This is a genomic window from Exiguobacterium sp. s193, assembly GCF_018618755.1.
Classification (GTDB): Bacteria; Bacillota; Bacilli; order Exiguobacteriales; family Exiguobacteriaceae; genus Exiguobacterium_A.
In genome coordinates, this window is the sequence record NZ_JACSMR010000014.1 from 1 (window position 1) to 57,671 (window position 57,671).

Sequence of the window (57,671 nt, forward strand, 5' to 3'; positions counted from 1 at the left end):
GGTAAGATGAACATAGCTCATAACGAATCCTCCGTTGAATGTGGTGTGGTAGCTTTATTCTACACGAGGTCGTTATGGGTTTTTTTGTGTTTTCTCCTAGGTGTTGCACTTAATATTACAATTCGTCATTTAGAAACAACAAAGACCCCTTCTGCCGGAGCCGTCTGGGGTCTTTACTGTGCGATTTGTTTATAAAATTCGATTTTTTCATGCTGTCCTTCTTCTACTGCACGGAAGAACTCAGCGAAAAATTCATACAAGACTGTCCGTTCCTCATACGTCGGACCGGCTTGGCGGATGACAGAGAATGCAAGATTTCTTAGTTGTCGTTTTGTTCTCCGTCGTTCCGGTAAATCTTGAAACTGGTCGATGAACGCGCGATAGACCGTTGCAATCAAGGCTTCATGTCCTTCGAAATATGTTTTGTCCATTGAATCCTTCCTTTCTTTTTCCCTTATTATTTACGAATCCCCTTTGCTAAAGGTTTCACCTAAAGTGAGGTTTCTCACAAATAATATAAGACCAACTATAACAAGGATTAAATAATGATTCAACTCCGAAAATATTAAGATTCAATAACAAATTGTAAACGAATGATGGGATTCCGTTAGAGCGATTGAAAAATCGACCGCTTCCCGAATTTTTGCGGGAAATCGGTCGATTTTGGAATTCCGTCGGTTACTCGGAAACTTGTGTATCGATGTGTTGGAACGTTTTGACGTCGAACAATCCACTATCCGTCAACTTCAAGTTCGGAATGACGGGAAGACAGAGGAACGACATCGTCAAATACGGATTAAATGAACGGTCCGCCTCTAATCGATCCAAGGCATCGTTGAGTTTCTCTAACGTATCTCCGACTTCTTGGAACGGTCGACTGGTCATCAATCCAGCAATCTCCAGTGGAAGCTCTGCTAAAACCTCTTCTCTATCGACGGCAATCACCCCTCCCCCTGCTTTGACGAGGCGTTCTGCAGCCAGTTTCATTTCTGCATCCGTCACTCCGACGACAACGAGGTTATGTGAATCATGGGCGACGGTCGCAGCAATTGCCCCCCGCTTCATTTTGAATCCACGGACGATTCCGACTGCCGAGAAGTCTGTTCCGTTATGCCGTTCAATGACAGCAATCTTCAACAAATCTTGTTCCGGATCTTGAATGAATTTCCCATCAACAAGCGGAACATCTAAAACGAGGTGATCCGTGACGATGCTTTTCGGAATGATTCCAATCACGTTTGCTTTCGGATGCGCAAGCGGGAGTTCGAACACGGCATCCGTGATCGGTTTCGTATTCAATTCGCCCCGTAAGTTCGCTGGGACAGTGATTTTCGGAGATGAAACAATCGTTTTCCCCTCTTGCGCGACGCGTTCTCCTTTGACGAACACCTCACTGATTGTGACCTGGTCCGCATCTGTCAATAAGACAAAATCAGCACGACGTCCGGGGACGATTGCTCCACGGTCATTCAACTGATACGCATTTGCTGCATGGAGTGATGCCATCGCATATGCCGTTTCCCGCTTAATGCCATGCTCAATTGCATAACGAATGTTATAGTCAATCGTTCCTTCACGTAACGTATCATCTAAATGCTTATCATCGGTACAAAATAAGAAACGACTGGCATTGCTTTCCGTCACTGCCTGAAGGACTTCTTTTAAGTTCCGCGCGGCCGACCCTTCACGAACTTCGACGTAAAGCCCTCTTCGTGCACGGACGATTGCGTCGTCTTTTGTGACTGCTTCATGATCTGTCCGGATGCCGGCAACCCCGTAGATATTGACTTCTCGTGCACCGAGTCCCGCTGCATGACCATCAACGAGTTTCCCTGCTGCCTCAATCTGCTCAATTTTTTTCAACATGTCCGTATCGGCACGTTCGACTGCCGGGTAATCCATCACTTCCCCTAAGCCATGGACACCAGGATGGTTGACGAACGGTGCTAAGTCCGAAGCATCTAACGACGCTCCAGCATGCTCGAACGATGTCGCGGGGACACAGCTCGGTAACATCATCCGAACGTCAAGACGAAGCTGTTCTGCGTCATCTAACATGAACTGGAGACCATCCGCACCTTTGACGTTAGCGATTTCGTGCGGATCAGCGATCACCGTCGTTACGCCAAGCGGCAAGATGGCCTGTTCATATTCACTTGGTGTCACCATCGAAGATTCGATATGGACATGTCCATCGATGAAACTCGGTGCGATATATTGATCCGTCCCATCGATCGTCCGTTCCCCTTCATAGCCGTCCCCGACAGCTGCGATGTAGCCTGAATCGACTGCGACATCTGCATGATAGGTTTCACGAGTCATCACATCGATGACTTGAATGTTCTTATAGACGATTGCCGCTTTCTGTTTTTTTGCCGCAATCGCGATAAGTCGTGCCCGAACTGTAGTATCCATCCTATTGCCTCCTAATAATGACCGGTATTTTTACCATCTTACAATTAGATTGTAAGCAGTTGCAATTTATTTTTCGGCAGTTCAAGATAAAAGAGAACATTATGAAACGAAAGTGAGGGCAATTGTTTATGAAATACCGCGTCGGAAACTTAATTCCAAAGGTCGACCCAAGCGTATATATCGCAGACGGTGCAAAAGTCATCGGTGAAGTCGAGATTGGAAAAGACTCAAGCGTCTGGTTCAATACCGTCATCCGTGGTGATGAAGGACTGATCTCAATCGGGGAACGGGTCAACATTCAAGATGGTTCGATGATTCATCAATATGAAGAGTATTCGACGATCATCGAGGACGATGTCACGATTGGACACATGGCGATGATTCATGGGGGAATCATTCGCAAAGGGGCATTGATCGGCATGTCCGCAACGATTTTAGATGAAGCAGAAATCGGGACCGGTTCGTTCGTTGCTGCAGGTAGCCTCGTCCCGCCAAAGATGGTCGTTCCACCGAATTCACTTGTCATGGGTGTTCCGGCAAAAGTCATTCGTGAAATCAATGATCACGACCGGTTCATCATGGAGCGGACGGTCAAAAAATATATCAAACGTGGACAACAGTATGCGGAAAGTTGCACGCCATTGTCTGAAGATATGACAACCTTGTGAAAACGTTTACAAAGTTCACCTGTTTTTAACATTTCTCCTCTTCTTTGTTTACATGTTCCCCTTACACTAAAGGTGTAGTACATGAATCGAAATTGAGGGGGATGCAACATGATTCCATTATTCGAAGAACGATTGATGTCGGATTTATTTTCATCGACGAACAACCCGAGTTACGGTCTTCCTACATTACCAGAATATGAAACAGATTGGTTGACAATGGAAGTTAAAGAGCGTATCGTTAACGATGCCGAGCAAAAATCTTTCAGTTCAGCACTAACTCAACTAAGAGAGGAAGAACGTGTATGATTCAGCAAAACACTGTTCGCGCTTGGCTCGCTAATCGAATCAAAAAATAATGATCTTATTTTCCAAAACGATATAGCGCGTCAGCGCGCATATAAAGAGCCGAAGCGGATTCCCGCCTCGGCTCTATTTTTGTTATTTTTTAATCATGCCTTCTTCAATCAAGAATTCACGCGCGACATCTTCAGGACGTTCCTTCTCGACATCCGCCTTATAGTTCAATTCTTGCATTTTTTCATCCGTAATTTTATCTTTTAATAAATTAAGGACTTCTTTTAGTTCTGGGTGTTCCTCCAGTGTTTCTTGACGAACGATTGGAACTGCATAATACGGTGGGAAAAATTCTTTATCATCTTCGAGGACCGTCAAATCAAATTTCTTCAATAGTCCATCTGTCGAGAAACTATCGATGACGTTCGTTTTACCATTCGTCAATGCCGTATAACGGAGTCCGCCATCAACGGGTTGAACATCTTTAAACTTCATGTCTGGGTATTTTTTCTTCAACCCAAGGTACCCATCTTCACGGTTCGCGAACTCAATCGTCGAACCAAGAATCAACCGGTTACTGACGGCAGACATATCGGAAACTGTTTTTAAGTCATACTTCTCGACATCTTCTTTTGTCATCGCTAACGCATAGGTGTTATTAAAACCGATTGGGTCAAGGACATCGACCTGACTTTTCGCCGGAATCATTTTTTGTACTTTCGCATAGACCGCTTCCGGATCGGTTTCAACGCCTTGTTTCAGGACATCAATCAAAAGCGTTCCAGTGTATTCGACGTACGCATCAATTTCACCGGTCTCGAGCGCACCGTAGGCGACTTTTGTTCCACCAAGGTTTAATTGGCGCTCAACTTCTAAATCTGTTTTATCTTCGATTAAATCAGCTAACATATTCCCTAAAATCAATTGTTCCGTAAAGTTTTTTGAACCGATGACGATTTTATCCGGCTTCAAAAACGAATATGCAACGGTTCCAGCAATTAATAGAACAACGATACTTGCGATGGCGATTTTTTTAGCAGCAGACATCGCTTGACGACGTTTACGTTTCCGGTTTTTAACACGACCGTCAGCAAGCGGAATGCCGTTCGGCGCAACCGAGTACTCAATCCGACTGACAATGAAGTCAATCGCAAGTGCTAAAATACCAGCTGGAATCGCACCAGCGAGAATCTGGTTGTTATCTACCGTTTGAATCCCAGAGAAGACAAGATATCCGAGTCCACCGGCACCGATGAAAGCAGAAATCGTCATTAATCCGACCGCTGTTACAGCGGAAATCCGAATCCCTGCCATCATGATTGGTAAGGCGAGCGGAATTTGGACTTTCCCTAGAATCTGACGTTCTGTCAAACCAATCCCTTTTGCCGCTTCAAGCATATCTCCCGGAATACTCGAGAGACCCGTATACGTGTTTTTAACGATTGGTAATAAAGAATAAAGGACGACCATGATGATTGCGGGTGTCGAACCAATCCCGATGAACGGAATCAAGAAACCAAGCAAAGCAAGGCTCGGTACCGCTTGAACGACGCTCGTCAAGGCGAGAACGGGTTTTGCGAATCGTTGATACCGGGTAATCAAAATCCCGATTGGAATCCCTAACACGACGGCGATGACGACGGCAAACACGGTTAATTGTAAATGTTCGAGTAATAGATTTAAAATTTGATCGGTATTATTTGTTACATAATCAAAAAAACCACTCATTGCACTTCCTCCTCCTGAATGAACTGCTCACTCAAGACGGAAAGCAAGCTACTTCGTGTAATCAAGCCGCGTAGTTGGCCGGCTTTGTTCGTAACAGGTAAGTACCCTGTCTCTTCGTGGTTCATCACTTCTAATACATCGAGCAATGAATCCTGTTCATCAACGGCGACGAGTTCGCCTTCCATGATTTCTTCGATGCGTTGACTTTTATCTGAAACGGTTTGGATATTTTTTAGTTTGACGATTCCTTGCAGTATCCGGTCACGGTCCGTAATCAACAGACTATCGACTTTACGTCCACGCATGATTTCAATTCCTTGCAGTAACGTCCGTTTCCCACTGATTGAAACGGGATCCTCAATCATGATATCTTCTGCTTTGATAAAGGCAGGACTACTCCAAATTTTATTTTTACCGATAAACGATTCGACATATTCATCTTTCGGGTGACGTAAAATTTCTTCCGGTGTATCGAATTGAACAATTTCCCCATCACGCATGATACAAATCCGATCGGCTAACTTAATCGCTTCATCCATATCATGGGTGACGAACACAATCGTTTTTTTCACTTCTTCTTGGAGGTTAAATAATTCTTCTTGAAGGTCATTACGGGTAACGGGGTCTAACGCACTAAACGGTTCATCCATCAAAATGACATCTGGGTCATTCATCAAGGCGCGGGCAAAACCAACGCGCTGTTGTTGTCCACCACTCAGTTCACTCGGGTAACGATCAATGAATTGGTTCGGGTCGAGCCCGACCATTTGTAGTAACTCTTCCGTCCGGAGGTCCATCTGGTCATGATCTTTTCCTTCCAGACCGGCAATCAATTGAATATTTTCACGGACCGTCATATGTGGGAACAATCCAGTCTGTTGAATGACATATCCCATATGACGTCTCAGTTCAATCGTATCTGTCTTCATGATGTCTTTTCCGTTGACTAAAATCGTTCCTGAAGACGGTTCAATCAAACGATTAATCATCTTAAGTGACGTTGTTTTCCCACAGCCACTCGGACCGATGAACACAACGAGTTCGCCTTCTTTGATTTCTAGCGTTAAGCCTTTTAAGACAACATTGTCCTTAAACTGCTTCCCGACATTTTTAAATTCGATCATCCATACTTCACTCCTTTTATTATTTCCATATATTATCATTTCCCTAATGTTTTCAAATTCAAACAATTTTTTTCGTTTTTTTGTTTCATTTCTTAAATAAAGGGGAAAATAATAGGTTTTTTTATTAAAAAAGGGTAATCCTAAGTAGAGAGATGCCCGCTGAGTCAGCTGACTGAAAGGGAGGGAATCACGATGGGGAAAACATGGCTTCGACTTCTAATCGTTTTGCTACTTCTGTTCATTCCATTGTCTAGTTATCAATCACCAGTCGAAGCGGCTAGCTCGACGTTTGTCACGAAAGGCTCGACGACGAGTAAAGTGGTCGCATTGACGTTTGATGACGGGTCCGATGGGACAAATATCGCTAAAATTCTGAGTATCTTAAAAAGTAACAACGTCAAAGCAACCTTCTTCCTGACCGGTGTTGGTGCTGCGAATCACCCACAATCGATTAAAAATATCGCAATTACAACACCGACACACCAAATCGGAAATCACTCTTACAGTCACCCCGATTTCACGACTCTAACTGCCAGTCAAATGACAAGTGAATTGACACGAACCGAAAGTCAGATTAACGCATTAACCGGTCGGACGACAAAACCTATTTTTCGTGCCCCATTCGGTGCAAGCAACAGTGCTGTCTTAGCAGCCGTCGGTAATGCCGGTTACACGAAAACGATTCAATGGAACATCGATACGACAGACTGGAAAGGGATTAGTTCCACTGCGATTTTAAACCGTGTCATCCCAAATATCGTACCAGGATCAATCATTTTAATGCATACGGGTGCTGGTGCATCCGGTACGACGACCGCCCTTCCTTCGATGATTTCGCAACTCAAAGCAAAGGGATATACGTTCGTCACTATTTCTGAACTACTACAGCTTCCTTCATCTGGTGGAAAAACGTATACGGTCAAGTCAGGCGACACATTGTATAAAATCGCAAACCTTTATAATGTCTCTGTTACAGCTCTCGCTAAAGCAAACAATATTACCAATCTCAATCTAATTTCGGTCGGTCAAGTCTTGACGATTCCTGGTACGTCGACAACACCTCCACCAACCTCAACGACTTCTTATACCGTCAAAAGTGGGGATACGCTCTATTCTATCGCTCGGAAGTACGACGTTTCCGTCAGTGCACTCGCTTCGGCAAACAACATCACCAACCTCAATTTGATTTCGGTCGGACAAGTGTTGAAAATTCCCGGTACGTCAACAACACCTCCACCGACTGTGACTTCCTACACCGTCAAAAGCGGGGATACGCTTTATGCGATTGCCAGTAAGTACAATGTAACGGTCAGTTCACTCGCAGCAGCGAATAAGATTACGAATATCAATTTGATTTCGGCCGGACAACTATTGATCATCCCTTCAAAATAAAACGTTTAAGGGAATAAACTTATTTTCTGCAAACTAAACAACAAGCCTTCCGTGTCCAGTTCGACACGGAAGGCTTGTTGTTTATTAAGAGCGTATGTTTTCTAGATTGAGGTCACATGCGACAAGATCCGCATACGTTTGTCGCCGGACGACTTCACGCGTTTCCCCTTGATTAACGAAGATGACGGCAGGACGCAGAAATTGATTATAGTTACTCGCCATCGAGAAATTATAGGCACCCGTTCCGAAGACAGCAAGCGTATCACCGCTTGCCGGTTCTGCCAATTGCGCTTTTTCTGCGACTAAATCACCTGATTCGCAAGCTGCTCCGACGACTGTCACCTCACGAAGCGTTCCTGTCATGCGGCTTGCGATGACTGTTTCGTAGACTGCACCGTACAGGGCAGGACGGATATTGTCTGCCATACCCCCGTCGACAGACAAATACGTTCGGACTCCTTGCACTTCTTTAATCGCCCCGACCGTATAAAGCGTCGTGCCTGCATTCGCGACGACCCATCGTCCTGGTTCAATCCCGATCCGCGGGCGTTCGATCCCGAGGCGTGTCGACTCTTCTTCAATGATCGTCATGACCTGCTCCATCGTTTGTTCAAAATTTAGCGGGACGTCATCTTTCGTATAGGCGATCCCGAACCCACCGCCGATATTTACTTCGCTTGCCGTAAATTCCGTTTCCTGACGAATCGTTTCGACGAACCCCATCATCGTCCGCGCTGTCCGCTCAAACAAAGTCAAATCTTGAATTTGTGATCCGACGTGACAATGAATACCGAGCAGGACAAGATGTTCCGACGCGAGAATTGCGCGAACGGCTTCCAGATACGAGTCGTCATGGGTCGAGAATCCGAATTTCGTATCGACGCCACCTGTTTGGATTTTCGTATGGGCTCCACCGATGACTTGGGGAACGATACGGATTAATACATTCACCGTCTGACAAGCATCCGCGGCAATTTGTTCAAGTTGCGCAATCTCACCGTAATGATCGATGACGATTTTCCCGACCCCTTCTTCGACGGCATACTTCAAGTCCTGCGTCGATTTGTTCGAACCATGGAAATAAATACGTTCTGCCGGTACGCCCGCTTGACGCGCGATGTAAAGTTCGCCACCCGTCACGACATCGATTCCGAGTCCGTGCCGTACGACTTGCTGATAGACAGCACCAATCGTCAACGCTTTTGAGGCAAATGAAGCATACGTATTCGGATACTTCGTTAAGAAACTATCACGTACGGTCGCTAAACGGTCTGTCAGTTCACGCTCCGCCATCACATAAAGGGGTGTTCCATATTGTGCTGCTAAGTCTGTCGCTGCGACACCATCGATTTGAAGTGTGTTGTCTTGTTCCGTTAAATACGAGCTTCCGTACATAAATAGTTCCTCCTTATAGATAACGGTGTTCCAGCCGCCAAGACCGGGCACACATTTGCTCCGAATTATTTGCCGTACCCGTCCGTGTGATGTCATCGATTTCAATTCCGTCTCCATATAGGACGACTTCATCCCCGACCTCAACCGTCGAATCGACGGCGACGAACGTATGACTCATGAATAATTTACTAATGATTGAATACGGTTTCCCGTGAATCAACACAGGCAACGCCGATCGCCCCCGGACTACCCCATCGCCATAGCCGACAGGTAAGACGGCGACACGAAGTGGTTGTTCCGTCGTATATGACGTCCCGTACCCGACGTGTTCACCTGCCGCCACTTCACGGATTTCGACGACTTCTGTCATCATCCGTAATGATGGGACTAACCAGTCCATCTTTTCGATTGGTGAATAGCCGAATAAAAAGATACCGGGACGGACATAGTTGCAAAAGGCGAGTCGTTCGTCATGTTTGACGATCGTTGCGCTATTTTCAGCATGCACATACGTAAATGTATGCTGCTCTCGTATGACGTTCGCAATCGCTAAGAAACGCTCGACTTGTCCATCATGGTCCGCTCCCGGCTCGTCAGCAAGTGGGAAGTGTGTGTAAAGACCTGTCAAACGGAGTTGTTGCTCCTGCACCACTTCAAGCACTGCCTGTGCTTCTTCGAGTGAACTGACACCAAAACGATTCATCCCGACATTGACCTTTAAATGGAGTTCGATGTTCGAGAGGTCTGCTTGATGATGCTTCAACCAATCCACCGATGGGATTCCAAGTGCGATGTCATAGTCCCGGACCGCCTCGAACTGAGTCGCCGGATTCATCGCTAAGACATAACTGTCTGGAAAATTCGTTTTAATTTCAATTGCCTCATAGACTTCAGCAACCGCAAAATGACGCACGCCTGCTTCCATCAATGTCCCGACCATTTCAAGCATTCCTAAGTTATAAGCATTGTTCTTCACCACGGCGAAAATCTGTTTTTGTGACCGGGCGAAAACCGATGCGACATTTTGTCGCACCGCTTCCCGATCGATTGTGACGCGTGTCCGTGTATTCATTCAGCTACCGCTGGTGTGACGTGTGTCAACCAGTCCGCATATTGTGGAAGTTGTCCTGAGACCGCTTGTCGGTAAAGCTCGAGCAATTCATCCGCGACAGCCCGTGTTCCGCCGTTGATTGTAATATGGTCGATTTCACCAACACTCGTGATTTCTGCCGCCGTCCCTGTTAAGAAGATTTCGTCTGCGACATACAGTTCGTCACGCCCGATATGGCGTTCGACGACTGGGTACCCTTGATCTTGCGCGAGGCGCATGATGACTTGGCGCGTGATGCCGTCAAGGACAGAACAGTCGAGTGACGGCGTGTAGATTGTCCCGTTTTTCAACATGAATAAGTTCGCGACGCTCGCCTCACTGACATTACCGTTCATATCAAGAGCAATCGCCTCGTCAAATCCATCACGAAGGGCTTCGCCTTTTAAAAGTTGTGAGTTCATATAGTTGGCAGCAGCTTTTGCCTGCATCGGCATCATCGTTGACGATACCCGACGATAAGAAGCGACTTTCGCACGAATGCCGACACCTTTATCGAAGTACTCACCAAGTTCCCAGCACGAGATTCCGACGTGGACCGTCGTATCTTTTGCCATCAAGGCTTGCCACGGTGTTCCGAGGAAAACGAATGGACGAATGTAACAAGACTCAAAGCCATTTTTCGCAACGAGATCAATCGTCGCTTGGACAAGTTCTTCCACTGTATATGGAATCGTGACGTGATAGAACGCGCAACTCCGGAACAGACGTTCGATGTGTTCCGTCAATTGGAAAATTGCCGGACCGTCAGGCGTCGCGTAGGCACGAATCCCTTCGAAAAATCCGCTTCCGTAATGAATCGCGTGTGACATGACGCTCGTATTCGCTTCTTTTGGATCATGAAAAATCCCGTCTAACCAAATCGCTTCACCATACTGTGTATCCACTGCCATGTGTTTTCCTCCTCTTCGACGTCAATCAGAGTGAACGTAAATCATCCACTAATTGCGTCTTCTCTGCTGTTTTTTCGTCTTTCTGTTTGATGACGCGTGCTGGCATACCAGCGACGACGCTACCTGCAGGGACGTCTTCTGTGACGACACTGCCTGCTGCGACAACCGCATCTTTCCCGACGCGGACACCTTCTAAGATGACGGCATTCGCTCCGATCAAGACACCGTCTTCGATGATGACCGGTGTTTTTGAAGGTGGCTCAAGGACACCTGCAACCACGGCACCTGCGCCGACATGAACGTTTTTCCCGATTGTCCCACGTGCTCCGACGACGGCATTCATATCAATCATTGTACCATCTCCGATCGATGCACCGATATTGATGATTGCCCCCATCATGATGACGGCGTTATCGCCGATGACGACATGGTCGCGAATCCATGAACCCGGCTCGATACGCGCGTTCAAATGACGTGTATCAAGCATCGGTACAGCACTGTTCCGACGGTCATATTCGACGTGGACGTCCGTGATCTGGTCTGAGTACTTTTCTAAGAAAGTCGCAGCAAGTCCTGCATCGGCAAAGAAAATTTTTGACTCATCTGATCCGAAAGCAGTCGCCCCTTCAATCGTCAAGCCCGCTAAATCGCCGTTGACGTAAAGTTTGACCGGTGTTTGTTTTTTAGCATCTTTAATGAATTTCGCGATTTCGTAAGCATCAGTTAATAACATGTGAATCCTCCTGTGAGTAGAGCGTCTCTAATGTGTAGAGTCCCGCCGATTTTTGAATGAGTGCTTCGGCTGCTTTAATCGCACCTGAAGCAAATACTTTTTTTGATAACGCTGTGTGCTTGATTTCAATCAATTCATCGACCCCGGCGAACAACACTTCATGTTCACCGAAAATCGTTCCGCCACGCATCGAGTGCATCCCGATTTCAGAAACTTGGCGTTTCTCCCGTGTCGATTCACGTTCGTAGACCGGCTGGACGTCACGGAGTTCTTGAATCGTCCGCAACAAGAGTTCTGCCGTCCCACTCGGTGCATCGACTTTTTGATTATGGTGTTTTTCTAACAGCTCGATGTCAAACGAACTCGCGAGTGGTACGAGCACCTGTAGCAGTTGCTGCATCATCGCGATCCCGAACGACATGTTGTACGACTGAAAAATCGGAATCTCGGTCGAAGCGTCTTTAATCGTTTGTAACTCGGCTGCAGAAAACCCGGTCGTCGCGATGACGAGCGGTGTTTTCGTTTTGAGACCATACGCCAGTAAATCTGGTAGTAAGCTTGGGTGCGAGAAGTCGATGATTGCATCCACTTCTTCCGTCAACTCAGACACGGTTTGATACGACGGCACTTTTTCTGCTGACTTCGTCCGATCGATGACAGCAACGACTTCAGATGGTGCCAATTCCTCAACATAGTGCCCCGTCGCACCATATCCATGAATGGCAAGCTTCATCGAACCACTCCTTTATAGGCATGCATCGTCTCGAGCAAGTGTGCATGTCCGGCTTCCGATTGGCGAACGAGCGGCAAGCGTGGTGCACCAACTGCAAAACCAAGCTCCTCGAGCGCTGCTTTGACCGGAATCGGGTTGACGTCACTAAAGATGGCGGCGATGACCGACATTAAATCACTTTGGATGCGACGTGCCGTCGTTAAATCGTTCGCGAGCATCGCTTCTGCAAGCGCTTGTGTTTCTGCCGGATAGGGGTTCGATAAGACCGAAATAACCCCTTGTGCTCCCCACGCCATGTATGGCAAGATTTGATCGTCATTCCCACAGTAGACGGCGAACCCGTCCGGAAGTGCCGTCATCAATTCACCCATGAAGCTGACGTCACCGCTCGCTTCCTTGAATGCTTGAATGTTCGGGTGTTTTGCGAGTGTTACGGCTGTCTCAACTGCGATTGCGACGCCTGTCCGTGAAGGGACGTTGTATAACATGATCGGGAGTTCGACAGCATCTGCGACCGCTGTGAAGTGAGCAACCAAACCTGCTTGCGACGTTTTATTGTAATACGGTGTCACGAGCATCGCCGCGTCAGCTCCGAGGCGCTGCGCTGTTTTCGTTTTTTCGATTGTCTGTGCTGTGTTGTTCGTTCCCGTTCCGGCAATGACCGGAACACGGCCTGCCGTTACACGAACGGCCGTCTCAAGTAATGTCTCGAATTCTTCACTCGAAAGCGTCGATCCTTCCCCTGTCGTCCCAGCGACGACAAGCGCCTGAATATTGGCTGCAAGCTGTTGTTCAATCAGTTGTTCGAAAACGACTAAATCGAGTTCCCCTGCTGTATTGAATGGTGTCGCTAGGGCCGTTCCTGCTCCTTTGAACATGTTAAATTCCTCCTTGGATTATGAAGAATGGATGGCATTTTCTAAAGCGTGACGTGCAACTTGGACTGCATTTGAAGCTGCACCTTTTCGAATGTTATCGGCGACACACCACAGATGGAATGTATTCGCGAGACTGTTGTCTTGGCGAATCCGTCCGACGTATACGTCGTCCGTTTCATTCGCATCAAGCGGCATTGGGTACTGATTTTGTGAAACATCATCGACCAGTACGACACCGGGCGTGTCAGCAAGTGCCGTACGAATCGCTTCGACCGTCGTCTCGTCTGAAAACGTCACGTTGATCGCGACCGAATGCGAATTTGTAACGGGGACACGGACACATGTCGCACTGACCGGTAAGTTCGGTTGGTTAAAAATCTTCCGTGTCTCGTCAATCATTTTTTGTTCTTCTTTCGTGTACCCATCGTCTAAGAAAACATCGATATGTGGCAAGATATTATCATGAATCGGATGTGGATAGTTGACCGGTTCTTCGCCGCGGCTGCCGCGTGCCAAGTCCTCGATTCCTTTTTGACCAGAACCCGAGACCGCTTGATAGGTTGTATAGGTGATCCGCTCAAAACCTAAGTGTTTAAGTGGGGCAAGGGCGACGACGGATTGAATCGTCGAACAGTTCGGATTGGCAATCAGTCGGTTGGTGCTGCTAACCGCTTCCGGATTGACTTCCGGCACGACGAGTGGGATATCCGCCTGCATTCGGAAGGCACTTGAATTGTCGACGACCAGCGTGCCTGATGCAGCAAGTAATGGCGCATACTGTTCACTGATAGCTCCACCGGCTGCGAATAATGCGACATCGATACCGTGATGGATGATGTCTTCCGATAAAGCTGTAATCGTCACGTCCATTCCATTAAACGAAACGACTTTTCCTGCTGATCGTTCTGAAGCGTAAGCCGACAGTTGACCGACTGGAAAATCGAGTTCCTTCAAAACTTGTAACATTTTTTGTCCGACGGCGCCTGTCGCACCGATGACTGCTACGTGATACATGTTCATTCCTCCTTACAGGCTGAACGCATCCGCAATGGCTGCGACTGTCCGTTCGATATCTGCCTGGGCGATTGTATAAGAAATACTGATTTCTGATGTCGTGACTTGATAAAATGTAATGTTCTCCGCGCGGAACGTCGCAAATAATTTTGACGCGACGCCCGTTGCGTCACGCATTCCGATGCCGACGACCGATAACTTGGCATGCTCGTTATGACGATCGACTTTAACGGTCGGAAAACGGTCGATGATATCCTTCAGCGCCTCTTCGAGAAATTCCTCTTCGTCGAGTGGACACGAGAACGAAAGGAACACATCGCTATCGAACGTCGTTTGACTGATCATGTCGATGTTGACATGACGGTTTGATAATAATTCAAAGATGTCGGCAACCGCTGCGTTCGTTTGTGGGACGTGTTTAATCGAAACCGTTAAAACGTTTTTCGTTACACTGACGCTCGTGACTGCTTTTTGTTCCATCGTTTCCGTTGCCTCCATGATCCAAGTCCCTCTTTCCGATTCAAGTGTTTTCCCAACAAAGATATGCACGCCGTATTTTTTCCCGAGTTCGACACTTCGCATCTCCATGACTTTCGAGCCGAGTGCACTCATTTCCATCATCTCATCGTATGAAATGTGTGGAATCGGCTGTGCTGCTTGATGAATCCGCGGGTCCGCTGTATAGACACCATCCACATCCGTATAAATTTCACAGCGTTTGTCGAGAACTGCTGCTAAAGCGACCGCCGTCGTGTCTGATCCGCCACGCCCAAGCGTTGTGACATCCCCGAGTTCATTCACCCCTTGGAATCCGGCGACGATGACAACGTCATACGTGTCGAGTTTTTTTCGAAGTAAGTTTCCGTCAATTTGTTTGATCTTGCTTTTCGTATGGACCCCCATCGTGCTGATTCCTGCCTGTGCACCTGTTTGTGATAAGGATTTAACGCCTACGGAATTCAAGGCGATGCTGAGTAACGAAATCGTTTGTTCTTCCCCGATCGCAAGCAGCCTGTCCAATTCTCGGCGCTCCGGTCGATCGGTAATCGCTTGTGCTTGTGCAATCAATGAATCGGTCATCTTGCCCATCGCCGAGACGACGACGACAAGCTTTTCCCCTTGTTCTGTTCGATTCTTCAAATAATTCGCAATTGACTGAATCTGTTCGACAGTCGCGACCGAGCTACCACCAAATTTAAGTACAGTTGTCACAATCCTATCTCCTTTGTCCCGAAACAGAAAAAAACGACGGGCCGGTAGGAGCGTTCCTACGGCCCGTCGTTATCACGATCGGACAAACGAAGACAAAGTCTATCGTTCTTTTACGTAAGATAGCGCTCCGAAACATGGGTTTCGGCAGTACAACGGATCTTAACCGTTGTACCAGCAAATGAGAAGAAGCATCTTCCTCGTTCACTTCGGCGGATTTCCCCTTTCACATCACTTGGCATGCTTGCCTTGATAAGTGTTGCTACTGATGTCATCCGCGCCTCTATCTGTCGGTTGTTAGTTACAGTTATAGCAAACATCTTTTGTTAAATCCAGTCATTTGCTAAAATTTTTTCATTTTTCCGTTAATCTGTTAGTTTCGACTTTGCTTGAGCGAGTTGTACGGAAACGGCAGCAAAGCCGGTTCCACCATAGCTACCGCGTCGTGCGACAGCCTGGACAGGATCGAGAAGCGGATAAACATCTTCCGCGATGACGGAATGGAACGTCTGGTACGTTTCAAGTGTCAAATCTTTTAAGAAACAATTCGTCTGGACACAATGGAGAACCGCTTTTCCAACGATTTCATGTGCTTCACGGAAAGGGATGCCTTTTGTGACAAGATAATCTGCGAGTTCCGTTGCATTCGAGAAGTCTTGCATTGTCGCCTTCTTGAGCGCTTCTGTCTTAAACGTAGCGGATTCGAGCATGCCTGTGAAGATTTGAACCGATTGTAAAACCGTGTCTGCTGTATCAAAGACACCCTCTTTATCTTCTTGCATGTCTTTATTGTAAGCGAGCGGTAACGCCTTCATCGTCGTCAAGAACCCCATCAGGTTTCCATAGACACGTCCTGTTTTACCACGAATTAATTCAGCGAAATCCGGATTTTTCTTTTGTGGCATCATGCTAGAGCCTGTCGAAAACGCATCTGATAATTCGATGAATGAAAATTCTTGCGATGCCCAGATGATGATTTCTTCACAAAAACGTGAGAGGTGCATCATGACCGTCGAAGCAATACCAAGGTATTCAATGACGAAGTCACGGTCCGATACAGCATCCAGACTATTCGGATAGACGTGCTCAAATCCGAGCAGTTCCGCTGACTTGAACCGGTCAATCGGGAATGTCGTCCCGGCGAGTGCCCCTGCACCGAGCGGCGAAATCCGAATCCGTTTCAAATTATCCGTCAGTCGATCTACGTCACGGTCGAACATCCAAAAATACGCGAGTAGATGATGCGCAAGTGAAATCGGCTGTGCCCGCTGTAAGTGGGTATACCCCGGCATGACGGTCTCGACGTGTACATCCGCCTGTTCCGTAATGACCGTCTGCAAGTTGCGTAGGCTTTCGATTAAATTAAGCACATGTTGTTCCATCCATAAATGTAAATCCGTTGCGACTTGGTCGTTCCGACTTCTCGCCGTATGCAACTTCCCTGCGACCGGTCCGATTTGTTCCGTCAGCAAGCGTTCGAGATTCATGTGGATGTCTTCATCTGCAAGCGAATAGACATGTTGTCCAATCGTGTCCTGTAATGTGTTGAGACCCGCTTCGATTTTTTTCCATTCCGCTTCTTCTAAGATGCCTTGTTGATACAACATGTTGGCATGGGCGAGACTTCCTTCTATATCAACTGCCGCAAGCTTTTGGTCGAATGAAATCGATGCCCCAAACGCTTCAGCCTGAGCGGAAGCCCCTTCCGTAAACCGTCCGCCCCACAGTTTCGTCATTTTGTCACGCCTTCCTGCCGATGAACACTTGCGTGTGTCGCAATCGCAAGACCATGCAATTTAATGAATCCTTTCGCTGCTTCATGATCGAAGGCATCTTCTTTCGTATATGTCGCAAGCTTCTCATCATAAAGTGACACCGGTGACTGACGTCCTGTGACCGTCGCATTGCCTTTATAGAGTTTGACCCGTACTTCGCCCGTGACGTCTTGTTGTGTCGCTTTCAAAAATGCTTTCAGACCTTTCGTTAACGGTGCATGGAATAACCCATTATAGATGGTTTCTGCATATTGTTGACTTAAAATCGGTTTGAAGTGCGCGACGTCTTTCGTCAATGTGATGGTTTCGAGTGCGGCATGGGCTTTTAGCAAGACCGTTGCACCTGGGCATTCATAGACTTCCCGTGATTTGATCCCGACGAGACGGTTCTCGACGTGGTCAATCCGTCCGACACCATGTGCCCCAGCGATGATGTTGAGTTCTGTAATCAACTTCGCCAGTGGATAGACTGTTCCGTTGATTGAAGTCGGAACACCTGCTTCAAAACCGATGATGACTTCTTCTGCCTGATCCGGTGCGTCTTCCGGTGCGACCGTCAGTGCGTATGCATCTTGTGGTGGTTCTGTCCAAGGGTTTTCAAGGACACCACATTCGTTACTCCGTCCCCAAAGGTTCATATCAATCGAGTACGGGCTGTCGAGATTGATTGGGATCGGGACGTTGTTGTCTTTCGCATACGCGATTTCCTCTTCACGTGACCATTTCCACTCCCGGACCGGCGCGATGACTTCAAGTGAAGGATCAAGTGCTGCGACCGAAACTTCAAACCGGACTTGGTCATTTCCTTTTCCCGTACAACCGTGTGCAACGGCCGTCGCGCCATGTTGATGGGCCACTTCGACGAGTTTTTCAGCGATCAACGGGCGAGACAGTGCCGAAATCAGTGGATACGCACCTTCGTAGTGAGCACCGTATTGAAGTGCTGGTAAGACGAAGTCATTCGCAAACTCTTCTTTTACATCAAGAACGATCGATTCAACGGCTCCGACGAGCAACGCTTTTTCTTTGATGACGGTCAAATCTTTCCCTTCACCGACGTCCATACATAAAGCGACGACATCATAATCCTTGCTCAACCATTTGATCGCTACCGATGTATCAAGTCCCCCAGAGTACGCTAAAATCAATTTTTGTTTCGTCATTATTAATTCCTCCCTGATTTCGAATTCATCTTTCTGTATAAAAATTCATTATGAATTATATATATACATAGACTTCAAAAAAAAGAAACCCTTTTTTAAGGATTTCTTTTAATAAATTCATTAAATTTTCTTTTCCATCGTCCGGTGCGGAATGCCGGCATCGTCAAATTCGTCCGACATGATGTTATAACCTAAGCCTTGGTAAAAGGGAATCGCTTGCACTTGGGCACCAAGCGTCAAGATGCTTCTTCCTTCCCGACGTGCTATACGTTCCATCGCCCGCATCAGTTCACCACCATAGCCTTTTCCGCGTGTCGCAGCCAGCGTCGCGACACGTTCGACCTTCATCCGCTGATCGTCGTACGGACGTGTCCGTCCTGTCGCGACAGGACGGTTTTGTTCGTCAAGGACAAGCAAGTGAATCGCTGTTTCATCATGGGTATCATATTCAAGATTCCGTGGAACGCCTTGTTCTTCGACGAAGACACGCTCCCGAATCATTCGGACGGCTTGATGCTGTTCTGCTGTTTTTACTTGAATCACTGTCATTTCGATTGTTCCTCCTTCATCCGTTCTATGTATGCCATTGCATCATCACGCGTCAAAAACATCGCTTGCGCGACATGCTCGCTTCCGCCACCTCGTCCATTAAATGTCTTCAAGTGGGTTTTGGCGAATTTTCCAAAATGTATTGAACTTGCCCCTTGCATCAACAATTTTTTAGCGGGTTCATTCCAAACTAAACCGACCCGGTCCGCTGTCGCAATCGCTTTGACCATTTTTTCAGAGAACGACACGTGTTGTTCTGCATGGTTCACGAAAATCCAGTCGTCCGATGACGCAAGTAGTTGTGTCAGTTCCGCTTTGATATGAGCATCTTGGACTAATTCGACTGCACGGTTCAAACGAACGACATCTTGCTTCAATTCTTCAACTGCTTGGGCAACACGCTCTTTTTTTGCAGATAGCGCTTGTGCCGTTTCACGTAAGACGCGTTGATTCGCAGCTAACAAGTCAAACGCCCGATCCTTCGCGACGTACATCAAACGAATATTTCCGCGGATCCGCTCTTGCCCTGTCAAGACAATCAATTCTAAATCAGCTGTCGATTCAAGGTGTGTTCCTCCGCAGGCACTATAATCCAGTTCACCGATTTGGACGACACGGATTTTGCCCGTCACTTGGGGTGTTTTCCGTAACGGAAGGGCGAGCGCTGCTGCTTCATCGTATTCAGTTGCCGTAATCGGTAGCGCAGAAGTGATGACTTGACGCAGTCGTTTTTCAAGACGCGTTTGTAACGCAGCAGTCCATTCATCCGTTTCAATGTCGAGCGTCGATTCTTCAGACCCTGTCCGAAAACTTAACGTCTTGATATTGAATTCATCTTGTAAAATCGCCGAGATGACATGTTGCGCCGTATGTTGCGCCGCATGATCCGTCCGGACGACGTCATCAACAAGGCCTGTCACTGAACCTTCGATCGGTTGATCGATTTGATGCCACACGATGCCGTCTGTTAGTTGAACATCATGCACCACAAGTCCGTTTAATGTCCCGCGGTCTGCCGGCTGACCACCGCTCTCCGGGTAAAAGTAACTTTCGTCGAGTGCAACCCAGTATCCCTGCTCTTGTTTAATTTGCGTCACATGTGTCACGAACTTCCGGACCGCAGGATAAATTTGCTCCAGTCGCATGTATACCCCACCTTTCTCAATCTATTCATTTGCTATTATGCCATATTTCGCCTAGTATCGTTTGTCGACTTGTTCATTTCCTAGTACACTAGACGAAAGACTATCGACCGCGAAGGGACGAAATGCCGTGATTCAGCACATCAATAAAAACTCACCACTGCCAATCTACTATCAAATTGAAGCTGCATTAAAACAACAAATCGAAGGCGGGATGTTGCAACCCGGCGATTTAATTCCTTCTGAACGTGAATTTGCCGAAGCCCATCAAATTAGTCGGATGACCGTACGCCAAGCGATTACGAATCTTGTGAACGCCGGATACTTGATTCGTCAAAAAGGGCGCGGGACATTCGTCGCGAACAAAAAAATCGTCATGCAACTTTCTGGACTCACCAGTTTTTCGGAAGAGATGGAACATTTAGGACTTGAACCTGCAAGTGAACTGTTGTCATACCAGCTAATCACAGCCGAAATGACAATCGCGAACAAGCTGGGGATTCGAGAAGGGGCGAAGGTTTATGAATTGAAGCGACTCCGGATCGCCGATGAACAAGCGCTTGCGCTGGAGATTGTTTATATCCCGGAACAGTTACTGCCAGGGTTAAATCAAGATGTCGCGACCGCTTCACTCTATGCTTTTGCTGAAGCGAGTGGACTTGATCTCGGACGCGCGACGCAAACGTTCGAGTCACGCCTCGCGACAAAAGAAGAAGCACAACATCTCGGTTTAACGACGGCTGCCCCCGTCTTGTCCGTCGAGCAGTTGACGTTCCTTGCGACCGATCAACCGTTCGAGTACGTCATTTCAGCGTATCGGGGTGACCGTTATACGTTTACTGTTGAAATGGAACGACGTCGCTAACCGTTGTGCATGGATGTGATGAAGAGAACGCAAAACGGAATTATTCTTTCGGAGAGATGCTTTTCTCAAATGAGACACAAGACCCGATTTCCTGCCCTTAGTGGATAGGAGGTCGGGTCTTGCTTGTCTGCCAGCGCAAAATTCTGCGTTTTTTCTGTAGGAGTCACGTGAAGCGAGTGCCTCCTATCCTCTCTCTTCTACCGCCCATGGAAAGACAAAACCGTCCGTCACTCAGATTGATGTTAGAGTCAACGAAAAAGTAATAATAAAGGACCCCGTCGCAAAATCGGAAGGGTCCTTTCAGCATGTAGACAAACTCTTATGAAGCGGGAACATGCGATCACGAGAGACAATCCGGTCGCACTTCCCTGTCTCGTCTTCAAAGCGGCATTCGATCACGCCGCTACAGCAAAGCTGCAGGATCGAGACGGATTTCGCCCTAAACCGTCTTCATGACTGGCTTTCCGTCATAGTGTTACCTAAAAAGCGTCGCGTTTCGTTGACTCCTACGGGGAAAAGTGCGTGATTCGCGCACTTTTAGAGGCAGGCAAGCCGTTGCTTCTTGTCCGTTAGGATCAAGGAGCAACGGCTTGCGCCTCGCCCGAGGAAAGCAACGAAAAAAGACGCTTGATCTCCCGATGGCACGTTGTCTACAGCCTGAAAGGACCCTGCCGCAAAATCGGCAGGGTCCTTTACACACATCAAGCATTAAGCCCGTACTTATTGAACCGTCGAATCAGTTTCAGTCGTTTGATCGGTTTCTGCAGGAAGATTTGTTTCCTCTTTAATCGGTGACACCTCTTGCCCTTGCATCGCTTGGGCGAGATTCGTTTTGACGAGTTCGAGCTGGTTCGGGTCTAAGTGATATTCCCATTTGCCACTGACACCAATATATCCTTCTCCAGCCAATTGATACTCTGTCGTATTTTGAAGCGCCGACGTGAAGTCTGCCAGTCGCGTATAGTCGTTCGGACCAAGGTTCGTCTCGACGTTATCGCCAACGGCATTTAAAATATCACGGTAGGCACCAAGCGAACGGAAGCTTGCTGCTTCTTTCGCTACTGCTTGAATGACCTGCATCTGTTTTTGTCCCCGACCGATATCGCCGAGTGGGTCATCATGACGGTTACGGACGTACGCAAGTGCTTGTTCACCCGTTAAGTGTTGCATCCCTTTTTTGACTGTGACCGTACCCGCTTTACGTGCAGAATCTTGTTCTTTGAATGCATAACGGACGTCGATGTCCACCCCATTCAAGGCGTCAATCAACTGAACGAATCCTTGGAAATTGACTTTGACAACGTGATCGATTTGAATACCAAGTAAGTTTTCAGTCGTCTCCCGTGCCAGTTTAATTCCATTATAAGAACTCGATTTATCCATCGAACCAAAGTAATGGGCATGGGTGATTTTATCTTGTTCGACCCCTGTTTTTCCGTAAGGGATGTCATAATCTGAATAGTCGATGTTGACGAGCGAATCACGGGGAATACTCGTTAAAACAAGCTGCTCTGTTTTTTTGTTTAGGATGCCGACGATCATGACATCAGAACGTGCCGGTTCTTTCCGGTCTTTACTTGCTTTCGTTTCGTCCGTCCCTAAAATCAAGAAGGATTCCGACGGGACATCATCATATTTCGAGCTGACTTTTGAACCGGGAATCGTAATCTGCGTTTTTGCTAAAGTCTCTTGTGTTTTTATAAAAACCGCTCCAGCATAACCAGAACCAATTACTGTTACGAGTAATAAAAGTGCGGCTAACACTTTTATAAACATCTTACCAGCACTCGGTTGCTTCTTTCTTGCTGATCTCGTTTGCATGTTAAAGCCCTCATTTTCACGTAAATTTTCTGTAAAGTGCGCTAATCTCCATTATCCCTACATTTACTGAAATGTCAATTTACGATTTGATTAAGGCGAAGTGAGCGCCTGAGTCATGACGTATCTTATGACGGACCGTTCCGCCTCGCATACAAATCAAAACGCCGATGCTCCCGTTTTCATACGGCGTCATCGGCGTTTACTGTTTATTTGAAATTTTCGTAAGCTGCGCGTCCCGTCCGCTTGGCTTCTTCAGACAACAATGACGCCGCCTCTTCGTCCAAGACAATCATGACGTCCGCATGGCGCTGTAAAATCGTGGCCGGACAGTCAATCGTCGCCGGTCCCTCCATCATATCCCGGACTGCTTCCGCTTTTCGGGCACTCGACGCTACGAGGAGAATCTTTTTCGCTTCCATGATTGTACTTAATCCCATCGTGATGGCATGGGATGGCACATCTTCTAGTTGATCGAAAAAGCGTTGGTTCGCTTCGCGTGTCGATTCCGTCAGTTCTGTCACATGAGTCGTCGCATCAAACGATGTTCCGGGCTCATTAAACGCAATGTGACCATTCGAACCGATCCCGAGCAGTTGAAGATCTACTCCGAGCTCCCGAACGAGCCGCTCATACCGTTCACTTTCTTGATTGGCATCGTCCGTGTCACCAATCGGAAGATAGGATTGTTTAAACGTGACCGCATCAAACAGGTGTGTCTTCATGAAGGTGTGGTAGCTTTGCGGGTGTTCCGGACTCAGTCCGATGTACTCGTCTAGGTTGACCGTCGTGACGTTTGAACAATCGAGCGAATCCTTCCGCCATTCTTCGTATACGCCGAGGGGCGAGCTTCCTGTCGCCAGTCCAATCGTCAAGTTTCCGTCCTGCCGCTCGATTTCATTTTTTAGAAGTTGGTAAGTCACTTGTGCCAATTCCTCTGCTTTTTCTACAATCATCCATTTCATTGAAAAGGACTCCTTTCAGTTGGTAAAGGTATGAACCGTTCCTCGGTGAATCGTTTGTTCGACAGCAAGCGCGTCATCTAAGACAACAAAATCTGCATCTTTTCCAATCTCAAGCACACCTTTTTTCGTCAGACCAAATTCTTCTGCTTGATTGACGGAAGTCATTTGGACAGCGTCTTCGAGTGAACAGCCCGTGAAGTCGATGATGTTGCGTAACGCCTGATCCATCGTCAAGACACTTCCGGCTAAATTTCCGCTTGCCAGTCGTGCTGCCCCGTCCTTCACTTCGACTGCCTGCCCACCAAGTTCGTATTGCCCGTCCACCAAACCTTTGGCACGCATCGCGTCCGTGATGACCGTCAATCGGGTTGCCCCCTTCATCCGATAAGCAAAATCGACCATTTCTTTTGCGCTGTGAATCCCGTCCGGAATGATTTCTGCCCGAAGCTCCTGATTAAGTAAGCAGTAGCCGACTGTGCCCGGTTCACGGTGATGCAGTGCCCGCATTTGATTGTATACATGTGTTCCGTGCGTGACATGTCCTGCTGCATTTTGTTCGAACGTCGCATCGGTATGTCCCGCTGACGGGATTGCACCTGTCAGGCGGACAGCTTCCTCGAATGCACGTGCCCCAGGTCGTTCTGGCGCATAGGTGACGAGCTTAATCGTTCCGCCGGCGGCCTCTTGCCACTTCAAAAACTGTTCGACGTTTGGCTCAACGATATAACGGAGCGGCTGTGCTCCTGCGTAATCCGGATTGATGAACGGTCCCTCGAGATGAATCCCTTCAATCGTCGTCCGCCCGCTTTCAATCACTTGCCGTGCCACTTCAAGGGCTTGCGTGATGTGACTCCATTCTTGTGTGATCGTCGTCGCAAAAAAGGATGTGACGCCTTCTGCTAACATCGCTTGACTAAGGTGAACTAATCCTTCTGCATCCGCATCCATCGTGTCGACGTCATATCCCCCATGAATATGAACATCAATCATTCCTGGGATTAGTTGTTTTCCGGCTAAATCAATCACTGATTCCTGTCCTTCTGTATAGGTCGTCATGTCACCGATATCGTGAATGACTTCGTCAAAGCGGACAAATCCCTGTTCGATGACAGTTTTTCCTGTATAGATTTTTGCATTGATGATGACAGTCATCTTCTCGCTCCCTTTCCTGGTTGACACAAAAAACCGTCTCTCTATGTGTAGTATACCGCTCTTAAATCTAGTTGTATAGACCTTTATACATTTGATAAATAAAAAAAGAAGATTCCACATATGCATTGGAATCTTCCCTGAATCGTGAATCGATAATCCTTAGTCTTACGGTAACAAAACACGGTCTTTCTTTTTTGAAATAAGACGCGTCGCCTTTAATATGGCGATTGGTAACGATTGCCGTTTGCGGTATGCCAAATAACGTCCTTCCCACTTCGGATCATATTTTTCTTTATAACGCCGAAGACCGGTGAAGCTGTACATGTAGCGAATGTTATTGAAGACATCCGCTGCGACCCGCTCTTGCCAAAACGATGTTTCATCTTCACCAACGGCAGATAGTGGTGCCATTCCCATATTGAACGTATGGTACCCTTCTTCTTTCGCATAATCAAATAACCGGATGAACATCGCATCCATGATTCCGTTTGGTCCGTCCGGGCGAAAACGCATCAAATCAACCGACAAGACACCATCTTGATACGCCGGCATGAAGCTCATAAAGCCCAGCAACTCGCCATTTGCGTCACGCATGATTCCGAGTGGAGCTTGATTTAAGTAGGAGGGACTAAAGTAGCCGAGGGAGAAGCCTTTTTCGGCTTTATCCCCGAGCCAGTCGTCGGATACTTCACGTAACGATTCCAATAACGCCTCCGAAAACGGCGGCTCGATGACTTCGAATGTCATTCCTTCCCGTTCAAACCGATTTTTGATTGACCGTAATCCGGCCCGTTTCTTACCTGAAACGGTAAACGTCGTCATATCGACGATTGCTTCTTCCCCTAACTTAAAGAAGTTAAAGCCAAAGTCATGATAAAGCGACATGTTTTGTGCTTGAATTTGATAGATATTCGGGATATATCCCAAATCTTCGACACGTCGTAAAAATGTCCCGATCAATTGCGAATGTTCTGCCGGATTTCCACTCGGATCACCTAAGACGATAATCCGGTTTCCTGTCTGACTGAATTGAAGGAACGATTGACCCGACTCGGAGAAGTAGAACCGTTTGTCTCCTAGAAACGCTAAATGACTTAAGTAATTTCCACCATGTTCGACTAGCGTTTGGCGCACTTTTGTTTCATCAAAACGCTCCCCGAGGACGTGCAGATTAAACGTATTGAATAAGCGGATGAAGACGAGTGTATAAACGAGCATGAAGATCGTCGCACTTATTCCGAACATAAAAATCTCATGGGAAGGATATACTTCCGTTCCTTCTGCCGATCCTAATGTATAAAACGTATAGCCGAAGAAAACAAAACTTCCGATGTATAAAAATCCGACGAAACATGCCCGAATCAAACGTGTCGTCGTAATCAGTGTCCGCTCGCGGTGGAATGATTTTTTCGAGACGACGAGCAGGACGATGACAATTAATACAGCCGAAAGTGAAATCAAGTTAAACCCCCGAAGTGCCATCCCGATCAAGGCAAAGACTGATGCGCCATAAATCATATATAATGAACGTTTTGTCCGTCTATAGAGCGACGGAGATAAGAGGACGAACAACAATCCTCCCATCAAGAAAAAGCTATTTCCGAGCAACAAAAGTTCATGCGGCAGACGGGCTTCTAAATACTCGTATTGCGTCGAGACCGGCGGTAAAATCGCAAGTGCCCAAATCGCAATACCTGACAGTAATGTAATTAAGGCTAAGGCAAAATGTCGGACTTTACTTAAAAAACGAAGCTGTAAGCGCCAGATGACACCGCCTACTTCAACGGAGGGACCAACAATCGGCTTATCCTCAATCATTTTAACGACCGGTCCGCTGAATTCACGGGCTGAAAAGACAAGGCCAATCATGAATGGAATCAAGTAATAGACAAGGCGATAAATTAACAACCCGGTCAAGACACTTCCTTCGACGACGCCTGCCCGTTGCATCCCAATCAAAAAGACTAAATCAAACGAACCGAATCCACCAGGCACCATCGAAATCAATCCTGCCGTCGCAGCGATGATGAAGACGCCCATGACTTTCGCGAAACTGACCTCGGTCCCGAGTGCATGCAAAATCAGGTAAACGACGACGCCGGCACTGAACCACTCAACGAGTGAGACGAGTGAATACAAGGCAATCGATGTCGGACGAATGCTGCTCGCCCCACGTCGGAACGTAAACAACAGGTACAATGGAAAAAATAAGGCGACGCCGATGATGACGGGCCAAAGCCATTTTTTTAAGTCTAATACTTCAAACGCCGGAAAAATATTTAACAATGATAACGCTGACAAAATCGACAGACCACTAATCAATGTCGGTGCCATCCAGCCGATTGCTTTTAATAGCCGTGTTCCTTCGACGAACGGGCGATAAAGTGCCGTCCTGACACCGATTCCGGCAAGACCCCCGAACCCGATGATTCCGTTAAAGGAGTTCGCAATCCAAGACGTTCGAAAAATTAGTCCGAGTGGTACTTTGACTTCGACGGACCGTAACAGTACGACATCATAAAAAAACATCGTCGCAACTGCAAGCAGACCTGCACCAATTAATAAAACGAACTTCCATGAGGGGATTTGTTGAATCGCTTTAATTGATTCATTGAGCGAGAGGCTTTTTAATTCATTTTGTCCTTGATAAAAAATGAATAGAATCAGGGCGATCGGTAAAATAACCTTCGCCACTGTTATCATTCGCTGTTTAGTGAACTTCATTCAGCAACCTCCCGTGTTTTTTTGGCAAGATAAATTAACCGTAAGAGCAATAATGTCGCACCGACTGCAAGACCGATGATTAGCCCCCACCAGTAGCCGTCCGGCCCGAGTGTCGTGAAGCGCTCCAGGTAAAATCCAAGAGGTAAACCGATGACCCAGTAGGCGGCAATCGTCAACATGAATGTGACATTGACGTCTTTAAAACCACGTAATGCCCCTTGTGTCGGTGCAGCGACGGCATCCGACAACTGAAAGAAAATCGCCAAAATCATAAAATGCGCCGCGAGCTGAATGACTTCCGGGTCATTACTATAGAGTGCCGCAATCCGGTCATTTTGGACGTACAACAATCCACCTGAAAAGAGCGAGACCGCTAAACAAAGCGTCAATCCGATCCCAATGTACTGGACGGCGTCTTTGACCCGCTTCGCCCCGACTTCGTAGCCGACTGTAATCGTAAGCGCTGATGCAGCCGATAGTGGAATCATGTAGACGAAGGACGCAAAGTTGATTGCCGCTTGATAGGCGCCGATGACGACATCTCCGTACGCACCAAGCAACAATGTGACCGCGGAGAAAATACTGACTTCTGAAAAAATCGCCAGACCGATCGGTGCCCCTAACAACACGAGCTCCTTAATCCGACCGAAATCCGGTTTATAAAAGCGTCGTAAGATCCCGAGCCGTTGAAACAACTCGCCTTTTAAGACAACACCAATGATTGCGAGACATAACAACCAATACGTAATCGCTGTCGCGACGCCTGCCCCGACACCACCTAATTCCGGGAAACCAAACTTCCCGAAGATAAAGAGATAATTGAAAGCGACATTAATGGGTAAAGAGAATAATAACAATACCATCGTAATATTCGATTTACCGAGTGAATCGACGAGTGTTCGGAGAACGAAAAAGAGAAACATCGGAATGATGCCGAATCCGAGCATGATCAGATAGACGCGCGCCACGCGACGTGCTTCACCCGATAACTCCATTTGGTTCAAAATCGGATTAACGAGTAACAATCCAAGTAACAACGTAACGACGATGATGAGGAGCGACACATAAAGTGCTTGAACGACAATTCGTTTGACTTCACGTTCTTTCCTCGCTCCCATCGCTTGCGATACGAGCGGTGCGACGGCTAATAAAATACCCGTCAGACCCGTATAGACAGGTGCCCACAAGCTAGCTCCGACACCGACACCTGCTAAGTCAGCTGAGCCATATCGACCGGCCATGACCGTATCAAAAAAGCTGATTAAATAAAAAGCGACCTGTGTTACTAAAATCGGAAAGAAAATCTTCATGAATTGCCGAATCTTTCCGGATAACGAAAACGTTTCTAACATGACTTCACCACATTCCAAAGCTAACATTCAGCTCTATTTTAATCTTTTTCACTACGTTGTTCTACGCAAACTATGCGAGGAGGGATTCACATGAATCATCGCGATCTTGAAAATTTAACGTTCGAATTACTCGAAACGTGGTCGACATTCAATCATTATGCAAAAGAAGCCCAACAATTCAAAAATCCTGAAGATGTCCATCAAGCAAGAATCCGTCTTCGAAAGTTGATTACATTCGCCACCCTTGTCGGCGAAACAGACGAACCGGTTTATCTCATTTGGCGCCGCCTGATGCGGGCATTTGGTGAAGTACGTGATTTAGATGTCCAGCTCGAACAACAGTCCGTCACGTCACCCGTCGAGCAACTCTTTGCGGAACATCTCGCTCTTCAGCTTCAAGGAAAACGGGCGACGTTACTTGAAACGATGCATCTGCTCATTTCAAGCGAACTCGATAAATCGGTTCGTCGTTTTTTAGCCGGACCGCTGACCAAGCGATTAAAACGCATCGATGAACAGGAGCTCCTGACCGATGCGAAAAAACGATTTGAAAAAAAAGCACAAAAATACGAAAAAGTGCACCATACAGAAGGACAAAAAAGAATCCAAAAGATGCACGAATTACGCCTTGCGACAAAATACTATCGCTATACACTAGAATACTTGCGTCCGTATACTGATATTCCAAAGTCGACTGTCGACCGTCTCAAGCGTGTCCAAACACAGCTCGGCCAAATCAACGATACGTACAACCGGCTCGAACGGTGGCGGGCATTCACTGCACCCGACGAATACCAATCGAAACGGGCAAAAGAAATCGCGCGCCTCGAACAAGCATTAACAACTGCGTTGGAACAATTTTCGCTCGATTAAGGGTGCCGCTGAACGAGCAGTTCAAGCATCTTTGTTCCCGCGATTGAGTTCCCTTTTAAATCGAGCGCCGGTCCAAAAATACCGATACCGAGATCCGCCATGTCGAAATCACTTCGTCCACAGGCAACGATGGCACCGGAGACACCACTTTTCCCCGGGAGACCGACTTGGACAGAAAATTCACCTGACGCATCATACATGCCACACGTCGTCATGATGGCGCGGATGATACGGGCGTTCCGGCGAGAGATGACTTGATGTCCGGCTGGTGTTTTTCCGGACTGGCTTAAGATTTTCCCCATCATCGCAAGGCCCTTACAGTTCGTCAAAATCGCACACTGTTTTGTATAGACATCGATGATTTCTTCGACGTTCCCTTCGATGACTCCATGGTAGCGCATGAAATAGAGTAACGCTCGGTTCAAATCCGTCGTTTCGAATTCCGATTTTGCGACTTCAGCGTCATATTTGACCATCTCAACGTCAATATCAAGCAGACTTGCGATGAACTCACGCAGTTTGAGCAGTTTATCTGCTGCATCTTCACCCGGCAACATGCTTGTCACAGCAAGCGCTCCAGCATTGATCATCGGGTTGAGTGGTTTTGTCGGAATCGTTTCCTCGAGTTTCGCAATCGAGTTGAAGGCGTCACCTGTCGGCTCCATCCCGACTTTTGAAAAGACGTAGTCCTCACCAAACGTTTCGAGCACGAATGCGAGTGTAATAATCTTAGAGACACTTTGTAACGTAAACAAAGTGTCCGCTTCACCAGCAGACACGAATGTCCCATCGGCATTACACACTGCGATTCCGAGTTGGGTCGGTTCTGACTTCGCAAGCTCCGGGATATAACTCGCGACCTGGCCGAGTACCGTATAGGGACGACATTCATCAATTAATTCTTCTAGTTGTTGTTGTGTCACGTTCATGAACTTCCCTCTTCCTGTTTTTTTATAGCTTATCATGCTTTGTCAGAACGAGATATGGTCGGGCGTAGTTTTGTTGCTGAAAGGAAGAAGCACAAGCGGCGTTACCGGAAAACGACAAAAAAATCCGAACACCGCTGAGATTCATGGTTCGAATTTCGACGACGTTCAGATTTTTTAACATACTGATATTCCATCAACGAATGACGAGTTCTGTGTCTTCTGCGTCAATCGCGACGTGCGAACCATCTTGGATCGCCCCGCTAATCAACGCCCGTGCCAGTTTGGTTTCAATCGTCCGTTGGATATAACGGTTGATTGGACGGGCGCCGTACTGTGGTTCAAAGGCCTCATCGAAAATCAAGGTCTTCGCGGCTTCTGTCACATCGATCGTAATTTCCCGACCTGATAAACGATCTGCCATCTTCGCGACCGCTTTATCGATGATCCGCTCGATTTCTGCGCGGTGTAATGGATGGAATAAAATCGTGTCATCAATCCGGTTCAGGAATTCGGGCCGGAAATGGTTTTTTAATTCTTGACGAACGGCTTCTTCTTCGGCTGCATCAATGTAACCATCTTTTGCAGCTTCCAACAAAATGTTCGCTCCGATATTCGACGTCATGATGACAATCGTATTTTTAAAATCGACGACACGTCCTTGGGCGTCCGTCAAACGACCATCGTCAAGCAGTTGAAGTAAAATATTGAAGACATCGCCATGCGCTTTTTCGATTTCATCGAATAAGAGAACCGAGTACGGACTGCGGCGGACCGCTTCTGTCAATTGTCCGCCCTCTTCATATCCGACGTAACCCGGAGGCGCACCGACGAGACGGGACACATTGTGTTTCTCCATGTATTCCGACATATCAATCCGGATGATGTGATCTTCACTATCGAACATCGCTGCCGCCAGTGCTTTCGCAAGCTCGGTTTTCCCGACACCTGTCGGACCGAGGAAAAGGAACGAACCGATTGGACGATTCGGGTCCTTGATTCCCGCCCGTGCCCGGATTACTGCGTCAGACACAAGCCGGACCGCCTCATCTTGGCCGAAGACCCGTTTATGCAACGTGTCTTCTAAATATAATAATTTCTCCCGTTCGCCTTGCGCGAGACGAGTGACCGGAATCCCCGTCCATTTCGAAACGATGTCAGAGATTTCTTCATCCGTGACGGCTTCGCGGACTAACTCATGCGAGACATGTTCTGCCGATTCTTCTGCTGCGTGTAAGCGATTCTCAAGTTCTGGTATCTGACCATATTTGATTTCAGAGGCTGTATTTAAGTCATACCGCCCTTCTGCTTCTTGTAAGGCAAGTTTTGCTTTTTCGAGATCTGCCCGCAGTTGTTGGACACCTTGCGAACTTTCTTTTTCATGTTCCCACCGTGTCCGTAGCGCACTCTCATCTTCACGCGCCGAACTCAATTCTTGTTGAAGCGCCTCCAGGCGTTTACGCGAGGCCTCATCTGTTTCTTTTTTAAGCGCGGCCTCTTCAATCTCAAGTTGCATGACCCGGCGAACGAGGGAATCAAGTTCTGCCGGCATCGATTCCATATCCGTCCGAATCATCGCGCAGGCTTCATCGACTAAATCAATCGCTTTGTCCGGCATGAAGCGGTCCGTAATATAGCGATCGGAGAGAATGGCTGCTGCGACAAGTGCATTATCATGGATTCTGACACCGTGGTGAATTTCGAACCGTTCTTTTAATCCACGCAAAATCGAAATCGTATCTTCGACGTCCGGTTCTGCGACGAGGACTTGTTGGAACCGGCGTTCGAGTGCAGGATCTTTTTCAATATATTTTCGATACTCATCGAGCGTCGTCGCCCCGATACAGTGCAACTCACCACGGGCAAGCATCGGCTTGAGCATGTTCCCCGCGTCCATTGCCCCTTCTGTTTTTCCGGCTCCGACAATCGTATGCAACTCATCGATGAAGAGAAGAATTTGCCCTTCTGCTTCCTTGACTTCATTTAAGACCGCTTGCAAACGTTCCTCAAATTCACCGCGGTACTTTGCGCCGGCGACGAGCGTACTCATATCTAAGCTAAACAACTGTTTGTTTTTTAAGCTCTCCGGTACATCACCACGTACGATACGTTGGGCGAGTCCTTCAACGATTGCCGTCTTCCCGACACCAGGCTCCCCAATCAGAACGGGATTGTTTTTTGTTTTTCGGCTGAGTATCCGGATGACGCGGCGAATTTCATCATCCCGACCGATGACCGGGTCCGTTTTGCCTGACCGAAAATCAGCGACAAGATCCCGTCCATATTTTTTTAAGACATCGAATGTCGCTTCAGGATTTTTAGTCGTCACTTTCCGGTTACCACGCATCTCAATAATTGCTTCGCGTAATGTCTCTTCCGTCACACCTTGCCCCCGTAAATATTGAGTGGCCGGGCTCGATTGTTTTGAAAGTGCGAGTAAGAGGTGCTCGACCGAAACGTATTCATCTTGCATCAAGCGGGCTTCTGTTTCCGCTTCCGTCAGCACGTTTAGTAAAGAACTGCTGATCCGTGGTGTCGAAACTTGAGCGAGTGCCGGTAATTTTTCGATCGCTTGATTAATGGCCTGCTCCATCTGATCAATCCGCTGATCGAGTTTTTCAAAGACAATCCGGGCAATCCCTTCTTCTTGCGCGATTAAAGCGAGTAATAAATGCCACTCCGTAATTTCACTATGCCGCCGTTGTTTCGCAATCGCTTGTGCTGATACGATTGCCTCATGAGCACGATCCGTTAGTTTTTCAAAGTCCATTTCGCATTACTCCTTTACTGATAATTGATTTTCCCATTCTTCATAAAACGCTGCATCCATATCAGGTAACTTCACTTCAAGTTGCACAAGCAACGCACCACGATGCCCTTCTTGATTACTTAAACCACGATTCGGAATGCGAAGTCGTGCACCCGGCTTCGTCCCTGGCTTGACTTTTAACTTGATTCGTTTTCCTTCAAGCGTATCGGCGATGACCTCGCCACCTAGGACGAACGTCGTCGGATACACACGAACTGTCGAGATGACATCATGTTCGTGTCGACGGAAGCGGTCGTCGTCCTTGAGATGAATCGTCACGTAGACATCTCCCGCCACCCCACTTCTGTTACGCATCGAACTTTTTCCGCGCAACCGAACTTTTTTACCCTCATAAACATCTTTCGGAAGACTCATCTGAATCGTTCCTGAAGCTAGACGAATCGTTACTTTTTCGTTTGTACTGAGGTGACTAAGCGGAACTGTTAATTCAAGCTCTTCATCTGTCGATTCTTCTTCTTGATTAAAAAATGAACCGAACATGTCTTCAAATCCAAAGGACTGACCGCCACCCGTCGGTCGCGATTGACGTCGGTTATATTGACGGAAAATGTCTTCATAGTCTGCTGATTGCCCTGGACCCGCACCGGCCATGCGTTCATAATCACTGCCGTACCGGTCATATTGCTTCCGTTTCTCTTCATCGCCAAGGACATCGAATGCCTCTTGAATATCTTTGAAGCGACGGTCTGCACTCGCTTCTTTATTGACATCCGGGTGGAATTGTTTCGCAAGTTTTCGGTATGCCCGCTTGATTTCTTGGTTCGTTGCCGATTTTTCGACACCAAGCGTACGATAATAATCTTTCGCCATCTCATTTCACTCCTTCACGTATTACTTCTGTATCTTAATTATAAAATCGAATCGTCAATTGGTCAAATATAGTCAAACTTTTTTTGAGACTTCTCTTCATCTTTTCACTGTACGGATTTTCTTCAAACAAGTTTCATCAGTAGACTCATGCTATACTGATATCCATAGTTATTCACACAAAGGAGCGATGAAAAAATGGATGGAAAAAAACGTGCAGACGTCAAACCTGGACTACGTGTCAGCATCGTCTTAAAACAGGATCAGCGCACAGGGAAACGGACGGAAGGGATCGTCAAAGATTTGTTGACGAAATCACCGAACCACCCGCACGGTATTAAAGTACGCCTTGAAGATGGTCAAGTCGGTCGTGTCCAAGAAATTCTCTAATGGGAGTACTCTCGCCTAATTTAGATAGATAAAAAGGCGTTCCCATCGTGGAACGCCTCAGCGTGTAGACAAACGCTTATGGAGCGTGAACGTGCGATAACGAGAGATAATCCAGTCGCGCTTCCCTGTCTCACCTCGTCTTTAAAGCGATGCAAGACTGATTGCGCCCTAAACCGTCTGCATGACCGGCTTTCCGTCATAGTATTACCTAAAAAGCGTCACGTTTCGTTGACTCCTGCGGGGAAAAGTGCGTCTTTAACGCACTTTCAGAGGCAGGCAAGACCCTGCTCGTTGTCCGTTAGGACGAAGGAGCAACGGCTTGCGCCTCGCCCGAGGAAAGCAACGAAAAAAGACGCTTGATCTCCCGATGGCATTTTGTCTACAGCCTAAGGCGTTCCCATCGTGGAACGCCTTTTTTCGATTACCGTGTCGCTAAATAACGTAAAGTCGCCTCAACTAATATCTTCGCCGCATCCACCATCGCCCGCTCTTCAAAGTCAAAGCGTGGATGATGGTGTGGATAGTGTGAAGCATCCCCTGCACCGGTAAAGAAGAACGTTCCCGGGACCTCCTTCAGGTAATAGGCAAAATCTTCACCGCCCATTGTCGGATCAATCTCAAATACGTTTTTTTCTCCCATCACGTCGCGGGCAACGTCTTCTAAAAACCGCGTCTCAACTTTATCATTGATGACGGCCGGATACCCAGTTTCATATCGGAACGTATACGTCGCACCTGCCGCGTCACAAATCCCTTGAATCGTCCGCTCCATCTCCGCGACGATTTTTTGCGCGACCGTTTCATCGAACGTCCGGACGGTTCCTGTCAGTTGAGCGCGATCGGCGATGACGTTGAATGTATTCCCTGCATGAAGGGTTCCAATCGTTAAGACTGCTTGCTGCAGGGGATCGAGCCTCCGGCTGACGATGCTCTGCAGTTCTTTGACGATAGTTGCCCCGAGCACTACGGCATCAATCGTTTCATGTGGTTTCGCCCCATGTCCACCACGACCGAATAACGTCAGTTCAAATTTATCTGCCGCCGCCATGACGGGACCAACCCGTGTCCCAATCGTTCCAAGTGTTGTCGTCGACCAGAGATGTGTTCCGAAAATAACATCGACTCCTTCAAGACATCCGTCAGCAATCATCTCACGTGCTCCGCCCGGTACAACTTCTTCTGCGTGCTGATGAATCAAAACGACATTCCCCGTCAGGTGTTCTTTTTGGCTGACGAGAATTTCTGCGACAGCAAGTAACGTCGCCGTATGACCATCATGACCACATGCATGCATGACACCAGGTACAGTCGATCGATAAGCGACATCTTTTTCATCTTGAATCGGTAAAGCATCGAAGTCTGCCCGCAATGCAACCGTCTTACCTGGTTTACCACCTCGAATCGTTCCGACGACACCTCGTCCCCCGACACCCGTCCGGACTTCGACGCCAAGTTCTTTTAAACGGCTTGCGATATAACGTGGTGTCTCTACTTCGTGGAAAGATAGTTCAGGATGTTGGTGTAAATATCGTCTCCGTTCGACCATTTCCGGAAATAGTTGTTCAATCCGACTCGCTATCGACTGATCCACTGTGTAGCCCCCTTATTTTTTTGCGTGCAACATCTTCACACTTTCCCGTGTGTACTCAAGTCGTTCGATGGTATCTGTATAGTGAACTGCTGCATAAGATAAGAACAGGACATCAATCGCAAATAATTGAGCTAACCGTGAGCTCAGTGCAGCACTCCGGAGTGGCGCTTCCGGCGCACGCGATGTCCATAAAGCAATATCCGCCAATTGACTGATTCGATTATCCCCGAATCGGGTCAGGCTAATGATTTTCAACCCTTTAATTTTTGCCAGACGCATCAGTTCGACGACCTCTTCCGTTTCACCACTGTAAGAAATCGCAAAAAAGACATCTTCCGGACTGGCATTAGCAAGAATCGTCGCCAAGAGGTGTTGATCCGATTCCTGAATCGATAACTTACCGACGCGCGTCCACTTTTGAGCGGCATCAAGAGCAACGACGTTCGATGCACCGATTCCGTAAAAGTAGATGGCTCGTGCTCGATCAAGGGCTTGTATCGCTTCTGCAACCCGTACATCACTTAATTGCTTTGCCGTATCTTGTAAGGCTTGCATACTATTGCTAAGCGTCTTTTCAATCAAGTCTGCCGGACGTTCATTTTCTTCAATATCATGATAGCCTTTTAAGTCCGTTCGTGCCGTATCGGCAGAAATCCGCATCCGTAACTCGGGGTATCCCTTCAGACCGAGTGCTCGGCAAAAACGAACGACAGCAGCAGCACTTGCACCCGACTCTTCTGCTAGATGATGAATCGTCATCCCCGCGATCTCATTCATATGTGCGAGGACAAAATCTGCTACTTTTCTGGAGGAGGACGGCAATTCCTCACGTACCGCTTCAATTTGTGAAAAGATACCACCTTTCATTCCATCCGCTCCTTTGACGTCTTTTTAGAATCCGCTTTCACGTTATACATTTAGTGTACATTTTATGAAACTTAATTTCAAATTAATTGTCATATCACAAAATTTAATCATAATAAAAAGGACCCATTTGCATGGATCCTTTAGCATGAATACAAACGTTTATGAAGCGTGAACATGCGATATCGATACGGATTGTGCTCTAAACCGTCTGCATGCGCAGTTTTCCCTCACGGTATTACCTAAAAAGCGTCACGTCTCGTTGACTCCTACGGGAAAAGTGCGTTTTTAACGCACTTTCAGAGGCAGGCAAGACCCTGCTCTTTGTCCGTGAGGACCAAGGAGCAACGGCTTGCGCCTCACCCGAGGAAAGCAACGAAAAAAGACGCCTGATCTCCCGATAGCACGTTGTCTACAGTCTGAAAGACCCATTTGCATGGATCCTTCAGCTTACAAGAAAAACGTTATCAACGAATTTTAACGATTGGTTTTTTCGTATCGGGTTCAAGGAATAACATCGCTTCTGTATCCCCGTTTAAGTTCGTGACCGTAATTGTCGTCGGGACGTTCCGGTTATACTCCCAACGGTTCTCAAGCAGATACGTCACATATTGGATGAAGGCGACAAGTTCTGCTTTTCCATAAAACTGGACCGGAATTTTAATTTCGAGTTTCTTCAATTCGCCTTCTTGGTAAAATCCTTCGCCCATCATCCCCGTGTAGTTCGGGAAGTAGTCTTCGAGACGATCTTTGAATAAGTCGAATTTCGCGGCATCATCCCGGACATCATTCGTTGCTGCTGAAGATGGATAGTAGTAATATTTTTCATCGTAGTTCTTCCAGTCATTTGAACTGATTTGGTTCCCACGACCGATGAAAGCCGATGAAAGATAGTGACCTGACACCGGTGAACCTTCCTTCTCTTGCAAGTAGAGTGCGACATGAATCGGTGTTGTCTTCATCCCGTCCGTCTTCCGCATCTTCTGGACGAGTTCATTCGCCATCTTCTTCCCTTGCTCGATGACTTTTTTCTGATCGAGTTTCACGGTATAGGTCGGACCATAGTTCTCGTCTTGGAACACATACTCACTATTTAAGACTAACGCAATCGATGTCCCACCTAGTTCGAGTTTTTTATCTTCCTCAAGCATGTAGTCTTGCTCTAAGATGTGCGATAAAATCAAAGGAGACTTTTGATTTTTTTCTTTATATGATTTTCCGGACGTATACGCCGGGTTCAATCCTTCTGGATCACTCCCACTCGTATCTGCTTTTCCTTTTCGAAGTAACCAGGTCGCAATTTTATCGGCTTCGAGTAGTTGACCTTCTTGGTAATAATATTTTTCCGGGTCAAAGAACTGTGTCGAATGGCGCATCAGCCCTGTCTCGATTTCATCCAACTCGAGCCGTGAACTGACTCGTTTTTGTGTCATCCCGCGGGCGACGCTCGGTCGAAATGGTAAAACGGTTCGATAATACGAATCCGTCGTATCGATTGCCGGACTGACAACCGCCTGGACTTCCTTGCCTTGTTCACTTTCTGTAATGACTTCCTTCGTATCACTTTTTTGTGACAGATCCATCGAACAAGCACCTAAGAATAGTGTACTCGTCAACGTCAACGCTGCTATTTTTCTATATTTCATTCTCATCGCACCCCATGTTTTTGAATCGTTCTCTCTATCATAACAGAATCGTTTTCAATCGGGGAAGGTCTAGTTTTCCCCTACTTTTCAAAAAGTACTGCGTGCCTTTCCGACACGCGAAAGGACAATCTTCCATGAAACGGCGACAAGTCATTGGTCTTATTCTATTGTTAACGGGCATTCTGGTCATACTTTGGCCTACCTGGACCACCTATCAAAAACAAACGGCTACCGCAGACTTAAAACAGCAATGGAAAAAAAGTCTCCGGACGGTCGATGCAAAAGAAACACCCGCTCCAGTCGCGACAGCAGGGAGCTCCCTCTTGACGATTCCGTCGCTCGACTTCGAACAAGTCATCTTAGAGGGCGCTTCGATAAAAATTCTTGACCGTAGCATTGGCCATCTCGAAAAAACCGGGGCGCCGGGCAAAGGCAATTACGCCTTAGCAGGACACCGCAGCTTTACGAAGGGGCTTCATTTCAATCAACTGCCGCAACTTAAAGCAGGTGCCGACGTTATCGTCACGACGAAAGACCATCGTTATACGTACCGCATGGACACGTCAAAACTCGTCAAACCGACCGATCTCTCCGTTCTCGAGCAACACGTCAAGCAACCGATGATTACCCTCATCACCTGTGATCCACCCGAAACGGCGACGAACCGGTTAATCAAACAAGGTGTCTTGATTAAAACAGAAATCCTTGATTGAGCTTGTGTGCTCATCTAAAATTCAAAAATCCGATTGATTCTTTTCAAAAGAAGAATCAATCGGATTTTTTTAAGCGTGTCTCCTACTTTGAATCGTTTATTGTAAATCAGCCCTCGTGTTGTGCCAGTTCTTCCAGTAACCGTGCTTCATCCCAAATCTCAATTCCAAGTGATTCTGCCTTCGTTAACTTCGATCCGGCTTTTTCACCTGCCACTAAGATGTCGGTTTTTTTACTGACGCTCCCCGTCACGTCCGCCCCCAGTAATTCGAGACGCTTTCCAGCTTCCGAACGTTTTAACGATTCCAATGTCCCGGTCAAAACAATCGTTTTCCCAGAGAACGGTGCATTCGATTGATCAATCCGTTGACCAAGGAACTGTTGGTTCAGTCCAAGCGAAGCTAAATCCTGAATCAACGCCTGGGCTTCCGGGTGCTCAAAATATTGCGCAATCGAGTCGGCAATCTTACTGCCAACTCCGTCGATGGCGACGATTTCATCGTAACTTGCCTGGGCAATTCCCGTTAACGTGTCAAACCGTTCTGCGAGTAAATACGCTGCTTTTTGACCGACGAGCCGAATGCCAAGACCAAAAACAAGGCGTTCGAGTGAATTTTGTTTCGACGCCTCGATTGCCGTCAGTAACTTATCGACTGACGTTTCTCCCATCCGTTCATAGGTCAAGAGTTCGTCACGATCGAGACGATACAAATCAGCAACCGTCCGAATCGCTTGATGTTCATATAATTGACGGACAACTTTTTCACCAAGTCCATCGATGTTCATCGCTTGCCGCGAAACGAAGTGAATGATGCCTTCCGTCAACTGGGCGGGACATTCCGGGCTGACACAGCGCACGTCGACTTCACCTTCGAGGCGGACGAGTTCCGATTGACAGGCGGGACAGTGTTTCGGGAATTCAATCGGTTGTTCTGCTCCCGTTCGTTCTGAAACGACGACACTGACGACAGCTGGAATGACGTCCCCTGCTTTTTTGATGATGACTTGATCGTGCAGGCGGATATCTTTTTCGGTGATGAAGTCCGAGTTGTGTAACGTCGCATAACTGACGGTCGAACCGGCAACGACGACCGGTGCGAACCGGGCGCGCGGCGTTACTTTCCCGGTCCGTCCGACACTGAAGTCAACTTCTTCGACGGTCGTCATCACTTCTTCAGCCGCAAATTTATAGGCGGTCGCAAATCGTGGACTCTTCGCCGTGAATCCGAGTTCTTCCTGGTCGTCATAACGATCGACCTTGAGCACGATGCCATCGATTTCGTACGGCAGCGTCGCCCGTTCTGCCGTCCAGTGCGTGATGAATGCTAAAATATCTTCTACCGTCTGACATTTTTTCATTTCTTTATTAATCGGCAAGCCGAGCTCCGCCAGTTGTTCCATCGCTTCACTATGGGAGCGCGCCGTCAGTGTATTGACGCCGACACCGTAGACGAATAACGATAAATTACGTGACGCCGTAATCGATGAGTCGAGCTGCCGCAAACTACCGGCTGCTGCATTTCGCGGATTGGCGAACAATGCTTCTTCACGTTCCGCCCGTTCTTGATTTAAACGTTCGAACGATTGCTTCGGCATATAGGCTTCGCCGCGAACTTCAACTGTCTCCTGCTCACGGAGACGCAACGGTAACGCTTTAATCGTTCGTAAGTTTTGCGTAATGTTCTCCCCAACTGTCCCGTCACCTCGTGTCGCCCCACGAACGAGTAGTCCGTCTTCATACTTTAAAGAAATCGCGAGTCCGTCGAACTTCAACTCTGCGACATACGTCGTCGCACGACCGAGCGACCGTTCAATCCGCTCGACCCATTCCCGGATTTCCGTTTCGTCGAAGACGTTGCCGAGTGAGAGCATCGGTAAATCGTGCGTCACCTTTTCGAATGCTTCGAGCGGTGCTGCTCCGACACGCTGGGTCGGAGAATCCGCCGTAATCCACTCGGGGTGCGCCGTTTCCAGTTCGGTCAGTTCCCGTAACAATTGATCATACGTACTATCCGGGACAGTCGGCTGGTCTTTGACGTAATATTCATAGCTGTATTGATTTAGTTTTTGGCGTAATGCTTCGATTCGTGCCTGATCTTCCATCTTGACGCCCCCACTCATACCTTTTTGATCGGTGCGAATTTCGCAAGCAACCGTTTAATCCCGACTTCCGGGAACGCAATATCGATTTCTAAGCTGTCACCTGAACCACGTGTTTGGACGACCGTGCCTTGTCCCCACTTCCCGTGTTCTGCCTTATCGCCGACATTCCAGCCAAGTGACTCGGCACCAGACGTTTTCATCGCTGTTGGTTTTGTGACTGAACGCCCGATGACGGCTTTCCCTTGAGGAACCGGACGATCTTCCCATGGGAGCGGTTTTGGTTTTTTACCGGTCCGTTCGATGACTTCTTCCGGTAATTCGGCTAAGAACCGTGATTCTAGGTTCGCATTTGTCCGTCCGTATAATGAGCGCATCCGTGCATGTGAAAGATAGAGTCGTTTTTCTGCACGCGTGATTCCGACGTAGGCCAGACGGCGTTCTTCTTCCATCTCGTCTTCATCTTGCAGTGAACGGCTGTGTGGGAACAGACCTTCTTCCATTCCGATCAGGAAGACGACTGGGAACTCGAGCCCTTTCGCCGAGTGCAACGTCATCAACGTGACTTGCTCACCCGGATCCGTTTCATCAAGCGAATCGACATCCGCGACGAGTGTCAAGTCGGTCAAGAAGGCGATGATCGTCCGGTCTTCCGGATCTTCCCCTTCTGTTTCCTTCTCGAAGTTTTGAGCGACGGTAATGAACTCATTGATGTTTTCAAGGCGGCTTTGCGCTTCGAGCGTCTTGTCTTCTTTTAAGACTTGACGATAGCCTGATTTTTCAAGAACTTCCTCGACGAGCTCCGAGATACTGATGAATTCCTGCATCTGGCGTAATCCCATGACCATCGTCCGGAAATCAGTCAATTTAGCTGCCGTCTTTGGCGCGATATTCGACAATTCGATATCACGAATCGCATCCATCAAGGACACGCCCTGAAGATCGGCGAAATCACGCAATTTATCGATCGTCGTCGCCCCGATTCCACGTTTTGGTTCATTGACGATTCGGGCAAAGGATAAATCCTCGTTCGGGTTCGAAATCAGGCGGAGATAGGCCAGGACATCCTTGATTTCTTTTCGGTCGTAGAACTTCGTCCCGCCAATCATCTTGTACGGTACGTTTGATTTCAGCAACGTTTCCTCAATCGCACGGGACTGGGCATTCGTCCGGTAAAGAATCGCGATATCGTTGAGCTTCATCCCGTAACGAAGCGAGTTGCGAATTTCTTGAACGATATAAAAGGCTTCTTCCCGCTCATTTTCCGCCGTGTGGATAATCAATTTCTCCCCTTCAAGATTTTCCGTCCAGAGCTTTTTATCTTTCCGTGTACTGTTGTTTTTGATGACATGGTTCGCCGCATCAAGAATACGTTTTGACGAACGGTAGTTTTGTTCGAGCAAGATGACACGGGCTGTCGGATAATCTTCTTCGAACGATAGGATGTTCGCGATATCGGCACCGCGCCAGCGATAAATCGACTGATCGGAGTCACCGACGACACAGAGGTTTTGGTGTGCTGCCGCCAATAAGTTAACGAGATCATATTGGGCTTTGTTCGTATCTTGATACTCATCGACGTGGATATAACGGAATTTCTTTTGATAGAAGGCGAGGACATCCGGTGCTTGTTTGAACAGCTCTGTCGTCTTCCCAATTAAGTCATCGAAGTCGAGCGCATTGTTGCGGCGTAAGACGGCTTCATATCCTTTGTAAATTTCAGCAACTGTTTTTTCATACGGATTCGTCACGATCGAGGCATAAAACTCGGCACTCCGCAGTTCATTTTTTTGACTTGAAATGATCGAGAGCATCGACCGGGGATCCCATTTTTTCGGATCAAGGTTCTGTTCTTTCAAGACCAATTTAAGCGCCGACTGCTGATCACTTGAATCAAGGATTGTAAAGTTCCGGTCGTAACCGAGCTTGTCGATATCCCGGCGCAACATTCGGACACACATCGAGTGGAATGTCGAGACCCAGATATCGTTTGCGACACCGCCGACTAAACGGCCGATCCGGTCCCGCATTTCCCGGGCCGCTTTATTCGTAAAGGTAATCGCTAAAATATTCCATGGTGCGACTTGTTTTTCTGCCATCAAGTAGGCGACGCGGTGTGTTAACACACGTGTCTTACCCGAACCAGCTCCCGCCATGATCAGCAAAGGACCGTCCGTATGCTTGACCGCTTTTGCCTGCTCCGGGTTTAATCCGCTCACGAGCTGTTCACTTAAATTAAACATGTAATAGCCTCATTTCTTTTTTCCGAACTTTTGTTCTTATATTTTATCGTGTTGCTTCTACTGTCGCAAGTGCTGCTTTTAAATCCTCATAAATGACATTTCCGACGACGATTGTATCGGCGTAACGGAACATTTCCCGAGCCCGTTCGACGGAATCGATTCCGCCCCCGTAAAACAGTCGTGCCTGGCGGACAACATCCTTGACGGCTGCGACGACTTCCGGGTTACCATAGATGCCACTGTATTCAAGATAGACGATTGGCAGACGGAACACACTGTCCGCGAGCTGGGCGTAGGCGACGACTTGTTCGTCCTGCAGTACTTTTGCTTTTGTGACACGCGCGACCTTCGCCTCCGGGTTCAAGACGATGTAGCCTTCTCCGACTAAATCGGCATGGGCAAGCATGTGCCCGACTTCTTGTAAGGCCTCGACCTGTTTTTCGACCAGATATTCTAGCGTACCACTATTTAAGACACTCGGAGTCAAATACGTATCAAACCCCATCGTCGCCGCTTCAAGTTCAGAAATTTCGAGGGCGACCGCAACCGGGTATCTTCGGAGACGCATCAGTAAATCAAGTGTCGCGTCAAGCGTGATATCATCGGTTCCCCCGACGATGATCGCATCCGTCCCAGAAGTTGCGATTGCTTCAAGCGTCGTCTCCTCGATTTCTTTTGCTGGATCTAGTTTAAAGACATGCCGCCATTCATCATACGGTAGTAACACGTTTGTCCCATCCTTCCTATCTTGTTCATCTCTCCCCAGTATAAAACAAAAACCCATCCCGCGCAGGGCGAGATAGGTCAAGTCGTTGTGCGTCGTTTCGTCAAGAGTGCCGCAAGTCCGAGTGCTAAAAATCCATAGAGGACAGCGAAAGCCCATGGCTCAGTGAGAAAAAAACCAAGCACCGGGACGTCGAGTAACGATGATTCAGGCGAGCAGAGTGCCCGTCCGTTGACGATTGCCAAAAATGGCAACGCCGGAACAGCAAAGATGTAACCAAAATTAATCCAAAATGCACGACTCATACGATCGTCTCCTTAACCGATAATGACGGACTCCTTCGGATAATTGTATTTTCGTTTTGGTTGATTCGCTTTTAACAGTAAGACAAACGAGATGACACCGATTCGTCCGATGAACATTAAAACCGACAACGTCCACTTGCCGACATTCGACAAATCACTCGTGATTCCGAGCGATAGCCCGGTCGTTCCGAATGCGGAACACGCTTCAAAGAACAAGACGAGAAATGGCGCATCTTCATACATCAGTAAGACGATCAAACCGATCATCGTCACACCCGTCGAGACGACGATGACGACAAAGGCTTTCCAGATGTCCGATTGGTCGATTTCCCGCCCGAAAATTTTGATCCCGAATTCGCCCCGAATGAAGGCGACGACACTAAGAATCGCGACGGCAAACGTCGTTGTCCTGATTCCGCCGCCGACGGAAGAAGGCGATGCCCCGATGAACATTAAAATCGATAAGACAAAAATCGAGGCTTGCGAGAATGTCGTAATGTCGACCGTCGTCAATCCACCATTTCGTGTCGTGACCGACTGGAATAAGGCATCAACGATCTTTTCATCAATCGGCAACCCTTTAAAGGACTGATTCCATTCAAACAGCAGTAAGCTGCCTGTCCCAAACAAAACGAGGATGAAGAACGTCGATGCCGTCAGTTTCGTAAACAACGAAAAATGATACGGCTGCCGTGTTGCTTGCCGTGTCGCCCGGTACGCAAAATACCGCCGGACTTCGACGAGTACAGGAAAACCGATTGCCCCGAGCGTCAATAACACGATTTGCATGAACACGACAAACAAATCTCCGCGAAACGGTAACAGCGACTCGCCCGTTATGTCAAACCCGGCATTCGTCGTCGCACTGACTGAACCGAAGACGCCCTGCAACATCGCTTCTCCAAGCGTCGGAAAATATTTCGTATAGTATAGACCTAAAATAAGTGCTCCGATAATTTCAATCGACAGAATGATTAAGATGACCTCGCGAATGTATTTGACGACGCCTTGCATCGTCGTCTGGTTTTGGTCACGGACGACGAGTTGGCGTTCCCGAAAACCAATCCGCTTCCCTAAAATGACCCACATCGCGATATGGAGCGACATCAAACCGATTCCACTCACCTGTACCAACAGCATGATCATAAAATATCCGAATGTCGTAAACGTATCCGAAACCGAAACGGTCGTCAGTCCGGTGACGCTGACACAACTGACTGCCATGAACACAAGGTCCGTAAAGTCCCAGTTGTAGTCCCCCCGTGTCGACCAAGGTAGTCCTAATAAGATGATTCCAATGATGACAGCAACGAAATAGATGATGACGAGCGACTGGATCGGCGTCAGTTTTCGAATGAAGTGCTGAATCTTTTGTTGCAACGCTAAATCCATCCAGATTCGTCCTCCTTCATCAAAGCAGCGGATAACCGATTAGTTATCCGCTACTGTTTCTTCTTTCAATCCTAAACGGGCGAGTGCTAAATCGTAACCACCAGAACCATAGTTCAAGCAACGTTTCACACGTGAAATCGTCGCTGTCGATGCGCCTGTCGCTTTTTCGATTTTATGGTACGTGTTTCCTTCACGTAGTTGACGCGCGACTTCAAGGCGTTGGGCAAGTGCCTGGATCTCATTGACCGTCGCCAAGTCTTCAAATAACGTATAACAATCTTCTAATGAATCCATCTTCATGATGGCAGTAAATAACTGGTCGAGTTCTTTTCCTCGTAATTTATCGAGTTGCATCTTGTAACTTCCTTTCCCATTCAATCACTCTTTAATAGTTTAAAGCGCGACGTTTTAAATTTCAAGCATCAGCGTAAAATCGCCGGGAAAAGAACTTTTTTCCGAAGGACTTCATAGATGCCTTGCGGTGTAATCCGAACATACGGTAAGTGTGTCGAAGCAAGGAAGAGTAATGTATAGATTGGATCTTCGAATTGATAGCCCCGTGCAAACAACGCTTCGCGTAACGCGGTCTCCTGGACGATTAAGTCTTCGAGCGGCAAATCAGAAGTCTGTCCCATCAACGTCAACGGGATTTCAGCAATCACTTCCCCGTCTTCGACGAGAACGATGCCGCCGCCAAATGATTTCATCCGTTCAAATGCTACTTGCATATCCTGCTTCGATTTCCCAATCATCAAGATATCGCCACTGATTGAATAGGAACTGACCATTCCGCCGACGTTTGTCGCAAAGTTTTTCAAAACCGTATTGAGGCGCCATTTCCCTTGGCGGTCAAGCAACATCAAAAACGACTCGTCACAACCTGCAGGTAACACCGGTACACTCGTATCATGTTCGACTTGATACAGTTTCATGATGACGGAATTGACCATCTCTAACCCAACCGGCATGCTGAATGAAAAATCTTGATCCGTCAACGAAACGCTGACTTCAGACTTCTGCATTAAATCAAGCACTTGGTCAAGTACATCGACCGGATAACAAGGAATATCGTCACGACGGACCCATGTGCCGCGTGCCAATACGTCGACCGGTGTCGGTTGATCAATCGCTTCTAAAATGTTCAAGTGGGCAATCCGTCCAGGTGCGATACTTCCAAGCAGATGATCGAGATTAAAGTGACGCGCTGCATTATACGAGGCAATCCGGTACGCTTCTTCTGCCGGAATTCCCGCAGCGAGCATCAAGCGGACCGTCTCGTCCATCAAACCGGACTTATAGAAGGAAGGCGTCGAACCATCTGTCGTCACGAGAACCTTCTCATAATTTTGCAGTCCCGCTTCGACGAGTCCGGCAAAGATATCCGGCAAGTCCGGGCGAATCGATGAGTAACGAATCGTCGTCGTGTATCCTAACTCAAGACGTGTCAATGCTTCTTCGACCGTCATTGCTTCGTGGTCACTCGTCACACCGTAAAGCGCCATTTTCGTCAATGTCTTCGCGGATGCCCCCGGGAAATGCCCTTCAATCGGTTTTCCGAGCTTCATTGCGTCCTGCATCCACTGGAGTAATTCATCATCACCTTGCGAAAGGCGTGGCCATCCCGTCAATTCACCCGCCTGAATGACTTGGGGGTGTTTGAGCCAAGCTTGAATCCGCTTGTTGTCGATCGAGATACTATCCGCATCAAGTTCAGTCTGGGCATCGAGTCGTGCCCACCAATACATCGATGTCGGAAGATCAGCTAACGCTTCAACTTGCGCAAACGCTTGCTCGACCGGCTCTAACAAAAGGAGCATATTATCATTGACGAGCGTCGTCGTACCACGTTCCGCAGCAAACTTCGCAAGCGTTGCCGGATTGTATAACTGAAAAGGATGGGCATGCGGCTCAATGTATCCTGGTACGATGAATTTCCCTATTGCATCGTAAACCTCGTCCGCTTGGTCCGGCATGTCCGGTCCGACATAAATGATGCGGTCGCCGCTAATCCAGATATTCGCTGTCCGCCACGCTTTCAACCCATGATTTAAGTACGTCGCATTTTCAAGTACGAGTGTAGGTGCAAGCTGTCCGCTGATGACCGCTTGGTGACCACGTACTTCGGTTTTTGTCCAAGGGGACCTTCCACAATTTTTTTTCACGAAAGCTCGACCTCCTTTTATTTTCTTCTGAAAACGCTTTCTTATACTTCTTATACTAAAATGTTATCGGAAAAGTTTCAAGGTAATTTCATTTCAAACAGACCCATTTCGACAAAATAACACAAAACCGTCAAGGAAGACAATCGACTTTCGCTTGTTCCTTCGGTTGCACGCCGGCTCTTCTCACATTTTTTTCCGGTGTTGGACTGTATCGAACCTGATGCTTATCATGTCAGTCATTTATCTCTTCCTCGAATCATCTTATGCTTTCGGGCATTTCAGGCTGTGTGCGAATCAAACGAATTCTTGATGCTTATCATGTCTGCCGCTCTTCTCCTTCTCGAATCGTCTTATGCTTTCCGACATTTCAGGCCGTATGCAAATTAGACAAATTCCTGATTCTTGTCATGTCCGTCGCTCCTCTCTTCCTCGAATCGTCTTCTAGCGGCAATCCTTCGCGCCGCTTCGCTACGCTGCAGGGTCGCTCTTGATTGCTTTTCGCTAAGAAGCGATTCAAGTCGGAAGTCGCGCCCTGACAAAAGTTTCGCTTCTCGTGACTCCTACGGGGAAAAGCGCGATTCGCGCTGTCAGAGGCAGGCGAGACCCTGCTACTTGTTCGTAGAATCAAGGAGCAACGGCTCGTGCCTCTCCCGAGGAAAGCACGAGAAGGAAGAATCTTTTGTCAAAAACATCCTCTCAAAAAACTATGCTGTTTAAAAAGAGATTTCATTCAAAAAACGGCGTCCTGACAAAAGTTTCGCTTCTCGTGACTCCTGCGGGGAAAAGCGCGGTTCGCGCTGTCAGAGGCAGGCGAGACCCTGCTACTTGTTCGTAGAATCAAGGAGCAACGGCTCCTCGCGCCTCGCCCGAGGAAAGCACGAGAAGAAAGTATCTTTTGTCAAAATCACCCTCTCAAAAAACGACATCCCGACACAGCTTTCGCTTCTCGTGACTCCTACAAGAAAAAGCACCAGAAGGAAGAACCTTTTGCCAAACCCCTTCTTTCAAAAAAAGAGCCAAGCGAAATCGCTTGGCTCCTTCCATCCAATTACATGTAAACTCATGTTGTCCGAAACGCCTTTTTCGCAATATCCGTCCGGTAAAAGAACCCGGTTTGGTCAAACGAAGCTAATCCTTGATAAATATCAGCGACTGCTGCTTCCATCGTCGCAGCTTGACTGACACAAACGAGGACACGTCCGCCTGCTGAAACGAGTGTATCGTCTTGTTCTGTCGTCCCGGCATGAAAGACTAAGACATTCGAATCGATTGACGTAAGATCAATCGGTTGTCCTGTCTGCGGTCGTTCCGGATAGCCGTCTGCCGCGATGACGACACCGACCGTCGCTGCATCCGACCACAAGACTTCAGGCTCCTCGCCTGCTACGAGCGGGATGATGACATCGAGTAAGGGTGTTTCGAGACGCGGTAAGATGACTTCTGTTTCCGGATCACCGAACCGCGCATTAAACTCGATGACGGACGGTCCGCGGTTCGTCAACATCAGACCCGCGTATAAGAATCCTGTAAAGGGAATCCCTTCACTTGCCATCTGCTCGACGAGGGGACGTAAGATCCGTGTCATCGCTTCATCTGTGACGGCTTTTTCATCGAATTGAGGCAACGGGCTGTAGGCACCCATTCCACCGGTATTCGGTCCAGTATCACCGTCGAAGGCACGCTTATGATCTTGCGACAAGACCATCGGGATGACGGTCTCTTCATGGACGAATGCCATCAAGGAACACTCTTCTCCAACGAGACATTCTTCGATGACGACACTACTTTGGTCACCGAAGTCACCATTGAAAATTTCTTCAATGGCGCGAACTGCTTCATCAAGCGTCGTCGCTACTGTGACGCCTTTACCCGCTGCGAGACCATCTGCTTTGATGACGATTGGTGCCCCTTGACGGGAGACATACGCTTTCGCTTCTTCTGCCGATGTAAAGACAGCGAATGCTGCCGTCGGAATCCCTGCCCGTTCCATCAAGCCTTTGGCGAACTGCTTACTTCCTTCAAGTGCTGCCGCTTCACGCGAAGGACCAAAAATCTTGAGACCCGCTGCTTCGAAGGCATTGACGACACCGAGGACAAGTGGGCCCTCTGGTCCGACAATCGTCCAATCAATTTGTTCGTCTTTAGCAAATTGGACAAGCTCACTGATGGCATCTTCACGAATCGGGACACATGTTGCTTCCGTCATCCCGACATTTCCCGGTGCGGCATAAATCGTTTTGACTCGTTCATCTTGTGCTAGCTTCCAGACGAGCGCGTGTTCACGCCCGCCTTTTCCGATTACTAATACCTTCATGCAAGTCGCCTCCACTCAGTGTTTGAAATGACGGACATTCGTAAAGATCATCGTGACGCCGTGTTCATTACACGCATCGATGGATTCTTGATCACGAATCGAACCACCCGGTTGAATGATTGCCGTAATCCCGGCTGCTGCCGCGGCTTCGACCGTATCACGCATCGGGAAGAAAGCGTCTGACGCAAGGGATGCCCCCTTCGCTTTGTCACCTGCTTGTGTGATGGCGATGTTCGCCGATCCGACACGGTTCATCTGTCCTGCACCGACGCCGACCGTCACTTCATCTTTCGCCAACACGATCGCGTTTGACTTGACGTGTTTGACGGCGCGCCATGCGAGTTTCAAATCTTCCCATTCAGCTGCTGTCGGTTTACGATCCGTGACGACACGTGCTGCTGCATCATCTAGCGTCTCATCGTCACTATCTTGGACGAGCATACCGCCGGCGACGGCTGTATAGCGAATCGCTTGGACACGTTTGACATCCAGCTCAAGCAAACGAAGGTTTTTCTTCGCTGCCAACAGCTCGAACGCTTCTGTCGTAAACGATGGGGCGATGATGATTTCAAGGAAGATACCACTGAGCTGCTCCGCTGTCGCGAGATCGACTTCCCGGTTCAAGGCGACGATGCCACCAAAGATTGAGACCGGATCTGCTGCATGGGCCCGGCGGAAAGCTTCGTCAATCGTTGGACCGACGGCGACGCCACACGGATTCATGTGTTTGACGACGACTGCTGCCGCTTCACGGAACTCATCGAGGATTTCAAGCGCTGCATTGGCATCTTGAATATTGTTGTATGACAATTCTTTCCCATGCAGTTGGTTCGCTGATGCAAGAGACGCCCCACGATAGATCGGTGTTTTGTAAAACGCCGCTTCTTGATGCGGGTTTTCGCCATAGCGTAAGTCTTGTACCTTCTCGAGCGTGATCGTTAATTGATCCGGGAATTTTTCTCCCGTTTGCGTCAAGAAGTAATCCGCAATCAAGGCATCATAGGCTGCCGTATGACGGAAGGCTTTCGCTGCTAGTTTTTGACGTGTTTCAAACGTCGTTCCACCCATCTTGATTTCATCGATGATTTCGCTGTAATCGGCTGGGTCGACGATGACTGTCACGGCTGCGTGGTTTTTCGCAGCCGAGCGAATCATGCTCGGTCCACCGATGTCGATGTTCTCAATCGCATCCGCATACGGAACGTCCTCTTTCATGACCGTCTCCTTAAATGGATACAGATTAACGACAACAAAATCAATCGGTTCGATGTGTTGCTCCGCCATTTGTTCGCGGTGCGTCTCTAAATCGCGACGTCCCAGTAATCCACCATGGACCATCGGGTGTAAGGTCTTCACGCGACCGTCAAGCATCTCCGGGAATTGTGTGACTTCGCTGATACCGATGACCGGAAGTCCGGCTGCTTCGAGTGCTTGGTGGGTCCCTCCTGTCGATACAAGTTCAATCCCTGCCTCGTGAAAAGCTTGTCCTAGTTCTACGATTCCTGTTTTATCCGATACACTAATTAACGCTCTCATACGTTTGCCCCCTCTTTCATCCACTCTTCGATGACTTGCGGATACAACCTGTGCTCTACTTGCTGAATCGCTTTCTGTAACGATTCACGTGTCATATCTTCTGTGATGCGGACCGCTTCCTGTGCCATGATTGGTCCCGTGTCCATGCCTTCATCGACTATATGAATTGTAACACCTGTGATTTTAACTCCGCCACGAAATGCTTGCCCGATCGCATCTTTCCCTGGAAAGGCCGGGAGCAGCGACGGATGGATGTTGACGATTCGTCCGGCATACTGTGCGAGAAGGACGTTCCCGATGAGACGCATGTAGCCGGCTAAGATGATCCGTTCAATTTGACGTTTCTCAAGCTCCGCGACGATATCGCGTTCAAAAGACGGTTTATCGGGATAGTCTTTGGCTGTAAAAACGAACACATCACAGCCGCGTTTTCGTGCCCGCTCGATGACTTGGGCATCTTTTTGATCGCAGACGACAAGTTCAATCGTCGCCTGTAAACGTCCTTCCTCAATCGCTTCAAATAACGCTTCAACATTACTCCCGCTTCCGGAAGCAAAACAGGCAAGTTTCATTGGTCGACTCCTTTGATGCGAATCCCGTCTTGGTCGGTCACCGTCCCAATCGTAAAGACCGTCTCGTTTTCCCGTGCCAGGCGTGCCGTCACTTCGGCGACGTGTTCCGGTTTGACGATTAACATATATCCGATTCCCATGTTGAAGACATTATACATCTCGTCACGTGGAATGTTTCCTGCTTGTTCGAGCCAATCGAAGACCGGTAACGTCGGCCATTTTTTCGGATCAAACGTCGCCCCGCAACCTTCCGGGAGGACACGTGGAACGTTTTCGTAAAAACCGCCACCCGTGATATGGACCATCGCTTCAATCTTTTCTGTCTCGAGCGCTGCTTTGACGGCTTCGACGTAAATCCGGGTCGGCATCAACAAGGCATTACCAATCGTGTTACCAAGCATCATTAATTCATCTTCATAGCGAAGACCACTCTCTTCAACGATTTTCCGAACGAGCGAGAAGCCGTTTGAATGGACACCGGATGAAGCGAGACCAAGAATGACATCTCCCGGTTGAACGTGTTCTCCTGTGATCAATTTTTGTTTTTCGACGGCACCGACGGCAAAGCCGGCAATATCATACTCACCGTCTGCATACATCCCTGGCATCTCTGCCGTCTCGCCACCAATCAATGTACAGCCGGACTGGACACAGCCTTCGGCGACACCGGCGACAATCCGCTCGATTTTCGACGGAATGGCTTTGCCGAGCGCAATGTAGTCGAGGAAATAGAGCGGTTCTGCACCCTGGACGATGATGTCGTTGACACACATCGCGACACAATCAATCCCGATCGTATCGTGCTGGTCGAGGGCGAAGGCAAGTTTTAACTTCGTTCCGACACCATCTGTCCCGCTGACGAGCACCGGTTCTTTTAAATTCAATTGACTTAGGTCGAACATTGCACCGAAACTTCCGAGTCCCGTCATGACTTCCTTCCGCATCGAACGGGCGACGTGTTTTTTCATCCGGGATACGGATTCGTACCCTGCGGTCAGGCTAACACCTGCTGCTTCGTATTGTTTACTCATGCTTTGTTCCCCCATCTATTCAAAGTTTGGCTTCTAGTTCAAGTGCACCGATTGGTGTCGGATATTCGCCTGTGAAGCAGGCCGTACATTGCCCTTTCAATGGACCATCGAACGGACGGTCAATCGCATTGACCATTCCGTTGACTGTTAGAAACTCAAGTGAGTCCGCACCGATTTCTTGGCAAATCTCACTTGGAGTCAAGCGGGCGGAAATCAATTCGTCTTTTGACGACGTATCGATGCCGTAATAACACGGATTCGTAATCGGTGGCGCCGTGATGCGGACGTGGACTTCGGTCGCTCCCGCTTCCCGTAACAGTCCGACGATCCGGCGGCTTGTCGTTCCGCGCACGATCGAATCATCAACCATGATGACCCGCTTGCCGTTGACGACACCACGCAGTGCCGACAGTTTCATTTTGACGCCGCGCTCCCGTAATTCTTGCGACGGCTGGATGAACGTCCGTCCGACATAACGGTTTTTAATCAATCCCATTTCATACGGGATGCCACTCGCTTCCGCGTAACCAATCGCAGCAGAGATACTTGAGTCCGGAACACCGGTGACGACATCAGCTTCGACCGGTGCTTCTTCAAACATTTTTTTCCCAAGTGCTTTTCGTGCCGTGTGGACATTGACCCCATCAATCATCGAATCGGGACGGGAAAAGTAGATGTATTCCATCGAACACATCGCCCGCTCATGCGGTTCCATATATTGGCGTGATGACATACCGGACGTCGTGATCGTCACGAGCTCCCCTGGCTCGATGTCACGAATGAATTCGGCCCCAACGATATCAAAGGCACACGTTTCAGATGAAAAGACGATGCCACCATCCGGTGTTTTCCCGAGTGATAACGGGCGCAGACCGTGTGGATCGACGGCGACGTACAATGTATCTTCCGTCAAGAAAAGAAAGGCGAATGCCCCGACAAGCCGCGCCAGACTATCGGCAATCCGGTCTTCAAGCGTCGGTAATTTACTCCGTTTGACGAGGTGGGCGACGACTTCCGTATCACTCGTCGTTTGGAAAATCGCCCCTTCCGCCTCAAGTAAATGTTTTAACGAATCGGCATTGACGAGATTCCCGTTATGAGCAAGTGCCAAGTCACCCGTCCGTGATTTGAAGTGAAGCGGTTGTGTATTCTCAAGCGTGTTGCCGCCCGCCGTCGAATAGCGGACGTGTCCGATCGCATGATGTCCGGCTAACGAATCGAGCGTCTTTTGCGAAAAAACCTCTGTTACAAGTCCTTGTCCCCGGTGCGGGAGAAGCAGGTTCCCGTCGCTTGCGACGATCCCTGCCCCCTCCTGCCCCCGGTGTTGCAGGCTGTGGAGACCATAATACGCAAGTTGTGCCGCTTCCGGTTGTCCAAAAATCCCGAATACGCCGCACTCTTCATTTAGTCCTTTGATGTCATATAACACGCGATCGCCCCTTCCCAGTCGGCTTGCAGTGTTGAACGTGTTGCTTCGATGAGTGTGTCCGTCGTCTGGATTCGAATCAAATCGTCTGTAGTGACGTGACCCAGTTTTTCAGCACCTGTCTGTTCGACGAAGGCTGCTTCGTGCTCCGGTTTCACCGATACGACGAACCGGGATTGTGATTCACTGAAGAGATGTAACGCCGGTCCTGCAAACGTCACGTCGAGACCGAGCGTCGTTCCGAATGTCATTTCGGCCAAGGCGACAGCGAGTCCACCTTCCGCGACATCATGGATGGCTGTGATGAGCCCTGCCTGAACGGCAGATTGTAAGGCACGTAAACGGGTTTGTTCGACGTTCAAATCGATGCGTGGTGCTTTCCCGAATGATTTTTCGAATTGCATGTATTGGAGTTCACTGCCGCCGAACTCTGGTAACGTCTCACCGAGCACGTAGACGGCGTCACCTGCTTGTTTGACGTGTTGTGTCGTGATCCAGTCGGTCTGATCATGTAACCCGACCATTCCGACGACCGGCGTCGGGTGGACGGCTTTACCGGCTGATTCGTTGTAGAGCGAAACGTTTCCACCGATGACCGGTGTCTCGAGCACACGACAGGCTTCAGCCATTCCGGCGGTCGCTTGTTCGAGTTGCCAGAAGCCTTCCGGTTTATCCGGATTCCCGAAATTGAGGCAATCCGTGATCGCGAGTGGTGTTGCACCGCTAGCGACGATGTTGCGCGCGGCTTCGGCGACGGCGATTTGACCACCGACGAACGGATCGAGGTAAACGAAACGACTGTTACAGTCTGTCGTCATCGCGAGCGCTTTGTTCGTGCCACGGACACGGATGACGGCTGCATCGGAACCCGGTGCAACGACGGTTGACGTTTGAACCATATGATCGTACTGATCGTAGACCCAACGTTTTGACGCGATCGTCGGTTGCTTGAGTAAGGCACGCCATGTTTCGACGACATCCTCGACGACCGGCAACGTCTCTTCCATTGCTTGGAACTCTTCATAATAAGCCGGAACGCGCGATGGCTTTTGATAGACCGGTGCTTCTTCCGCAAGGGCATCGACCGGTACTTCCGCGACGATTGTTCCGTGCTGGATAAGGCGAAGGACTTTTTCTTCGATGACTTCGCCGACATGAACGGCATGTAAGCCCCATTTGCTAACGATCGCTTCGATTTCTGCTTCCCGTCCGCGCTCGACGACGAGCAACATCCGTTCCTGCGACTCCGATAACATCATTTCGTAAGCGGTCATGCCTGTTTCACGTTGCGGGACATCATCAAGGTGCATTTCAATCCCCATACCGGCTTTCGACGCCATCTCGGCTGACGACGAGGTCAATCCGGCTGCGCCCATGTCCTGCATCCCGACGAGTGCCGGATGGCCGACGATTTCGAGACAGGCTTCAATCAATAACTTCTCCATGAAGGGGTCACCGACTTGAACGGCCGGACGTTTTGCTTCCGTATCCTCACCGAGATCCTCTGAAGCGAAGGTCGCACCATGGATGCCGTCACGCCCGGTTGCCGCACCGACGTACATGACCGAGTTCCCTGCACCTTTCGCAAGACCTTTTTGAATATCTTCGTGGTTGATCAAGCCGATGCACATCGCATTGACGAGCGGGTTTCCTTCATACGAATGGTCGAAACCGACTTCTCCGCCAATCGTCGGAATCCCGACGCAGTTGCCGTATCCGGCAATCCCGGCGACGACCTGTTCAAACAACTGATTGACGCGTGGTGTCCCGAGATGTCCGAAACGAAGCGAGTTCATCAACGCGACGGGACGGGCTCCCATCGAGAAGATGTCACGGATGATCCCACCGACACCCGTTGCTGCCCCTTGGTACGGTTCGACGGCTGATGGGTGATTATGACTTTCAATCTTAAAGACGACCGCTTGATTATCACCGATATCGACGACACCTGCGCCTTCACCTGGTCCTTGCAAGACGCGGGGACCGGTCGTCGGAAACTGACGTAAGACCGGTTTTGATGTTTTGTACGAACAGTGTTCTGACCACATGACGGAGAAGAGTCCTGTTTCCGTGTAATTCGGTTGACGACCGAGTAAGTCGACGACCATCTGGTACTCGGCATCGCTAAGTCCCATCGTC

47 protein-coding genes and 1 riboswitch (1 of these 48 running past the window's edge) are annotated in these 57,671 nt (G+C 48.3%); of the genes, 7 read left to right on the forward strand and 40 right to left on the reverse strand.

Features of this window, described 5'->3' with window-relative positions; translation table 11 throughout:
* Nucleotides 1-173: 173 nt before the first annotated feature.
* A complete protein-coding gene (locus KNQ04_RS13830; RefSeq protein WP_214851467.1) occupies nucleotides 174-431 on the reverse strand; it encodes a hypothetical protein in 258 nt (85 codons plus the stop codon).
* A gap of 247 nt (nucleotides 432-678) precedes the next feature.
* The gene (gene ade, locus KNQ04_RS13835; protein WP_214851469.1) at nucleotides 679-2,415 is read right to left on the reverse strand and encodes an adenine deaminase; all 1,737 of its coding nucleotides are present in this window, start codon (nucleotides 2,413-2,415) and stop codon (nucleotides 679-681) included.
* A 128-nt stretch (nucleotides 2,416-2,543) separates the two neighbouring features.
* Here ade and KNQ04_RS13840 point away from each other — a divergent pair, with 128 nt between their 5' ends.
* Both KNQ04_RS13840 and KNQ04_RS13845 read left to right on the forward strand, forming a co-directional pair.
* A complete protein-coding gene (locus KNQ04_RS13840; RefSeq protein ID WP_214851470.1) occupies nucleotides 2,544-3,083 on the forward strand; it encodes a gamma carbonic anhydrase family protein in 540 nt (179 codons plus the stop codon).
* A 108-nt stretch (nucleotides 3,084-3,191) separates the two neighbouring features.
* Nucleotides 3,192-3,389 carry a hypothetical protein gene (locus KNQ04_RS13845; protein WP_214851471.1) on the forward strand — a complete coding sequence of 66 codons (198 nt, stop codon included), beginning with the start codon at nucleotides 3,192-3,194 and terminating at the stop codon, nucleotides 3,387-3,389.
* A 132-nt stretch (nucleotides 3,390-3,521) separates the two neighbouring features.
* On the opposite strand, the gene KNQ04_RS13850 is transcribed toward KNQ04_RS13845, so the two are convergent.
* Nucleotides 3,522-5,105, reverse strand: coding sequence for an ABC transporter permease/substrate-binding protein (locus KNQ04_RS13850; protein ID WP_214851472.1), 1,584 nt, complete (start codon nucleotides 5,103-5,105; stop codon nucleotides 3,522-3,524).
* Nucleotides 5,102-6,229, reverse strand: a complete 1,128-nt coding sequence (locus KNQ04_RS13855) for an ABC transporter ATP-binding protein (RefSeq protein WP_214851473.1) — start codon at nucleotides 6,227-6,229, stop codon at nucleotides 5,102-5,104. The genes KNQ04_RS13850 and KNQ04_RS13855 overlap by 4 nt, the downstream gene beginning before the upstream one ends.
* 192 nt (nucleotides 6,230-6,421) lie before the next feature.
* On the opposite strand from KNQ04_RS13855, the gene KNQ04_RS13860 reads away from it, so the two are divergent.
* Entirely contained in the window at nucleotides 6,422-7,621 is a 1,200-nt protein-coding gene (locus tag KNQ04_RS13860) for a LysM peptidoglycan-binding domain-containing protein (protein ID WP_214851474.1), read from the forward strand.
* Between the two features lie 84 nt (nucleotides 7,622-7,705).
* On the opposite strand, the gene lysA is transcribed toward KNQ04_RS13860, so the two are convergent.
* The 12 genes from lysA to KNQ04_RS13920 form a co-directional block, all read right to left on the reverse strand.
* Entirely contained in the window at nucleotides 7,706-9,016 is a 1,311-nt protein-coding gene (lysA, locus tag KNQ04_RS13865; RefSeq protein WP_214851477.1) for a diaminopimelate decarboxylase, read from the reverse strand.
* 13 nt (nucleotides 9,017-9,029) lie between these two features.
* Nucleotides 9,030-10,088: an alanine racemase gene (alr, locus tag KNQ04_RS13870; protein ID WP_214851479.1), complete on the reverse strand. Its 1,059-nt coding sequence runs from the start codon at nucleotides 10,086-10,088 to the stop codon at nucleotides 9,030-9,032.
* On the reverse strand, nucleotides 10,085-11,017 hold the full coding sequence (locus tag KNQ04_RS13875) for a branched-chain amino acid transaminase (RefSeq protein ID WP_214851481.1): 933 nt from the start codon (nucleotides 11,015-11,017) through the stop codon (nucleotides 10,085-10,087). Before KNQ04_RS13875 ends, alr begins: the two co-directional genes overlap by 4 nt.
* Nucleotides 11,018-11,042: 25 nt before the next feature.
* Complete coding sequence (dapD, locus tag KNQ04_RS13880; protein WP_214851483.1) at nucleotides 11,043-11,750, reverse strand: 2,3,4,5-tetrahydropyridine-2,6-dicarboxylate N-acetyltransferase; 708 nt, start codon at nucleotides 11,748-11,750, stop codon at nucleotides 11,043-11,045.
* Nucleotides 11,737-12,483, reverse strand: coding sequence for a 4-hydroxy-tetrahydrodipicolinate reductase (gene dapB / locus KNQ04_RS13885; protein WP_214851485.1), 747 nt, complete (start codon nucleotides 12,481-12,483; stop codon nucleotides 11,737-11,739). Before dapB ends, dapD begins: the two co-directional genes overlap by 14 nt.
* Nucleotides 12,480-13,361, reverse strand: a complete 882-nt coding sequence (gene dapA / locus KNQ04_RS13890) for a 4-hydroxy-tetrahydrodipicolinate synthase (protein ID WP_214851487.1) — start codon at nucleotides 13,359-13,361, stop codon at nucleotides 12,480-12,482. Before dapA ends, dapB begins: the two co-directional genes overlap by 4 nt.
* A gap of 18 nt (nucleotides 13,362-13,379) precedes the next feature.
* Nucleotides 13,380-14,375: an aspartate-semialdehyde dehydrogenase gene (locus KNQ04_RS13895; protein ID WP_214851488.1), complete on the reverse strand. Its 996-nt coding sequence runs from the start codon at nucleotides 14,373-14,375 to the stop codon at nucleotides 13,380-13,382.
* Between the two features lie 12 nt (nucleotides 14,376-14,387).
* Nucleotides 14,388-15,587: an aspartate kinase gene (locus KNQ04_RS13900; RefSeq protein WP_214851489.1), complete on the reverse strand. Its 1,200-nt coding sequence runs from the start codon at nucleotides 15,585-15,587 to the stop codon at nucleotides 14,388-14,390.
* Nucleotides 15,588-15,699: 112 nt separating this feature from the next.
* Nucleotides 15,700-15,878: riboswitch (Lysine riboswitch) on the reverse strand.
* A gap of 71 nt (nucleotides 15,879-15,949) precedes the next feature.
* Complete coding sequence (argH, locus tag KNQ04_RS13905; protein WP_214851490.1) at nucleotides 15,950-17,320, reverse strand: argininosuccinate lyase; 1,371 nt, start codon at nucleotides 17,318-17,320, stop codon at nucleotides 15,950-15,952.
* Nucleotides 17,317-18,522: an argininosuccinate synthase gene (locus KNQ04_RS13910; RefSeq protein ID WP_214851491.1), complete on the reverse strand. Its 1,206-nt coding sequence runs from the start codon at nucleotides 18,520-18,522 to the stop codon at nucleotides 17,317-17,319. Before KNQ04_RS13910 ends, argH begins: the two co-directional genes overlap by 4 nt.
* A 120-nt stretch (nucleotides 18,523-18,642) precedes the next feature.
* Nucleotides 18,643-19,071: a GNAT family N-acetyltransferase gene (locus KNQ04_RS13915; RefSeq protein WP_214851492.1), complete on the reverse strand. Its 429-nt coding sequence runs from the start codon at nucleotides 19,069-19,071 to the stop codon at nucleotides 18,643-18,645.
* Nucleotides 19,068-20,216, reverse strand: a complete 1,149-nt coding sequence (locus tag KNQ04_RS13920; protein WP_214851493.1) for an alanine--tRNA ligase-related protein — start codon at nucleotides 20,214-20,216, stop codon at nucleotides 19,068-19,070. The genes KNQ04_RS13915 and KNQ04_RS13920 overlap by 4 nt, the downstream gene beginning before the upstream one ends.
* Nucleotides 20,217-20,343: 127 nt before the next feature.
* Here KNQ04_RS13920 and phnF point away from each other — a divergent pair, with 127 nt between their 5' ends.
* Nucleotides 20,344-21,078, forward strand: coding sequence for a phosphonate metabolism transcriptional regulator PhnF (gene phnF / locus KNQ04_RS13925; RefSeq protein WP_214851494.1), 735 nt, complete (start codon nucleotides 20,344-20,346; stop codon nucleotides 21,076-21,078).
* A 720-nt stretch (nucleotides 21,079-21,798) separates the two neighbouring features.
* Here phnF and KNQ04_RS13930 read toward each other — a convergent pair.
* The 5 genes from KNQ04_RS13930 to KNQ04_RS13950 form a co-directional block, all read right to left on the reverse strand.
* Nucleotides 21,799-22,899 carry an LCP family protein gene (locus tag KNQ04_RS13930; RefSeq protein ID WP_214851495.1) on the reverse strand — a complete coding sequence of 367 codons (1,101 nt, stop codon included), beginning with the start codon at nucleotides 22,897-22,899 and terminating at the stop codon, nucleotides 21,799-21,801.
* Between the two features lie 206 nt (nucleotides 22,900-23,105).
* Entirely contained in the window at nucleotides 23,106-23,861 is a 756-nt protein-coding gene (gene nagB, locus KNQ04_RS13935; RefSeq protein WP_214851497.1) for a glucosamine-6-phosphate deaminase, read from the reverse strand.
* Between the two features lie 15 nt (nucleotides 23,862-23,876).
* On the reverse strand, nucleotides 23,877-25,013 hold the full coding sequence (nagA, locus tag KNQ04_RS13940) for an N-acetylglucosamine-6-phosphate deacetylase (protein ID WP_214851499.1): 1,137 nt from the start codon (nucleotides 25,011-25,013) through the stop codon (nucleotides 23,877-23,879).
* 165 nt (nucleotides 25,014-25,178) lie between these two features.
* Nucleotides 25,179-27,737: a bifunctional lysylphosphatidylglycerol flippase/synthetase MprF gene (gene mprF / locus KNQ04_RS13945; protein ID WP_214851501.1), complete on the reverse strand. Its 2,559-nt coding sequence runs from the start codon at nucleotides 27,735-27,737 to the stop codon at nucleotides 25,179-25,181.
* Complete coding sequence (locus KNQ04_RS13950; protein ID WP_214851502.1) at nucleotides 27,734-29,089, reverse strand: MATE family efflux transporter; 1,356 nt, start codon at nucleotides 29,087-29,089, stop codon at nucleotides 27,734-27,736. Before KNQ04_RS13950 ends, mprF begins: the two co-directional genes overlap by 4 nt.
* Nucleotides 29,090-29,179: 90 nt before the next feature.
* On the opposite strand from KNQ04_RS13950, the gene KNQ04_RS13955 reads away from it, so the two are divergent.
* The gene (locus KNQ04_RS13955) at nucleotides 29,180-29,962 is read left to right on the forward strand and encodes a CHAD domain-containing protein (RefSeq protein ID WP_214851503.1); all 783 of its coding nucleotides are present in this window, start codon (nucleotides 29,180-29,182) and stop codon (nucleotides 29,960-29,962) included.
* Here KNQ04_RS13955 and glsA read toward each other — a convergent pair.
* The 3 genes from glsA to KNQ04_RS13970 form a co-directional block, all read right to left on the reverse strand.
* Nucleotides 29,959-30,891 (reverse strand): glutaminase A, encoded by a 933-nt coding sequence (gene glsA, locus KNQ04_RS13960; RefSeq protein WP_214851504.1) that lies wholly within the window; start codon nucleotides 30,889-30,891, stop codon nucleotides 29,959-29,961. The genes KNQ04_RS13955 and glsA overlap by 4 nt on opposite strands.
* 193 nt (nucleotides 30,892-31,084) lie before the next feature.
* Entirely contained in the window at nucleotides 31,085-33,658 is a 2,574-nt protein-coding gene (gene clpB / locus KNQ04_RS13965) for an ATP-dependent chaperone ClpB (RefSeq protein WP_214851505.1), read from the reverse strand.
* A gap of 6 nt (nucleotides 33,659-33,664) precedes the next feature.
* On the reverse strand, nucleotides 33,665-34,528 hold the full coding sequence (locus KNQ04_RS13970) for a DnaJ C-terminal domain-containing protein (protein WP_214851506.1): 864 nt from the start codon (nucleotides 34,526-34,528) through the stop codon (nucleotides 33,665-33,667).
* A 195-nt stretch (nucleotides 34,529-34,723) separates the two neighbouring features.
* On the opposite strand from KNQ04_RS13970, the gene KNQ04_RS13975 reads away from it, so the two are divergent.
* Nucleotides 34,724-34,915 carry a YwbE family protein gene (locus KNQ04_RS13975; protein ID WP_029332605.1) on the forward strand — a complete coding sequence of 64 codons (192 nt, stop codon included), beginning with the start codon at nucleotides 34,724-34,726 and terminating at the stop codon, nucleotides 34,913-34,915.
* Between the two features lie 421 nt (nucleotides 34,916-35,336).
* Here the strand turns inward: KNQ04_RS13975 and KNQ04_RS13980 are convergent, their stop codons facing one another.
* From KNQ04_RS13980 to KNQ04_RS13990, 3 genes are all read right to left on the reverse strand, one after another.
* On the reverse strand, nucleotides 35,337-36,461 hold the full coding sequence (locus KNQ04_RS13980) for an amidohydrolase (RefSeq protein ID WP_214851536.1): 1,125 nt from the start codon (nucleotides 36,459-36,461) through the stop codon (nucleotides 35,337-35,339).
* 57 nt (nucleotides 36,462-36,518) lie between these two features.
* The gene (locus tag KNQ04_RS13985; RefSeq protein ID WP_214851507.1) at nucleotides 36,519-37,373 is read right to left on the reverse strand and encodes a MurR/RpiR family transcriptional regulator; all 855 of its coding nucleotides are present in this window, start codon (nucleotides 37,371-37,373) and stop codon (nucleotides 36,519-36,521) included.
* A 464-nt stretch (nucleotides 37,374-37,837) separates the two neighbouring features.
* On the reverse strand, nucleotides 37,838-39,016 hold the full coding sequence (locus tag KNQ04_RS13990) for a CamS family sex pheromone protein (protein WP_214851509.1): 1,179 nt from the start codon (nucleotides 39,014-39,016) through the stop codon (nucleotides 37,838-37,840).
* Nucleotides 39,017-39,150: 134 nt separating this feature from the next.
* On the opposite strand from KNQ04_RS13990, the gene KNQ04_RS13995 reads away from it, so the two are divergent.
* Complete coding sequence (locus tag KNQ04_RS13995; RefSeq protein ID WP_214851511.1) at nucleotides 39,151-39,729, forward strand: class D sortase; 579 nt, start codon at nucleotides 39,151-39,153, stop codon at nucleotides 39,727-39,729.
* A 106-nt stretch (nucleotides 39,730-39,835) separates the two neighbouring features.
* Here KNQ04_RS13995 and ligA read toward each other — a convergent pair whose 3' ends face one another.
* The 13 genes from ligA to purL form a co-directional block, all read right to left on the reverse strand.
* On the reverse strand, nucleotides 39,836-41,830 hold the full coding sequence (ligA, locus tag KNQ04_RS14000; RefSeq protein WP_214851513.1) for an NAD-dependent DNA ligase LigA: 1,995 nt from the start codon (nucleotides 41,828-41,830) through the stop codon (nucleotides 39,836-39,838).
* Nucleotides 41,831-41,844: 14 nt separating this feature from the next.
* Complete coding sequence (pcrA, locus tag KNQ04_RS14005) at nucleotides 41,845-44,070, reverse strand: DNA helicase PcrA (RefSeq protein ID WP_214851515.1); 2,226 nt, start codon at nucleotides 44,068-44,070, stop codon at nucleotides 41,845-41,847.
* 43 nt (nucleotides 44,071-44,113) lie between these two features.
* Nucleotides 44,114-44,797, reverse strand: coding sequence for a heptaprenylglyceryl phosphate synthase (gene pcrB / locus KNQ04_RS14010; protein ID WP_353049733.1), 684 nt, complete (start codon nucleotides 44,795-44,797; stop codon nucleotides 44,114-44,116).
* Nucleotides 44,798-44,874: 77 nt separating this feature from the next.
* Entirely contained in the window at nucleotides 44,875-45,099 is a 225-nt protein-coding gene (locus tag KNQ04_RS14015) for a hypothetical protein (RefSeq protein ID WP_214851517.1), read from the reverse strand.
* A 12-nt stretch (nucleotides 45,100-45,111) separates the two neighbouring features.
* Nucleotides 45,112-46,491 (reverse strand): TrkH family potassium uptake protein, encoded by a 1,380-nt coding sequence (locus tag KNQ04_RS14020; protein WP_214851519.1) that lies wholly within the window; start codon nucleotides 46,489-46,491, stop codon nucleotides 45,112-45,114.
* A 39-nt stretch (nucleotides 46,492-46,530) separates the two neighbouring features.
* Nucleotides 46,531-46,845, reverse strand: coding sequence for a YerC/YecD family TrpR-related protein (locus KNQ04_RS14025; protein ID WP_029332595.1), 315 nt, complete (start codon nucleotides 46,843-46,845; stop codon nucleotides 46,531-46,533).
* A gap of 68 nt (nucleotides 46,846-46,913) precedes the next feature.
* The gene (locus KNQ04_RS14030; RefSeq protein ID WP_214851522.1) at nucleotides 46,914-48,653 is read right to left on the reverse strand and encodes an adenine deaminase C-terminal domain-containing protein; all 1,740 of its coding nucleotides are present in this window, start codon (nucleotides 48,651-48,653) and stop codon (nucleotides 46,914-46,916) included.
* 1,060 nt (nucleotides 48,654-49,713) lie between these two features.
* Nucleotides 49,714-50,967: a phosphoribosylamine--glycine ligase gene (gene purD, locus KNQ04_RS14035; protein ID WP_214851523.1), complete on the reverse strand. Its 1,254-nt coding sequence runs from the start codon at nucleotides 50,965-50,967 to the stop codon at nucleotides 49,714-49,716.
* Between the two features lie 15 nt (nucleotides 50,968-50,982).
* Nucleotides 50,983-52,503, reverse strand: a complete 1,521-nt coding sequence (gene purH, locus KNQ04_RS14040; protein ID WP_214851524.1) for a bifunctional phosphoribosylaminoimidazolecarboxamide formyltransferase/IMP cyclohydrolase — start codon at nucleotides 52,501-52,503, stop codon at nucleotides 50,983-50,985.
* Complete coding sequence (gene purN, locus KNQ04_RS14045; RefSeq protein WP_214851525.1) at nucleotides 52,500-53,075, reverse strand: phosphoribosylglycinamide formyltransferase; 576 nt, start codon at nucleotides 53,073-53,075, stop codon at nucleotides 52,500-52,502. Before purN ends, purH begins: the two co-directional genes overlap by 4 nt.
* Complete coding sequence (gene purM / locus KNQ04_RS14050) at nucleotides 53,072-54,106, reverse strand: phosphoribosylformylglycinamidine cyclo-ligase (RefSeq protein ID WP_214851526.1); 1,035 nt, start codon at nucleotides 54,104-54,106, stop codon at nucleotides 53,072-53,074. Before purM ends, purN begins: the two co-directional genes overlap by 4 nt.
* Nucleotides 54,107-54,125: 19 nt before the next feature.
* Nucleotides 54,126-55,535 carry an amidophosphoribosyltransferase gene (gene purF, locus KNQ04_RS14055; RefSeq protein WP_214851527.1) on the reverse strand — a complete coding sequence of 470 codons (1,410 nt, stop codon included), beginning with the start codon at nucleotides 55,533-55,535 and terminating at the stop codon, nucleotides 54,126-54,128.
* Nucleotides 55,511-57,671, reverse strand: partial view of a phosphoribosylformylglycinamidine synthase subunit PurL gene (gene purL, locus KNQ04_RS14060; protein WP_214851528.1) — the 3' portion only. It continues 59 nt past the right edge of the window; only the last 2,161 of its 2,220 coding nucleotides appear in the window; its start codon lies off the right edge, out of view — the gene reads right to left on this strand; it ends in the stop codon at nucleotides 55,511-55,513. The genes purF and purL overlap by 25 nt, the downstream gene beginning before the upstream one ends.

Bases quoted from the DNA above. Each gene is read 5' to 3' on its own strand.
- KNQ04_RS13995 (WP_214851511.1), top strand. From the start codon at position 39,151: ATGAAACGGCGACAAGTCATTGGTCTTATTCTATTGTTAACGGGCATT.
- KNQ04_RS13980 (WP_214851536.1), bottom strand. From the start codon at position 36,461: ATGGTCGAACGGAGACGATATTTACACCAACATCCTGAACTATCTTTC.
- KNQ04_RS13975 (WP_029332605.1), top strand. From the start codon at position 34,724: ATGGATGGAAAAAAACGTGCAGACGTCAAACCTGGACTACGTGTCAGC.
- KNQ04_RS13840 (WP_214851470.1), top strand. From the start codon at position 2,544: ATGAAATACCGCGTCGGAAACTTAATTCCAAAGGTCGACCCAAGCGTA.
- ligA (WP_214851513.1), bottom strand. From the start codon at position 41,830: ATGGAAGATCAGGCACGAATCGAAGCATTACGCCAAAAACTAAATCAA.
- KNQ04_RS13970 (WP_214851506.1), bottom strand. From the start codon at position 34,528: ATGGCGAAAGATTATTATCGTACGCTTGGTGTCGAAAAATCGGCAACG.
- purM (WP_214851526.1), bottom strand. From the start codon at position 54,106: ATGAGTAAACAATACGAAGCAGCAGGTGTTAGCCTGACCGCAGGGTAC.
- KNQ04_RS13950 (WP_214851502.1), bottom strand. From the start codon at position 29,089: ATGTTAGAAACGTTTTCGTTATCCGGAAAGATTCGGCAATTCATGAAG.
- KNQ04_RS14020 (WP_214851519.1), bottom strand. From the start codon at position 46,491: ATGGATTTAGCGTTGCAACAAAAGATTCAGCACTTCATTCGAAAACTG.
- glsA (WP_214851504.1), bottom strand. From the start codon at position 30,891: ATGAACGTGACACAACAACAACTAGAAGAATTAATTGATGAATGTCGT.
- KNQ04_RS14025 (WP_029332595.1), bottom strand. From the start codon at position 46,845: ATGCAACTCGATAAATTACGAGGAAAAGAACTCGACCAGTTATTTACT.
- purN (WP_214851525.1), bottom strand. From the start codon at position 53,075: ATGAAACTTGCCTGTTTTGCTTCCGGAAGCGGGAGTAATGTTGAAGCG.
- nagA (WP_214851499.1), bottom strand. From the start codon at position 25,013: ATGACTGTCATCATCAATGCAAAAATCTATACAGGAAAAACTGTCATC.
- KNQ04_RS14015 (WP_214851517.1), bottom strand. From the start codon at position 45,099: ATGAGTCGTGCATTTTGGATTAATTTTGGTTACATCTTTGCTGTTCCG.
- KNQ04_RS13860 (WP_214851474.1), top strand. From the start codon at position 6,422: ATGGGGAAAACATGGCTTCGACTTCTAATCGTTTTGCTACTTCTGTTC.
- KNQ04_RS13875 (WP_214851481.1), bottom strand. From the start codon at position 11,017: ATGGCAGTGGATACACAGTATGGTGAAGCGATTTGGTTAGACGGGATT.
- KNQ04_RS13855 (WP_214851473.1), bottom strand. From the start codon at position 6,229: ATGATCGAATTTAAAAATGTCGGGAAGCAGTTTAAGGACAATGTTGTC.
- pcrA (WP_214851515.1), bottom strand. From the start codon at position 44,070: ATGTTTAATTTAAGTGAACAGCTCGTGAGCGGATTAAACCCGGAGCAG.
- dapA (WP_214851487.1), bottom strand. From the start codon at position 13,361: ATGTTCAAAGGAGCAGGAACGGCCCTAGCGACACCATTCAATACAGCA.
- KNQ04_RS13895 (WP_214851488.1), bottom strand. From the start codon at position 14,375: ATGTATCACGTAGCAGTCATCGGTGCGACAGGCGCCGTCGGACAAAAA.
- argH (WP_214851490.1), bottom strand. From the start codon at position 17,320: ATGACGAAACTGTGGGGCGGACGGTTTACGGAAGGGGCTTCCGCTCAG.
- dapB (WP_214851485.1), bottom strand. From the start codon at position 12,483: ATGAAGCTTGCCATTCATGGATATGGTGCGACGGGGCACTATGTTGAG.
- KNQ04_RS13910 (WP_214851491.1), bottom strand. From the start codon at position 18,522: ATGACGAAACAAAAATTGATTTTAGCGTACTCTGGGGGACTTGATACA.
- alr (WP_214851479.1), bottom strand. From the start codon at position 10,088: ATGAATACACGGACACGCGTCACAATCGATCGGGAAGCGGTGCGACAA.
- KNQ04_RS13830 (WP_214851467.1), bottom strand. From the start codon at position 431: ATGGACAAAACATATTTCGAAGGACATGAAGCCTTGATTGCAACGGTC.
- KNQ04_RS13955 (WP_214851503.1), top strand. From the start codon at position 29,180: ATGAATCATCGCGATCTTGAAAATTTAACGTTCGAATTACTCGAAACG.
- nagB (WP_214851497.1), bottom strand. From the start codon at position 23,861: ATGAAATGGATGATTGTAGAAAAAGCAGAGGAATTGGCACAAGTGACT.
- KNQ04_RS13930 (WP_214851495.1), bottom strand. From the start codon at position 22,899: ATGCAAACGAGATCAGCAAGAAAGAAGCAACCGAGTGCTGGTAAGATG.
- KNQ04_RS13920 (WP_214851493.1), bottom strand. From the start codon at position 20,216: ATGCGACTGGAGCAAATTTATCCTGCGGTCCGGAAGTTCGTGACACAT.
- purH (WP_214851524.1), bottom strand. From the start codon at position 52,503: ATGAGAGCGTTAATTAGTGTATCGGATAAAACAGGAATCGTAGAACTA.
- clpB (WP_214851505.1), bottom strand. From the start codon at position 33,658: ATGGACTTTGAAAAACTAACGGATCGTGCTCATGAGGCAATCGTATCA.
- KNQ04_RS13850 (WP_214851472.1), bottom strand. From the start codon at position 5,105: ATGAGTGGTTTTTTTGATTATGTAACAAATAATACCGATCAAATTTTA.
- KNQ04_RS13985 (WP_214851507.1), bottom strand. From the start codon at position 37,373: ATGAAAGGTGGTATCTTTTCACAAATTGAAGCGGTACGTGAGGAATTG.
- ade (WP_214851469.1), bottom strand. From the start codon at position 2,415: ATGGATACTACAGTTCGGGCACGACTTATCGCGATTGCGGCAAAAAAA.
- dapD (WP_214851483.1), bottom strand. From the start codon at position 11,750: ATGTTATTAACTGATGCTTACGAAATCGCGAAATTCATTAAAGATGCT.
- lysA (WP_214851477.1), bottom strand. From the start codon at position 9,016: ATGTACGGAAGCTCGTATTTAACGGAACAAGACAACACACTTCAAATC.
- purD (WP_214851523.1), bottom strand. From the start codon at position 50,967: ATGAAGGTATTAGTAATCGGAAAAGGCGGGCGTGAACACGCGCTCGTC.
- mprF (WP_214851501.1), bottom strand. From the start codon at position 27,737: ATGAAGTTCACTAAACAGCGAATGATAACAGTGGCGAAGGTTATTTTA.
- KNQ04_RS13915 (WP_214851492.1), bottom strand. From the start codon at position 19,071: ATGACAGTGATTCAAGTAAAAACAGCAGAACAGCATCAAGCCGTCCGA.
- KNQ04_RS13845 (WP_214851471.1), top strand. From the start codon at position 3,192: ATGATTCCATTATTCGAAGAACGATTGATGTCGGATTTATTTTCATCG.
- KNQ04_RS13990 (WP_214851509.1), bottom strand. From the start codon at position 39,016: ATGAAATATAGAAAAATAGCAGCGTTGACGTTGACGAGTACACTATTC.